The sequence below is a fragment of the Paracoccus haematequi genome, from assembly GCF_900631945.1.
Lineage (GTDB): Bacteria > Pseudomonadota > Alphaproteobacteria > Rhodobacterales > Rhodobacteraceae > Paracoccus > Paracoccus haematequi_A.
Genome location: NZ_UZWE01000028.1, coordinates 1 through 54,505 on the forward strand (window position 1 = coordinate 1; position 54,505 = coordinate 54,505).

The 54,505-nt window shown below is 66.8% G+C and carries 57 protein-coding genes and 3 pseudogenes (1 of these 60 cut by a window edge); 42 read left to right on the top strand and 18 right to left on the bottom strand.

The window, feature by feature from the left end; genetic code table 11:
* Nucleotides 1-150 precede the first annotated feature (150 nt).
* The 3 genes and pseudogenes from PARHAE_RS21570 to PARHAE_RS21355 all read left to right on the top strand — a co-directional run.
* A pseudogene (locus PARHAE_RS21570) lies at nucleotides 151-273 on the top strand (DUF1153 domain-containing protein); the annotation flags it as partial.
* 49 nt (nucleotides 274-322) lie between these two features.
* Entirely contained in the window at nucleotides 323-484 is a 162-nt protein-coding gene (locus PARHAE_RS21575; RefSeq protein ID WP_241232736.1) for a hypothetical protein, read from the top strand.
* Entirely contained in the window at nucleotides 481-1,269 is a 789-nt protein-coding gene (locus PARHAE_RS21355) for a hypothetical protein (RefSeq protein ID WP_206436894.1), read from the top strand. The genes PARHAE_RS21575 and PARHAE_RS21355 overlap by 4 nt, the downstream gene beginning before the upstream one ends.
* Here PARHAE_RS21355 and PARHAE_RS08050 read toward each other — a convergent pair.
* Nucleotides 1,193-2,044 (bottom strand): DeoR/GlpR family DNA-binding transcription regulator, encoded by an 852-nt coding sequence (locus PARHAE_RS08050; protein WP_126154100.1) that lies wholly within the window; start codon nucleotides 2,042-2,044, stop codon nucleotides 1,193-1,195. The genes PARHAE_RS21355 and PARHAE_RS08050 overlap by 77 nt on opposite strands.
* Nucleotides 2,045-2,108: 64 nt before the next feature.
* On the opposite strand from PARHAE_RS08050, the gene PARHAE_RS08055 reads away from it, so the two are divergent.
* The 13 genes from PARHAE_RS08055 (at nucleotide 2,109) to PARHAE_RS08115 (ending at nucleotide 13,035) form a co-directional block, all read left to right on the top strand.
* Entirely contained in the window at nucleotides 2,109-3,389 is a 1,281-nt protein-coding gene (locus PARHAE_RS08055; RefSeq protein ID WP_126154101.1) for a class-III pyridoxal-phosphate-dependent aminotransferase, read from the top strand.
* A gap of 20 nt (nucleotides 3,390-3,409) precedes the next feature.
* Nucleotides 3,410-4,939 carry an aldehyde dehydrogenase family protein gene (locus PARHAE_RS08060; RefSeq protein WP_206436895.1) on the top strand — a complete coding sequence of 510 codons (1,530 nt, stop codon included), beginning with the start codon at nucleotides 3,410-3,412 and terminating at the stop codon, nucleotides 4,937-4,939.
* Nucleotides 4,936-5,547 (top strand): BMC domain-containing protein, encoded by a 612-nt coding sequence (locus PARHAE_RS08065; protein ID WP_126154102.1) that lies wholly within the window; start codon nucleotides 4,936-4,938, stop codon nucleotides 5,545-5,547. Before PARHAE_RS08060 ends, PARHAE_RS08065 begins: the two co-directional genes overlap by 4 nt.
* Nucleotides 5,547-5,984, top strand: a complete 438-nt coding sequence (locus PARHAE_RS08070) for a hypothetical protein (protein ID WP_126154103.1) — start codon at nucleotides 5,547-5,549, stop codon at nucleotides 5,982-5,984. Before PARHAE_RS08065 ends, PARHAE_RS08070 begins: the two co-directional genes overlap by 1 nt.
* On the top strand, nucleotides 5,981-6,250 hold the full coding sequence (locus tag PARHAE_RS08075) for a EutN/CcmL family microcompartment protein (protein ID WP_099649182.1): 270 nt from the start codon (nucleotides 5,981-5,983) through the stop codon (nucleotides 6,248-6,250). The genes PARHAE_RS08070 and PARHAE_RS08075 overlap by 4 nt, the downstream gene beginning before the upstream one ends.
* 12 nt (nucleotides 6,251-6,262) lie before the next feature.
* A complete protein-coding gene (locus PARHAE_RS08080; RefSeq protein WP_099649183.1) occupies nucleotides 6,263-6,544 on the top strand; it encodes a BMC domain-containing protein in 282 nt (93 codons plus the stop codon).
* A gap of 27 nt (nucleotides 6,545-6,571) precedes the next feature.
* Nucleotides 6,572-7,195 (top strand): microcompartment protein, encoded by a 624-nt coding sequence (locus tag PARHAE_RS08085; RefSeq protein WP_126154104.1) that lies wholly within the window; start codon nucleotides 6,572-6,574, stop codon nucleotides 7,193-7,195.
* A 107-nt stretch (nucleotides 7,196-7,302) separates the two neighbouring features.
* Entirely contained in the window at nucleotides 7,303-8,433 is a 1,131-nt protein-coding gene (locus PARHAE_RS08090) for an ABC transporter substrate-binding protein (protein ID WP_126154105.1), read from the top strand.
* Between the two features lie 61 nt (nucleotides 8,434-8,494).
* Entirely contained in the window at nucleotides 8,495-9,574 is a 1,080-nt protein-coding gene (locus PARHAE_RS08095; protein ID WP_126154106.1) for an ABC transporter ATP-binding protein, read from the top strand.
* Nucleotides 9,561-10,415: an ABC transporter permease gene (locus tag PARHAE_RS08100; protein WP_126154107.1), complete on the top strand. Its 855-nt coding sequence runs from the start codon at nucleotides 9,561-9,563 to the stop codon at nucleotides 10,413-10,415. The genes PARHAE_RS08095 and PARHAE_RS08100 overlap by 14 nt, the downstream gene beginning before the upstream one ends.
* Nucleotides 10,412-11,206: an ABC transporter permease gene (locus PARHAE_RS08105; RefSeq protein ID WP_126154108.1), complete on the top strand. Its 795-nt coding sequence runs from the start codon at nucleotides 10,412-10,414 to the stop codon at nucleotides 11,204-11,206. Before PARHAE_RS08100 ends, PARHAE_RS08105 begins: the two co-directional genes overlap by 4 nt.
* Nucleotides 11,207-11,239: 33 nt before the next feature.
* Entirely contained in the window at nucleotides 11,240-12,019 is a 780-nt protein-coding gene (gene fabG, locus PARHAE_RS08110; protein WP_126154109.1) for a 3-oxoacyl-ACP reductase FabG, read from the top strand.
* An 11-nt stretch (nucleotides 12,020-12,030) separates the two neighbouring features.
* Nucleotides 12,031-13,035 (top strand): phosphotransferase enzyme family protein, encoded by a 1,005-nt coding sequence (locus PARHAE_RS08115; RefSeq protein ID WP_206436896.1) that lies wholly within the window; start codon nucleotides 12,031-12,033, stop codon nucleotides 13,033-13,035.
* 75 nt (nucleotides 13,036-13,110) lie between these two features.
* Here PARHAE_RS08115 and PARHAE_RS22090 read toward each other — a convergent pair.
* Nucleotides 13,111-13,227: pseudogene (locus PARHAE_RS22090) on the bottom strand (TRAP transporter large permease subunit); the annotation flags it as partial.
* 500 nt (nucleotides 13,228-13,727) lie between these two features.
* Here PARHAE_RS22090 and pepD point away from each other — a divergent pair.
* From pepD to PARHAE_RS08150, 6 genes are all read left to right on the top strand, one after another.
* On the top strand, nucleotides 13,728-15,236 hold the full coding sequence (gene pepD / locus PARHAE_RS08125) for a beta-Ala-His dipeptidase (RefSeq protein WP_126154110.1): 1,509 nt from the start codon (nucleotides 13,728-13,730) through the stop codon (nucleotides 15,234-15,236).
* 55 nt (nucleotides 15,237-15,291) lie between these two features.
* Nucleotides 15,292-16,530, top strand: coding sequence for an epoxide hydrolase family protein (locus PARHAE_RS08130; RefSeq protein ID WP_126154111.1), 1,239 nt, complete (start codon nucleotides 15,292-15,294; stop codon nucleotides 16,528-16,530).
* 39 nt (nucleotides 16,531-16,569) lie between these two features.
* The gene (locus PARHAE_RS08135; protein ID WP_126154112.1) at nucleotides 16,570-17,718 is read left to right on the top strand and encodes a sugar ABC transporter substrate-binding protein; all 1,149 of its coding nucleotides are present in this window, start codon (nucleotides 16,570-16,572) and stop codon (nucleotides 17,716-17,718) included.
* Between the two features lie 166 nt (nucleotides 17,719-17,884).
* Nucleotides 17,885-18,814 carry an ABC transporter permease gene (locus PARHAE_RS08140; RefSeq protein WP_164555182.1) on the top strand — a complete coding sequence of 310 codons (930 nt, stop codon included), beginning with the start codon at nucleotides 17,885-17,887 and terminating at the stop codon, nucleotides 18,812-18,814.
* The gene (locus PARHAE_RS08145; protein ID WP_126154114.1) at nucleotides 18,811-20,334 is read left to right on the top strand and encodes a sugar ABC transporter ATP-binding protein; all 1,524 of its coding nucleotides are present in this window, start codon (nucleotides 18,811-18,813) and stop codon (nucleotides 20,332-20,334) included. Before PARHAE_RS08140 ends, PARHAE_RS08145 begins: the two co-directional genes overlap by 4 nt.
* A 20-nt stretch (nucleotides 20,335-20,354) precedes the next feature.
* On the top strand, nucleotides 20,355-21,326 hold the full coding sequence (locus tag PARHAE_RS08150; protein ID WP_164555183.1) for an ABC transporter permease: 972 nt from the start codon (nucleotides 20,355-20,357) through the stop codon (nucleotides 21,324-21,326).
* 29 nt (nucleotides 21,327-21,355) lie between these two features.
* On the opposite strand, the gene lipA is transcribed toward PARHAE_RS08150, so the two are convergent.
* From lipA to PARHAE_RS08170, 4 genes are all read right to left on the bottom strand, one after another.
* Complete coding sequence (gene lipA / locus PARHAE_RS08155) at nucleotides 21,356-22,291, bottom strand: lipoyl synthase (RefSeq protein WP_126154116.1); 936 nt, start codon at nucleotides 22,289-22,291, stop codon at nucleotides 21,356-21,358.
* On the bottom strand, nucleotides 22,276-23,772 hold the full coding sequence (locus tag PARHAE_RS08160; RefSeq protein WP_126154117.1) for an FGGY-family carbohydrate kinase: 1,497 nt from the start codon (nucleotides 23,770-23,772) through the stop codon (nucleotides 22,276-22,278). The genes lipA and PARHAE_RS08160 overlap by 16 nt, the downstream gene beginning before the upstream one ends.
* 108 nt (nucleotides 23,773-23,880) lie before the next feature.
* Complete coding sequence (locus tag PARHAE_RS08165) at nucleotides 23,881-24,846, bottom strand: sugar-binding transcriptional regulator (RefSeq protein ID WP_126154118.1); 966 nt, start codon at nucleotides 24,844-24,846, stop codon at nucleotides 23,881-23,883.
* Between the two features lie 66 nt (nucleotides 24,847-24,912).
* Complete coding sequence (locus PARHAE_RS08170) at nucleotides 24,913-25,119, bottom strand: hypothetical protein (protein WP_126154119.1); 207 nt, start codon at nucleotides 25,117-25,119, stop codon at nucleotides 24,913-24,915.
* Nucleotides 25,120-25,164: 45 nt separating this feature from the next.
* Between PARHAE_RS08170 and PARHAE_RS08175 the strand changes: the two genes are divergently transcribed.
* From PARHAE_RS08175 to PARHAE_RS08230, 12 genes are all read left to right on the top strand, one after another.
* Nucleotides 25,165-26,115, top strand: a complete 951-nt coding sequence (locus tag PARHAE_RS08175; RefSeq protein WP_126154214.1) for a thiamine pyrophosphate-dependent dehydrogenase E1 component subunit alpha — start codon at nucleotides 25,165-25,167, stop codon at nucleotides 26,113-26,115.
* A gap of 5 nt (nucleotides 26,116-26,120) precedes the next feature.
* Nucleotides 26,121-27,140: an alpha-ketoacid dehydrogenase subunit beta gene (locus tag PARHAE_RS08180; protein ID WP_241232733.1), complete on the top strand. Its 1,020-nt coding sequence runs from the start codon at nucleotides 26,121-26,123 to the stop codon at nucleotides 27,138-27,140.
* Nucleotides 27,140-27,379 (top strand): biotin/lipoyl-containing protein, encoded by a 240-nt coding sequence (locus PARHAE_RS08185; protein WP_126154121.1) that lies wholly within the window; start codon nucleotides 27,140-27,142, stop codon nucleotides 27,377-27,379. Before PARHAE_RS08180 ends, PARHAE_RS08185 begins: the two co-directional genes overlap by 1 nt.
* A gap of 62 nt (nucleotides 27,380-27,441) precedes the next feature.
* Complete coding sequence (locus PARHAE_RS08190; protein WP_126154122.1) at nucleotides 27,442-29,097, top strand: glycerol-3-phosphate dehydrogenase/oxidase; 1,656 nt, start codon at nucleotides 27,442-27,444, stop codon at nucleotides 29,095-29,097.
* Between the two features lie 26 nt (nucleotides 29,098-29,123).
* Nucleotides 29,124-29,987, top strand: a complete 864-nt coding sequence (locus PARHAE_RS08195) for a class II fructose-bisphosphate aldolase (RefSeq protein WP_126154123.1) — start codon at nucleotides 29,124-29,126, stop codon at nucleotides 29,985-29,987.
* 10 nt (nucleotides 29,988-29,997) lie between these two features.
* Nucleotides 29,998-30,666 carry a 2-oxo acid dehydrogenase subunit E2 gene (locus PARHAE_RS08200; protein WP_206436897.1) on the top strand — a complete coding sequence of 223 codons (669 nt, stop codon included), beginning with the start codon at nucleotides 29,998-30,000 and terminating at the stop codon, nucleotides 30,664-30,666.
* A gap of 65 nt (nucleotides 30,667-30,731) precedes the next feature.
* Nucleotides 30,732-31,712: a substrate-binding domain-containing protein gene (locus tag PARHAE_RS08205; RefSeq protein WP_126154125.1), complete on the top strand. Its 981-nt coding sequence runs from the start codon at nucleotides 30,732-30,734 to the stop codon at nucleotides 31,710-31,712.
* 72 nt (nucleotides 31,713-31,784) lie between these two features.
* A complete protein-coding gene (locus PARHAE_RS08210; protein ID WP_126154126.1) occupies nucleotides 31,785-33,314 on the top strand; it encodes a sugar ABC transporter ATP-binding protein in 1,530 nt (509 codons plus the stop codon).
* A 12-nt stretch (nucleotides 33,315-33,326) separates the two neighbouring features.
* On the top strand, nucleotides 33,327-34,319 hold the full coding sequence (locus PARHAE_RS08215; RefSeq protein WP_126154127.1) for an ABC transporter permease: 993 nt from the start codon (nucleotides 33,327-33,329) through the stop codon (nucleotides 34,317-34,319).
* 25 nt (nucleotides 34,320-34,344) lie between these two features.
* Complete coding sequence (locus PARHAE_RS08220) at nucleotides 34,345-35,811, top strand: iron-containing alcohol dehydrogenase (protein WP_126154128.1); 1,467 nt, start codon at nucleotides 34,345-34,347, stop codon at nucleotides 35,809-35,811.
* On the top strand, nucleotides 35,811-37,328 hold the full coding sequence (locus tag PARHAE_RS08225) for a xylulokinase (RefSeq protein ID WP_126154129.1): 1,518 nt from the start codon (nucleotides 35,811-35,813) through the stop codon (nucleotides 37,326-37,328). Before PARHAE_RS08220 ends, PARHAE_RS08225 begins: the two co-directional genes overlap by 1 nt.
* Entirely contained in the window at nucleotides 37,315-38,223 is a 909-nt protein-coding gene (locus PARHAE_RS08230; RefSeq protein WP_126154130.1) for an HAD-IIA family hydrolase, read from the top strand. Before PARHAE_RS08225 ends, PARHAE_RS08230 begins: the two co-directional genes overlap by 14 nt.
* A 129-nt stretch (nucleotides 38,224-38,352) precedes the next feature.
* On the opposite strand, the pseudogene PARHAE_RS08235 reads toward PARHAE_RS08230, so the two are convergent.
* The 6 genes and pseudogenes from PARHAE_RS08235 to PARHAE_RS08260 all read right to left on the bottom strand — a co-directional run bounded on the left by PARHAE_RS08235 (nucleotide 38,353) and on the right by PARHAE_RS08260 (nucleotide 41,896).
* Nucleotides 38,353-38,992 (bottom strand): annotated as a pseudogene (locus PARHAE_RS08235) (IS5 family transposase).
* Nucleotides 38,989-39,126, bottom strand: coding sequence for a hypothetical protein (locus tag PARHAE_RS21580; protein WP_241232723.1), 138 nt, complete (start codon nucleotides 39,124-39,126; stop codon nucleotides 38,989-38,991). The pseudogene PARHAE_RS08235 and the gene PARHAE_RS21580 overlap by 4 nt, the downstream one beginning before the upstream one ends.
* Nucleotides 39,123-39,263 (bottom strand): DUF2000 family protein, encoded by a 141-nt coding sequence (locus tag PARHAE_RS21585; RefSeq protein WP_241232724.1) that lies wholly within the window; start codon nucleotides 39,261-39,263, stop codon nucleotides 39,123-39,125. The genes PARHAE_RS21580 and PARHAE_RS21585 overlap by 4 nt, the downstream gene beginning before the upstream one ends.
* Nucleotides 39,264-39,722: 459 nt before the next feature.
* Complete coding sequence (locus tag PARHAE_RS21590; protein WP_126154132.1) at nucleotides 39,723-40,118, bottom strand: AraC family ligand binding domain-containing protein; 396 nt, start codon at nucleotides 40,116-40,118, stop codon at nucleotides 39,723-39,725.
* 101 nt (nucleotides 40,119-40,219) lie between these two features.
* A complete protein-coding gene (locus PARHAE_RS08255; RefSeq protein WP_126154133.1) occupies nucleotides 40,220-41,476 on the bottom strand; it encodes a lytic murein transglycosylase in 1,257 nt (418 codons plus the stop codon).
* An 84-nt stretch (nucleotides 41,477-41,560) separates the two neighbouring features.
* Nucleotides 41,561-41,896: a hypothetical protein gene (locus tag PARHAE_RS08260; protein WP_126154134.1), complete on the bottom strand. Its 336-nt coding sequence runs from the start codon at nucleotides 41,894-41,896 to the stop codon at nucleotides 41,561-41,563.
* Nucleotides 41,897-41,977: 81 nt separating this feature from the next.
* On the opposite strand from PARHAE_RS08260, the gene PARHAE_RS08265 reads away from it, so the two are divergent.
* On the top strand, nucleotides 41,978-42,454 hold the full coding sequence (locus tag PARHAE_RS08265; RefSeq protein ID WP_126154135.1) for a YbaK/EbsC family protein: 477 nt from the start codon (nucleotides 41,978-41,980) through the stop codon (nucleotides 42,452-42,454).
* Between the two features lie 6 nt (nucleotides 42,455-42,460).
* Here PARHAE_RS08265 and PARHAE_RS08270 read toward each other — a convergent pair whose 3' ends face one another.
* Nucleotides 42,461-42,763: a hypothetical protein gene (locus PARHAE_RS08270; protein ID WP_126154136.1), complete on the bottom strand. Its 303-nt coding sequence runs from the start codon at nucleotides 42,761-42,763 to the stop codon at nucleotides 42,461-42,463.
* A gap of 22 nt (nucleotides 42,764-42,785) precedes the next feature.
* Entirely contained in the window at nucleotides 42,786-43,574 is a 789-nt protein-coding gene (locus PARHAE_RS08275; RefSeq protein ID WP_126154137.1) for an alpha/beta hydrolase, read from the bottom strand.
* A 61-nt stretch (nucleotides 43,575-43,635) separates the two neighbouring features.
* Between PARHAE_RS08275 and kynU the strand changes: the two genes are divergently transcribed.
* The 4 genes from kynU to PARHAE_RS08295 all read left to right on the top strand — a co-directional run bounded on the left by kynU (nucleotide 43,636) and on the right by PARHAE_RS08295 (nucleotide 50,099).
* Nucleotides 43,636-44,823: a kynureninase gene (kynU, locus tag PARHAE_RS08280; protein WP_126154138.1), complete on the top strand. Its 1,188-nt coding sequence runs from the start codon at nucleotides 43,636-43,638 to the stop codon at nucleotides 44,821-44,823.
* A 142-nt stretch (nucleotides 44,824-44,965) separates the two neighbouring features.
* Nucleotides 44,966-45,952: an efflux RND transporter periplasmic adaptor subunit gene (locus tag PARHAE_RS08285; RefSeq protein ID WP_241232725.1), complete on the top strand. Its 987-nt coding sequence runs from the start codon at nucleotides 44,966-44,968 to the stop codon at nucleotides 45,950-45,952.
* Nucleotides 45,949-47,052: an efflux RND transporter periplasmic adaptor subunit gene (locus PARHAE_RS08290; protein WP_126154140.1), complete on the top strand. Its 1,104-nt coding sequence runs from the start codon at nucleotides 45,949-45,951 to the stop codon at nucleotides 47,050-47,052. The genes PARHAE_RS08285 and PARHAE_RS08290 overlap by 4 nt, the downstream gene beginning before the upstream one ends.
* On the top strand, nucleotides 47,049-50,099 hold the full coding sequence (locus PARHAE_RS08295; RefSeq protein WP_126154141.1) for an efflux RND transporter permease subunit: 3,051 nt from the start codon (nucleotides 47,049-47,051) through the stop codon (nucleotides 50,097-50,099). Before PARHAE_RS08290 ends, PARHAE_RS08295 begins: the two co-directional genes overlap by 4 nt.
* Nucleotides 50,100-50,114: 15 nt before the next feature.
* Here PARHAE_RS08295 and map read toward each other — a convergent pair whose 3' ends face one another.
* A complete protein-coding gene (gene map, locus PARHAE_RS08300) occupies nucleotides 50,115-50,912 on the bottom strand; it encodes a type I methionyl aminopeptidase (RefSeq protein ID WP_126154142.1) in 798 nt (265 codons plus the stop codon).
* A gap of 106 nt (nucleotides 50,913-51,018) precedes the next feature.
* Between map and PARHAE_RS08305 the strand changes: the two genes are divergently transcribed.
* Entirely contained in the window at nucleotides 51,019-51,759 is a 741-nt protein-coding gene (locus tag PARHAE_RS08305; protein ID WP_126154143.1) for a competence/damage-inducible protein A, read from the top strand.
* Complete coding sequence (locus PARHAE_RS08310; RefSeq protein WP_126154144.1) at nucleotides 51,759-52,472, top strand: GNAT family N-acetyltransferase; 714 nt, start codon at nucleotides 51,759-51,761, stop codon at nucleotides 52,470-52,472. Before PARHAE_RS08305 ends, PARHAE_RS08310 begins: the two co-directional genes overlap by 1 nt.
* Here PARHAE_RS08310 and PARHAE_RS08315 read toward each other — a convergent pair.
* On the bottom strand, nucleotides 52,467-53,144 hold the full coding sequence (locus PARHAE_RS08315; RefSeq protein WP_126154145.1) for a sirohydrochlorin chelatase: 678 nt from the start codon (nucleotides 53,142-53,144) through the stop codon (nucleotides 52,467-52,469). The genes PARHAE_RS08310 and PARHAE_RS08315 overlap by 6 nt on opposite strands.
* The gene (locus PARHAE_RS08320) at nucleotides 53,141-53,704 is read right to left on the bottom strand and encodes a DUF4202 domain-containing protein (RefSeq protein ID WP_126154146.1); all 564 of its coding nucleotides are present in this window, start codon (nucleotides 53,702-53,704) and stop codon (nucleotides 53,141-53,143) included. Before PARHAE_RS08320 ends, PARHAE_RS08315 begins: the two co-directional genes overlap by 4 nt.
* A gap of 58 nt (nucleotides 53,705-53,762) precedes the next feature.
* On the opposite strand from PARHAE_RS08320, the gene PARHAE_RS08325 reads away from it, so the two are divergent.
* Nucleotides 53,763-54,293 carry an NnrU family protein gene (locus PARHAE_RS08325; RefSeq protein ID WP_241232726.1) on the top strand — a complete coding sequence of 177 codons (531 nt, stop codon included), beginning with the start codon at nucleotides 53,763-53,765 and terminating at the stop codon, nucleotides 54,291-54,293.
* A gap of 9 nt (nucleotides 54,294-54,302) precedes the next feature.
* Here the strand turns inward: PARHAE_RS08325 and PARHAE_RS08330 are convergent, their stop codons facing one another.
* Nucleotides 54,303-54,505: the final stretch of an NAD(P)/FAD-dependent oxidoreductase gene (locus PARHAE_RS08330; protein ID WP_126154147.1), read on the bottom strand. Its footprint extends 847 nt past the window's final position; the window shows 203 of its 1,050 coding nt (coding positions 848-1,050); the start codon falls outside the window, past its right edge; it ends in the stop codon at nucleotides 54,303-54,305.

A 54,505-nucleotide genomic window follows, 5' to 3' on the forward strand; every position in this document is an offset into this window, starting at 1 on the left:
CCGTCTTCAAGAACGGCGGCGGCGCGCATCTGGATCTGATGATCGCCTCCTGGATCATCGACAGGCTCAGCCAAGCGTAAAGGTCTGTTCCACCACCGCTGTATTGGCCCAGTGAAAATCTGCTCATGCTACAGGGAGTAAAACGTAGCGATGAGTGGGCCATTGGAAGACGTCGTCAAACGATGGACGGCCAAACGCAAGTCGGCGTTGGTCATCGAAATTCTTCAGGGCGAGACGACGGTGGCGGAAGCCAGCCGCAGCCATGACCTTTCCCCGTCCGAGATCGAGGGATGGGTCGATGATGCCCGTCGGGGCATAGAGAATGCGCTTCGGGGCCAACCCGCTCGATGTCCGGCAAGAATACGAGAAACAGCTGCCCGATCGGCAGGAAGCCTATGGCGAGGCCATGCTGGAACTGCATGCCCGAAAAAGCTGGTGGCCCTTATTGAGCGGGAAGACGATAATTGATCCGGACGCTTCATGAGGGCCATGCTTGCGGATGGGATCAAGGTGTCGCTGGTGAAGCTCTGCGCGTGGTTCGGCGTGCCGCGGCGGACGGTCTATTACAAGCCCGCCAAAGCTGCGCCGAAGGTGGGTTCGCGCTTCGCCGAGCCGATCAAGGCCGTGATCGCGGAGAACCCTTCGTTCGGCTATCGCACGGTGGCGTTCCTGCTAAGCTTCAACAAGAACACCGTGCAGCGGATATTTCAGTTGAAGCACTGGCAGGTCCGCAAGCGCCCCATCGGCATGCGGCCCCGCATTCAGGCGCTGCCGTCCATCGCCATCGCGCCGAACGAGCGCTGGTCCACCGACCTCTGCCGGATCTGGGCCGGCAAGGACGGTTGGACCTCGCTGGCCCAGGTCATCGACTGGCACACGCGCGAACTTCTTGGCTGGCACCTGTCGCGCTGCTGGACCGCGCCGGGTTTGCCGGAGGCTGATTTTCGTAGTTACGCGGCCATGCCCCGAGCGTATTCAAGGGCTATCTCCTCGCGTTCGACGAACGAAAGGCTGCGGTTCGTCGGCACACGAACCGTGCGGGCCGGCCCCGTCGAGCACCATCCGCACCGCACGCTCGCGCACTTCAGGGGAAAACGTGCTCGTCGGCTTGTTCATGATGCTCCATCCTCCTCAGGAGTTGGAGCCTCCGGCAAACCCGGCGCGGTTCAGGACGTAGGCCAGATCAAGGACTTCAGCCGGCGATTTCGAGCGTCGCGCCGCCGTTGCGCAGGGCTTGCTCAATCGAGCCGGGCGGAGCCTTGTCGGTGACCAGCGTCATCGCCGGCGTCCACGGGCACAGCATCACCAGCGCCCGCTTTTCGAACTTGTCGTGGTCGGCCAGGACCACCCCCCTGGCGGCGCTGTTCAGCATGGCGCCATAGACTTCGGCCGCGCTCAGCAGTGCCTCGCTGACGCCGTCGGCATTGACGCCCGAGGCGCCGATGATCGCTACCGGCGGGCGATAGCGCTCGATGGCCCGGATGGTTTCCGAACCGCAGACGATGCCCTCCTTGGGCTCGAAGATGCCGGGCAGCATCATCACCTCGATCAGCGGGTTGGCCGAAAGCTCCATGGCGACCGGATAGGCCGGGGTCATCACGGTCAGGCGATGGCGGATCTCGCGCAGCGCGCGGGCAAAAATCAGCATGGTGGCGCCGCCGCCCAGCAACAGCGCGTCCTCGCCGGCAAAAAGCTCGGCTGCGCGGGCGGCGATGGCGCGTCGCTCGGCGACGTTCAGGGTCAGACGCTCGGCCAAGGCCGGCTCGAAGCGGCTGCTGGCGCTGACCGCCCCGCCATAGGTGCGGCTGATCCGGCCCTGCTCGTCCAGTTCGGTCAGGTCGCGGCGAATCGTTTCGGTCGAGACCTCCAGATCGGCGGCAAGCTGGGTGACCCGCATGGCGGGATTGGCCGCCAACGCGGACAGGATGCGGTCGTGTCTGAGATCCTTGCGTGATCGGTTGGTTTTCACGTCGTGCTTCCCGTTCGGCTGGGACACAGGGTCGCAGATCGGCGCCGGCACCACAACCGCAATTATGACCGACATGCCACATTTAATGTTGCATGATGAAGATTATTGTGACACGAATCGGTCAAACGGAGGTGCGCTGGTGTTCAACTACGGCTACTTCAGCTTCGACTCGAAGGCTGACCTTCTGCAGAAGGCGACCGAATACTGGAATCCGGGCAAAACCAAGTTCTGGCAGGATGCCGGCATCGACCTGGTGATCGACGGGCGCGAGGGGTATTTCCTTTACGACATGTCGGGCCGGCGGCTGATCGACCTGCATCTGAACGGCGGCACCTATAATTTCGGGCATCGCAACCCGGAACTGGTCGCCACGCTGAAGTCCGCGCTGGATTATTTCGATATGGGCAACCACTGGTTCCCCTCGGTCGCGCGGGCGGCCTTTGCCGAAAAGCTGGTCCGGACCGCGCCGGGGATGCAATATGCGATCTTTGGCGCTGGTGGCGCCGAGGCGGTGGAAATCGCGCTGAAAACTGCCCGATATACCACAAAACGCCGCAAGATCGTCTCGATCATCAAGGGCTATCACGGCCATTCGGGCCTGTCGGTCGCCACCGGCGACGAGCGTTTTTCCAAGATCTTCCTGGCCGACCGCCCCGAGGAATTCATCCAGGTCCCGTTCAATGACATCGACGCGCTGGATCGCGCCCTGCGCGGCCGCGACGTGGCGGGCTTCATCATCGAGACGATCCCGGCGACCTATGGCTTCCCGATGCCGGCCGAAGGCTATCTGCAAGCCTGCCGCGATCTTTGCACCCGCTACGGCACGCTTTACATCGCCGACGAGGTGCAGACCGGGCTGATGCGCACCGGCCAGATGTGGGGCTGGCAGACCTATGGCGTGCAGCCCGACCTGTTCGTCACCGGCAAGGGGCTGGGCGGCGGCATCTACCCGATCAGCGCCTGCCTGGTCAGCGAAAGCTGCGGCGGCTGGCTGCACGAGGATGGCGCGGCGCATATCTCGACCTCGGGCGGGTCGGAACTGGGCTGCGTCGTCGGCCATCAGGTCATCGACATGCTGCAACGCCCCGAGGTGATCGCCAATGTGCAATCCGTGGCGCAGTTCTTCCAGCGCGAGACCGCGCGGATGATGGCGCAGCATTCCGACATCTTCGTCGGCGTGCGGCAACGCGGCGTCATACTGGGGCTGGAATTCGACCACCCCGAAGGCGCGGTCGCCGTCTCGCGCGCGCTTTACGAGCATGGGGTCTGGGCGATCTTTTCCTCGCTGGACAAGCGGGTGCTGCAATTCAAGCCAGGCGTCCTGCTGGACGCGGCGCTGTGTCAGGAAATCGTCGACCGGATGGAGGCCGCCATGCCGCGCGCCCGCGAATTGCTGCGCAAGCCGGCGCGGGCGGCGTGATGGCGATGGGGGAACGGGGAATGCAGCTTCACGACGACGCGCCGCGCCTGGCGATGCCGGACCGCTCGCAGGCGGTGGCGGCCATGCAGATCGACCGTGCCGGCTGGGCCGGGCGGGCCTTCGCCAGATACGACCGCGCGGCGGTGATGCGCATCGCCCGCGCCGTGGCCGAGGCCGCGCATCAGGCGGCTGCGCATTACGCCGAATGGGCGGTGCGTGAAACCGGCATGGGCGTGGTCGAACACAAGACCCTGAAAAACCAGCTTTCCGCCCATCCTCTGGTGGATTTCTACGAAGACCTTGATCTGGTCAGTCCCAAGGTCGACCCAGACCGTAAGATGGTCGAGATCCCGAAACCGGCCGGCGTCATCCTGGCGCTGACCCCGGCGACCAACCCGATTTCGACGCTGTATTACAAGGCGTTGCTGGCGATCCTGTCGCGCAACGCGGTGATCTTCAGCCCGCATCCGCTGGCCCGCGCATGCTGCGCCGATGCCGCCGCGCGGCTCGAGGCGGCGGCGGTGGCGGCGGGCGCGCCCTCGGGGCTGATCCAGTGCATTGCGAACCCCTCGGTGCCGCTGGTGCAGGCGTTGATGGCATCCGACAAGGTGCAGGTGATCCTGGCCACGGGCGGCGGGCCGATGGTGCGCGCGGCCTATTCCTCGGGCAATCCGGCGATCGGCGTCGGGCCGGGCAATGCGCCGGTCTATATCGACGACAGCGCCGATCCGGGCACGGCTGCGGCGTGGATCGTCGACAGCAAAAGCTTCGATAATTCGGTGTTGTGCACCAATGAAAGCGTGCTGCTGGTCCATGCCGCGCGGCGCCAGGCCTTTGAGCGGGCGCTGCGGGCCGCCGGGGCGCACCTTTGTTCGGACGCCGAGGTGGCGCAGTTGCGCGCCTATCTGTTCCCGGACGGCCATCTGAACACCGCCGCCGTCGGTAAAAGCGCGGTCTGGATCGCGCAGCAGGCCGGGTTCCGGGTGGTGCCCTCGATCCGGGTGCTGGTCGCCCCGATCACCCTTGCCGGCATCGACGAGCCGCTGTCCAAAGAAAAGCTGTGCCCGGTGCTGGCCATGCTGACGGTTGACGATTTCGCGCGCGGAACCGGCGTCGCACAGATGATCCTGCGCATGTCGGGGGCGGGCCATTCCGCTGCCTTCCACGGCAAGGATGCGCAGCGGGCGCTGGATTTCGCCAGCGCGCTCAGCGTCTATCGCGTGGTGGTGAACGCGCCCTGCTCGCAGGGGGCGGCGGGGTTCGCCACCCATCTGGCGCCGTCCTTCATGATCGGCACCGGCTATTTCGGCCGCTCTTCGGTTGGCGAGAATATCGGGCCGCAGCATCTGGTCCACTGGACCCGGCTGGCGTGGAACAAGGACGCCTCGGTGCCTTTCGCGGATTTCAGCGCCGTGCGCCTGTCCTATGAAAGCCCGGATGCCGGCAGCAGGCCAGCGCCGGCCCCTGCGGCCCCCGCCGGTGTGGACCGCGACATGCTGCGGCAGTTGATCTTGCAGGAACTTCGCGGACTGACCGGGGGGCAGAAATGACCGAACTGCGCGCCTTCATCTTCATCGACCAGCTTCAGCCGCAGACGCTGGCCTATACCGCGACCTGGATGCGCGGCACCCTGCCGCGCGCCCGCATGGCCGCCCAGATCATCGAGATCGCGCCGGGGCTGGATGTCGAGGCGCTGACCGACATCGCCCTGAAAAGCGCCGAAGTCCGCGCCGGCTTCCTGGTCGTCGAACGCCAGTTCGGCACGCTGCAATTCCACGCCTATTCCACGGCCGAGGTGCAGGCCGCCGCCGACGCGGTGCTGCACGCCATGGGCAAGACCCGCGACGAGGCGGAAAAGCCAAAGATCATGGCCTCGAAGATCGTCACGCGTCTGGACGACCAGCACGCCTTCCTGATGAACCGCAACAAGACCGGCTCGATGGTTCTGGGCGGCGAAAGCGTCTACCTGCTGGAATGCCAGCCCGCCGCCTATGCCATCCTCGCCTGCAACGAGGCCGAGAAAGCGGCCGATATCAAGGTCATCGACATGCGCATGATCGGCGCCAACGGCCGGCTGTATCTGGCCGGGACCGAGGCCGACGTGCGCAACGCCCGCGAGGCCGCCGAACGCGCGCTGCGCGAGGCGGGGGCGCGCTGATGTCCGACATCCGCGCCCTGATCCGCGAAGTGCTGGCCGAGGAAATCGCGGCCATCCGCGCCGAATTGACCGCCGGGCCGCGCCAGGAACAGGTGCGGGTGGCGACCGCCGCCGATCTGACGCAATTCGCGCTGTCGGTGCTGGACCGCGCCGCCGATCCGGGCTTTGCCGCAGCACTGCGCGGCGGCGGGCTGCACTTCGTGCCGATGGCCACCCCGGCGCCCGGTCCCGCGCCGACCGCGCAGCCTGCGGTGCTGGTGACCACCGTTCCGGCGCCGGTGCCGGAGCTGGCCAAATCGCTGATCACCGAACGCGACATTGCCGCGATTGCCGAGGGCGAGACCCGCCTGCGCGTCGGCAAGCGCAGCAGGCTTACCCCGCTGGCCGGCGACGAGGCGCGCCGCCGTGGCATCAGGATCGAAAGGAATGCGACATGATACGGGCGCGCGTCAGCGGCAGGCTCTGGTCCACGCGGCATATCGGCACGCTGCCAACCGGGGCACTGCTGGAAGTCGAAACCGAAACCGGAGCAAAGCTGATCGCCTTTGATCCGCTGGGCTGCGCCGAGGGCGAGGCGGTGCTGGTCACCCAAGGATCGGTCGCCGCCGCCTGGTTCACAGAACGCTCGGCGCCGATCGACGCGCTGATCATCGGGTCTGTCGATGAACAAACCGCCGGGGCACCGGCTGAGAAACGCAAGTGAAGGAGGTCTGAAATGGCGAATCTTGCAATCGGAATGATCGAAACCAAGGGCTATGTGCCGGCGCTGTCGGCGGCTGATGCCATGGTCAAGGCCGCGAACGTCGAAATCATCGCCCGCAACGAGGTCGGCGGCGGGCTGGTCTCGGTCGTGGTGCGCGGCGACGTGGGCGCGGTCAAGGCTGCCACCGAAGCCGGCGCCGAGGCCGCGGCCCAGGTTGGCGAGGTCACCGCGGTCCATGTCATCCCGCGCCCGCATGCCGATCTGGCCAAGCATTTCCAGGCGATCCAGGGCTGAGACCGGCCGCAGCGAAAGGACTGAGGCATGACGGAGCTTCGCGTCTACCTTCCCATTGAGGACCTTCAGCCTCAGTTTGCGGCCTATCTGTCCTCGCCCACGCGGGCGAGGGGATACCCGCCCTTTGCCGGGCAGAATTCGCTGATCATCGAGGTGGCCCCCGCCTTGGCCATTCACCGCATCACCGATCTGGCGCTGAAGTCCGCGCCGGCGATGGAGCCGGGCATCCTTTACACGGAACGCCAGTTCGGCCTGCTGGAGCTGCATTCCGACCGCATCGAGGATCTGGAAGCGGCAGGCCGCGCCATCCTGGACGGTATCGGCGCCAGTCCCCAGGACCAGTTGCGCCCGCAAATCCTGTATCACGACATCGTCGAGGACCTGTCGGACCAGCATGCGATCATCCTGAACCGTTCGCGCGATGCCTCGATCCTGGTGCCGGGGGTGGCGCTGCTGATCTATGAAATGGCGCCGGCGCTGTTCGCCTGCGTCGCCGCCAACGAGGCCGAAAAGGTCGCGCCGAACGCGGTCATCAACGACGTGCAGATGATGGGCGCGACGGGGCGGCTGTTCATGTCCGGCTCGCTTGCCGACATGCGGCTGGCCCGCGACACCATCACCGCCCGGCTGGAAGCGATCACCGGGCGCTGAAGCGATCGCCCGCGCCCCCTTGGGGGCAGGGGCCAACATCAGGACGAATGTCCCAAACGGCCGAGGTGGAAACCACCCGGAACACCAACCAACATGGGAGAAATGCGATGGTTACGCGTCGTCAATTCGCTGCGGGGGCTGCGGCTTTCGTTGGCCTGTCCGCGCTCGGGGCTCCGCGCCGGCTTCTTGCGGGCCGCACGGATCGCCTGAACATCCTCTGCTGGGAGGGCTACAACTCGGACCAGGTGCTGAACCCGTTCCGGGAACTGCATCCCGACGCGACGGTGCGCGCCGAAAGCGGCACCTCGGACCCCGAGATGATCAACCGGCTGCGCGCCGGCGAACTGGCGGTCTGGGATCTGATCAACGTCAACCAGCCCTGGGCGCGCGGCGAGATGGCGCGCGACAAGCTGATCCGGCCGCTGAACAAGGACCGCTTCCTGCCCTATTTCGCCAAGATGACGCCGGAATTCGCCAAGCCCTATCCGATGTCGTTTTCGGATTCCGGCGACCTGCTGGGCATGCCGCAGCGTTACGGCCCGTTCTCCTTCGTGGTCAATACCGACAAGATCAGCATCGAGACCGCCGAGACCGAGGGCTGGGACCTGTTCTCGGACCCCGGCCTGAACAAGCGTTATGGGCTGCTGACCTATGACAACTGGAACGTCATCCACCTGTGCCTTGCCGCAGGCGTCGATCCGTTCAAGCCGGTCGAGGGCGCGGACGCCCAGAAATTCGCCGACAAGGCCAAGCAGATCGTCGCGGGCGCGCGGCTGATGACCGACGATCTGGTGGCGATGAACACCGCGCTGATCAATGGCGAGATCGACTGCTATTTCACCGGCGGCAGCTACACCGCTTCGCCCGCGCGCTATGACGGCGCCAGCTTCGTGCGCGCCATCACCCCGCGCGGCGGCGGCTTCGGCGGCAAGGGCGGTGCCTCTTGGGTCGAGCTGACCTCGGCGGTGAACAACCCAGACCCGTCCGATCTGGCCGAGGATTTCCTGGAATTCGTCCAGAAGCCCGAGATCGCGCAACTGGTCGCGTTTTCGGAAGGCACCTACAACCCCGTCGCGCAGATGGGCAACCCCGAGGTGCTGGCCCGCTTCGACGCCGACATGCTGGACGCGATCCAGTATGACACGCTGGAAGAGGACATGAGCCGCTGCCACGAATTCGATGCGGTGCCGTCCTATGACGCGCTGCTGGCCACCTATGTCGCCGCGCGGCGCGGCTGAATCCGGCTGACCCGCGCCGGATCGCGCGGGTCTTTGCAATGCTTTTCGGGAAGGTCGCGCCATGGGGGCCGCTGCATTCGTTCGACTGGAAAACATCACCAAGCGGTTTGGCACGTTCACCGCGCTGGACCGGATCAATCTGGACATTGCCGAAGGCGAGTTCCTGACCATCGTCGGCCCCTCGGGCAGCGGCAAGTCGACGCTGATCCGGCTGCTGGTCGGCATCGACGACGTGACCTCGGGGACGATCAGCCTTGATGGCACCCGCATCGACACCGTGCCCGCGAACCGGCGACCGACCTGCATGGTCTTCCAGTCGCTGGCGCTGTTCCCGCATATGACCGTCGGCCAGAACATCGAGTTTCCGCTGAAGCTGCGCAAGATGGCGCCTGATGCCCGCCGTGCGCGGGCGCTGGAACTGCTGCGCCTGCTGCGCCTGCCGGAAAGCTATTACGCCAAGCGCATCACCCAATGTTCGGGCGGCGAGCGGCAGCGGGTGGCGCTGGCCCGCGCGCTGGCCTTCGATCCGCGCATCATCGTCTTTGACGAGCCGCTGTCGGCGCTGGACTACCGGCTGCGCAAGACGCTGGAAAAGGAACTGAAGGATCTGCACGCCCGCACCGGCAAGACCTTCGTCTACATCACCCATTCGCTGGAAGAAGCGATGGTGATGTCCGACCGCATCGCCATCATGCGCGCTGGCCGGTTCGAACAGATCGCCACCGCCGAACAGATCTATTCCCAGCCGGTCAGCCGCTTCGTCGCCAGCTTCATGGGCGAGGTGAACCTGTTCGACCTGAACGGCAGCGATTGGGGCGGGTTGCCCGTCAAGCTGTCGCCCCAGGCGCAGGCGGCGGTCGCGGTGCCGCCGGACTGGCGCGGCGCGGTCATGGTGCGCCCCGAACTGGTGCGCTTCCTGGCCCCGGACGAGACCGCGGATTTCACCCTGAACGGCCGGCTGCACGCGGAATATGCGCTTGGCTCGCGCGTGCAATACACGGTGCAGGCGGGTGACACCCCGGTCATCGTCGAACGGCCGTTCGAGCAGCGGCTGGGCAGCCGCAGCGGCGATCCGGTCCGGCTCGGCTGGGATGCCGGCGCCGTCCACCTGATCGCGGAGGTGGCACATGGAACGGCTTGAACGCCGGCTGGGGTTCCTGTCGGCCCTGCCGATCATGGCGCTGCTGACGCTCAGCTTCGTCATGCCGCTTCTGGTGGTCGCGGGCTTTGCGATCATGCCGCAAAAGGTCTTCAGCCTGGCGCATTTGCCGGATTTCTCGTCCTTTCGGGTCATCATCGAACAGGGCTATTATCGTTCGCTGCTGCGGTCGCTGGGGCTGGCCTTTCTGACCACGACGATCCTGTTCGTGATCTGCTGGCCGCTGGCCTATGGCATGGCCAAGGTCTTTGGCCGCTTCACGCTGGTCATCACCCTGGCGGTGGTGATGCTGCTGTTCGTATCGGAAAACGTGCGGCTGTTCGGCTGGAACCTGACGCTGATGAAGGGCGGCCTGCTGGAAGGCCATATGCGCGCCTGGCTCGGCACCGGCTTTGAAAGCCCGCTTTACGGCTGGCCGGTGATCGTCTTCGGCATGGTCTATGTCTATTTGCCGTTCATGCTGTTCCCGCTGGCGCAAGGCATCTCGCTGGTGCCCGACGACGCCCGGCTGGCCGCCGCCGACCTCGGCGCCGGGCGCTGGCGCATCCTGTTCCAGATCGAGATGCCGCTGGCCGCGCCCGGCATCATGGTCGGCTGCCTGCTGACCTTCGTGCTGTCCGCCGGCGCCATCGCCGAGGCCAAGCTGCTGGGCGGCCGCAGCGTCGTGGTGCTGACCGACGACGTGGAAAGCGCCTTCACCTTCGGCCAGAACTGGCCGCTTGGGTCAGCCCTGTCGCTGATGCTGATCGTCATCGTCGCGCTGTTGGTGCTGGTGCCGATCAGCCGCATCGACCTTGACACGCTGATGGGGCGCAAGAGATGACCGATGTCCGCCGCTCGACCCGCATCGCGCTTTACGGCTACGGCCTTCTGGTGCTGGCGGTCATGTATCTGCCGCTGGTCTCGGTCGGTTTCGCCGCGGTCTCGAAGGCGCGCTACCTGACCTTTCCGATCCGCCGCTATACCAGCGAATGGATGGGCGCCGCGCTGACCAGCCCGAACGTCAAGGACTTGGTCGTCACCTCGCTGAAGGTTGCGGTCACGGTGACGGTCCTGTCGGTGATCCTGGGCTTTTTCGGGGCGCTGGCCTTTGCCCGCTTTCAATGGCGCTATCGCGGCCTGTTCCAGAAGCTGATCCTGCTGCCGATCTTTTTCCCGCAGGCTGTGCTGGGTCTGGCGCTGCTGATTTGGTTCAATGCGCTTGGCGTGACGCCAAGCTGGAAGACGGCGGTGGTCGCGCATCTGGTCTGGATCGCGCCCATCACCACGCTGATCATCGCCATCCGCGCCTATTCCTTCGACCCCGCGCTGGAAGAAGCCGCCCGCGACATGGGCGCCTCGACGACGACCGTCCTGCGCGAGGTGACGCTGCCCTTGCTGATGCCCGGCATCGTCTCGGCGGGACTGTTCGCCTTTTTGCTGTCCTGGGGCAATTTCCCGCTGTCGCTGTTCACCAGCGGCGTCGATGCGACGCTGCCCAAATGGCTCTATTCGCGGATGGTGTCGGGCTACACGCCGCAGATCCCCGCGCTTGGCATCCTGTCGGTCATCGGATCGGCGGCGCTGCTTCTGGTCGGGCTGGCGCTGCTGCGCCTGCTGCGGCGGCGGAACTGACAGACAAAACAAAAATGACAGGGAAATCTACACATGCTGACATCCATCAAGGGAAAAAGCGTCCTGGTCACCGGCGGCTCGCGCGGCATCGGTCGCGGCATCGCGCGGGTCTTCGCGCGGCAGGGCGCGCGCATCACCATCGCCGCGCGTGACAGCGCGGCGATCGACGAGGTGCTGGCCGAAATGCGCGCTCTGGGCGCCGAGGCGCGCGGCGCCGCCTGCGACGTGACCGACTATGACAGCGTGCGCGGGCTGATCGACGACACGGCGGCGGCGCAGGGCGGGCTGGACATCCTGTGCGCCAATGCCGGCATCTTTCCGCAGGTCAAGATAGTGGACATGGACCCCGCCGATTGGGACCGGGTCATCGACACCAACCTGCGGTCCACCTTCTTCTGCGTCAAGGCGGCGATCCCGCATTTCGAACGCGCCGGCAAGGGCCGGGTCATCGTCACCTCATCGATCACCGGCCCGGTCACCGGCTATCCCGGCTGGGCGCATTACGGCGCCTCGAAGGCCGGGCAGCTGGGCTTCATCCGCACCGCCGCGATGGAGCTTGCCCGCTACAACACCACCATCAACGCCGTCATGCCCGGCAATATCTACACCGAAGGCTTGCAGGGCCTGGGCGAGGGCTATCTGCAAACCATGGCCAATTCGATCCCGCTGAAGCGGCTGGGCGATGTCGAGGACATCGGCAACGCCGCGCTGTTCTTCGCCTCGGACGAGGCGGCCTATGTCACCGGCCAGCAGATCATCGTCGACGGCGGCCAGATCCTGCCGGAAACGCTGGAAGCCTTGCAGGCGATCTAAGGGGGAATGCCATGATGGTCTCGCGTTTTCCCCTTGCCGAGCGGCTCAAGCACCTGGAAATCCTGTCGAACGCGGCACTTGACCTGTGGCCGGTGCCCACGGGCGCGCAGTCGCGGCTTATCAACGTCTCCGAGAATGCCACCTATCTGGTCGAGGCGCCGGGCGGCTGGCGCGCCGTCCTGCGCATCCACCGCGCGGGCTATCACAGCCGGCGCGGCATCGAGCAGGAGCTGGCCTGGACTCAGGCGCTGGTCGCCGACGGGCTGGTCAGCACGCCCGCGCCGATCCCCGGCCGGGACGGCCACCTGGTGCAGGAACGTTTCGTCCCCGCATTGGACGAGACCCGCTACATGGTGCTGTTCCAGCACGCCGCCGGCACCCAGCCCGACGAAAGCGACGACCTGACCGTGCCCTTCGAGCATCTGGGCGCCATCGCCGCGCGCACGCATCTGCATTCGCAATCCTGGCCCCTCCCCGAGCCTCTGGAACGGCTGACCTGGGATCTCGACGCGGTCTTTGGCCCCAAGGCCACCTGGGGCGACTGGCGCGACGCGCCGAACGTCACACCCGAGGTGCGCGCGGTTCTGGAACAGGTCGAAACGGTGCTGCGCCGGCGCCTGACCGCCTTTGGCAAATCGCCCGACCGCTACGGGCTGATCCATGCCGATATGCGGCTGGCGAACCTGCTGATCGACGGCCAGTCGACCTGCCTCATCGACTTCGACGATTGCGGGCTGGGCTGGTATCTTTACGATTTCGCCACCGGCATCAGCTTCATGGAGGATCATCCGCAGGTTCCAGCGCTGCGCGACGCCTGGGTGCGCGGCTATCGCAGCCAGCGCGACCTGCCCGATGCGGACGAGGCCGAGATCGACAGTTTCGTGATGCTGCGGCGCATGGCCCTGTTGGCGTGGATCGGCAGCCATATCGAGGCGCCCGAGCCGCAGGCCTTGGCGCCGAATTTCGCCGCAGTCTCGGCCGAACTGGGCCGTCGCTATCTGCGAACCGTCGCCTAGCCGGGCAGACCACCGCCTGCCGAGCCAATTCGGCCAGAGATCCTGCGCGTCTTCAAGGAGAGCTATCGCGTCTCTGGCGTGCGCAGGATAGCCGCGTTCGGCCATCGGGTCGATCATCAGCGTGCCGATGGCCGCCACCGCCGCCGTGGCCGTCCCGGCGATGACGGCGAACATGCCCGACGCCCCGACCATGGCAGTGCCGGGCCGGAACCGTGTCCCGTGAGGACTTCGAAGGCCCGCGATCAGGCGGGCAGCTTGGGCGACCAGTTACCCAATGAGGTAGGAAGAAGGATTGCTCCACTCGGGCGGGCCCGTCCCGATGATCCCCGAGTTGGCTTGCCTCGAGACGCTGAAGCGAAGTTGGTTTCTTGCTCCAACAGTGCGTCTGGCTAGAATCAGTGTCGTTCATGCCCCTGCTCCAATGAGTATTTTGCGAGGGTTCCAAATATGCGGTTGCAGAAAGAAGATGGGTTTTAAACAATCCTGGGAAAAACACTTTAAAAACAAAAGCGAATTTTCGCCGCACTGCAGCTAAACAAAAACTTTGCCAGCGCAACACAGGCTATGATATAAATGATTTGTTAATGAACAAATGCGTCATCAAGCAGAAGCGGCCTGCAAGGTTCGGAGGAATGCCTTGCCGAGGAGCGTTGAGCGATGAAAGCCGCTGAGGTGTAACGGGAGGAGTGGACGTGGACGTTGATCTGAAGGAGGGGCGCGTGGACCATGCGGCGTCGTCTGGCGTGCTGGCCAAGGTCGAGCCGCGCGAAGTCATGGGCTTCTTCGAGGCGCTGAGCGCCCGACATCGCTGCTCGCGCCACGAGAAGGACGCGGCCGACTATGTGGCGGATTTCGCGGCGGCACGAAAGCTGGTGTGCCATCGCGACGCGCTGCAGAACATCATCGTCAAGAAGCCCGCCACTCCTGGGTACGAAAACGCCCCCACCGTGATCCTGCACGGTCACCTGGATATGGTGTGCAAGACCGACGAGGGAGTCAGCCACGATTTCACCAAGGGCGTCACGCTGAAGCTGGACGGAGACCGCATCCGCGCCGAGGGCACGACGCTGGGGGCCGACAACGGCCTGGGCATCGCCTACATGCTGGCCTTGCTGGACAGCGACGACATCCCCCATCCGCCTCTGGAATGCGTGATGACCGCGATGGAGGAGATGGGCAAGGTGGGCGGCGACGGCGTCGATCTGTCGCTGCTGTCGGGCAAGCGGATGATCGACTTCAACTGGATCGAGGAGAACCAGTTGCTGGCCGGCTGCTCGGGCGACGTGTCCTGCCGGATCGACGTGGACGCGGATTGGACTGCGCCCGTTGCGAGTGGCGAGACCTGGGCGCTGGAGATCGGCGGCCTGCGCGGCGGGCATTGTGAATTCGACATCCATTTCGAACGCGCTAATGCCATTGTCGCCCTTGGCCGCCTGTTGCGCCGCGCGATGGGTCAGGGCGGGGTCGAGATCGCCCGCGTTTCTGGCGGCGTGCAGAACAACGTCATCCCTGCCGAGGCCGCCGCGCTGATCCGCATCGAGGGCGGCAAGGTCGAGGCCGTGCGCCACGCGGTCGAGACGCTGGCTCAGGACCTGCGGGCCGAGTTCCGGCTGGCCGATCCCGACATGCGCATCACCCTGGCGCTGTCCGACCTCCCGGTCGAACGGGTCTTTTCCGCCGCCGCCGCCAAGCGGCTGCTGGGCGTAATGCTGCTGCTGCCCGACGGCGTGCAGACCCAGAATCTCGAGGTCGCGGGCAACTGGGAAACCTCGAACAATATCGGGCTGATGGTCACCAACGGGGCAGGGGTCGAGATCACCTCGACCATCACTAGCGCCGTCACCTCACGCAAGCACGCGGTCCTGGACCGATTGATGCTGATTGCCGAACTGGCGGGGGAAGGGGTCCGCGCCAGGCAGATCGGGCTCGACGCGCCAGAGTTCCCCTGGAATCCCCAATCGCGGATGCTGGCCATCGCGAAGGAAAGCTATGCCCGCGTAATGGGCCGCAAGCCCGAGATCCTGGTCTCGGTCTGCAGTCTGGAACTGGGCATGTTCACGCAGCGCATCCCCGGCCTGGACACGATCGGGATCGGCACGAACCTCTTCGATCTGCATTCCCCCAAGGAGAGCATGGATCACGCCTCGGTCGCGCGGGTCTGGCCGCTGATCAAGGACGTGATGCGGTCCCTGCGCAACTGACGCCTGCCCGATTTCCCATCGCTAACCGACACCCGTTTGACAGGGAGGATACTCCATGGCCCTCGATGATCGCCTGATGCCCTTCGAGATCAGCATTCCGGACGAACAGTTGGAAGACATGATGTCGCGGCTGAAGCGCACGCGCTTTCCCGACGATTTCGCCAATGAGGACTGGCGCTACGGCTATAACACCGCCTATCATCGGGAACTGGTCGATTACTGGATCAACGACCACGACTGGCGCGACGTCGAGCGCCGCATGAACCAGCTGCCGCAGTTCCGGATCGAACTGATGGGCGTGCCGCTGCACGTGATCCACGTCCGCGGCAAGGGCCCGAACCCGATGCCGTTGCTGCTGCATCACGGCTGGCCCTGGACCTTCTGGGATCTGCGCAAGGTCATCGGCCCGCTGACCGACCCCGAGGCTTATGGCGGCCGGGCCGAGGACAGTTTCGACGTCGTGCTGATCTCGCTGCCGGGCTACGGGTTCAGCTCGCCCCTGCGCGAGACGGGCTGGAACTTCTGGCGCACTGCGGATCTGGAAAACACGCTGATGACCAAGATCCTTGGTTATCAGCGCTATGCGACGGCGGGCGGGGACTGGGGCGCGCTGATCGCGCAGCAGCACGGCCACAAATACGAACGCGACGTGATCGGCGTCTACACGCATTTCCCCGCGCAAATGAGCCATTACCTTCCCGGCCATCCCGATCAGCCCGCAGGCGTCGACTATGACCCGGCCCTGGGCCTGCCGGCGGCCAGCGAATACAGCGCCGACGAGGCGGGCTGGTTTGAACGCGGCAAGCTGTTCGTCGAACGTGAGAGCGGTTACGGCGAATTGCAGCTGACAAAGCCGCAGACTTTGGCGGCCCTGGTCGCGGACAGCCCGGCCGGCCAATTGGCCTGGATCACCGAGAAGCGTTATTTCTGGGGCTTGGCCGAACGTGGCGAAGGCACCCCCGCCTTCGAGAAGGTCTGGCCCAAGGAGGACCTGGTCACCACGGCCGCAGTCTATTTCCTAACCGGCACCGGCGGAACCTCGTGCCGCTACTATTGGGAATGCCGCGGCAATCCCTGGACGCCCAGCCATGACCGCTTCCCGGTGGTGGGCGTGCCCACCGCCGTCTCGATCTATCCCGGCGAGATCTACAAGCCACCGCTCACCTGGACGCAGAAATACTTCAACCTCAAGCAATACCGCGTCCACGACTCGGGCGGCCACTTCGCACCCCTGGAAGAGCCCGAGATCTATGTCGACGACATCCGCAGCTTTTTCGCGACGCTGCGCGACTGACCCCCCGAACATCAACAAGACGACCAACAGGAGAGTGACATGTGTGAGAAGACTGCCCATCTGCCGCTGAACCGCACGCGTCGCGCCCTTGGCATGACCGTGATGGCCGCCGCCTTGGCAACAGGGCTTGGCCTCGGGTCCGCCTCGGCGCAGGAATTGTCGCCCGATGAATGGGTGATGGTAGTGTCGGTCATCAACACGACCAATCCCTATATGATTTCCAACATCGAGGGCGCAAAGGCGCTAGCCGACCACCTGGGCCTGCCGCTCGAGGTGGTGAACTCGAACAACTCCTCGCAAGAGGGGATTTCGAACATCATGGCGATCCTGGCCAGCGGCAGGAAGCCGATCATGTTCGTGAACACCGTGTCCTCCTCGGATGCGCCGACCATCGTGGACGCCGTCGGCCGCGCGGGCGGCTATGTGACGATCTGGTGGAACAAGCCCGACGATTACAAGCCGTGGAACGTAGGCGATCATTTCGTGGCCTTCCAGAAGCATCCTGGCGTGTCCTCGGGGCGTTGCGGCGCGCAGGCGATCGCGGGCGCCCTGGACGGCGAGGGCGAGGTCGTCCTGCTGCCGGGCGTTCAGGACAGCACCACCAGTCAGACCCGCGTCGCGGGCTTCCGCGCCGAGATCGCCGAGAATTTCCCCGGTATCACCATCCTGGAGGAGCGTCCCTCGAACTGGGACCCGCAGATTGCGGCGCGCAACGCCCAAGACCTGATCGTGAAATACGGCGACCAGATCGACGCGGTCTGGAGCGCGGATGACGCCATGCAGATCGGCGCCATGCAAGCCTTCGAGAACGCGGGCCTGCTGAACCAGGTCAAGTTCGCCTCGGACGGGCTCTACCCGAAGACGCTGGAAGACATCCAGTCGGGCCGCGGCAACAACGCGATCGTCGGCGAGACCTTCCATCGCGGCTACATGGCGTCGGCCGTCGGCCTCTATACCGCCTATCTGGCGGCGACGGGCGAGATCGTCCCAAGCGAACTGCCCGAGGACAAGCGCGAGAGCCTGTTCGACCTGAGCTGTGTGACGCCCGATAATATCGGCGACTATCTGCAATATGACGAGCCCGGCGCACCGGCCGCCTTTGTCGACCGCCTTGTCGAAAGCGGTCCCTGGGACGTCGCGCCCATGCCGCTGGTCGGCGGGGGTGTCGAGGTTCTTCCCGGAAGCTGATGCGCCATCCGGGCCGGCCCGCACCCCGGCCCGCAGTCGTTTCCACATCCAAGGTAGAGCGATGTCCAGTTTTGCCCGACATCGGATCCCCGATGGTTCCGCCCAATCTGCCCGCCTTGTCCCGCCTGAGCGTTGGCGTGCCGCCTTGCGTCATGCGCCGTTGGGCATGATCCTGTCCATCGTCGTGCTGGCGGTGGTCTTCACCTGGGCCAATCCGCGCTTTGGCAGCGTCGAGAACCTGCAGAACCTGCTATATCAGGTTGCTGTCCCCCTGATCGTGGTGGTCGGCACGACAATGGTGATCCAGATGGGTTCGATCGATCTGTCGGTGCAGGGCGTCATGGGCGCCTCTGGCATGGCCTGGATCCTGATGTCTCCGAACAGCCGTCTGGCGGTGGATTTCGGGCCCTGGGCCTGGGTCGCGGCCTTGGCGCTCGGTCTGGGTCTCGGCCTGCTGGCAGGGATCGTCCATGCGCGGCTGAAGGTGCCGTCCTTTGTCGTGACGCTGGGAACCTGGTATATCGGCCTGGGGATCGGCGTCCTGCTCTATGGCAACGGCATGCTGCCCAGCCTGACCAGCGAGACGCTGGCCCGCTGGCCGACTCGGCTGACATTGGGCGTGCCGAACGCCTTCTGGCTGGCGGCTGCGGCGCTGGGCCTCGGGCTTCTGGTAATGAACTACACGCGTCTGGGGCGCGGCATCCTGGCCATCGGCAACAACGAGACGATCGCCGGCGCGATGGGTCTGCCGGTCGCGTCCATCAAGATCATGGCCTTTGCCGTCGCGGGACTTCTCAGCGCGCTGGCGGGCATCCTTGCGACAATGCAGCTTGGCTCGGGCTCGCCTGATATCGGGTCGGGGCAACTGTTCACCGTCATCCCGGCCGCGGTGATCGCGGGCACTGCCCTCAGCGGCGGTGAGGGCGGTGTAGTGCGCTCGGCCTTAGGGGTGTTCCTGCTGATCCTGTTGAACAACGGGCTGGTCCTGGCGGGGGTCGATCCGGACTTCCAGTCGGGGATCTTCGGCGCGATCCTGGTCGTCGCCATCATCGCGGTGTCCTGGCCCCTGCGCGGGCGGTTGAAGGTGGCGAAATGACTGACATGCATCCTCCCGTGCTGCGACTGTCGCACATCTGCCGGTCCTTTGGCCCGGTCAAGGCGGTGAACGACGTGTCGCTGGAAATCCGCCGAGGCGAGGTTGTTGGCCTGATCGGAGAGAACGGCGCCGGCAAGTCCACCCTGCTGAAGATCTTGGCGGGGATCGAGCGGCCCGACAGCGGCGAGATGCAGCTGAACGGCTGCCCGGTTCAGTTCCGCGGCCCGCGCGACGCGTTGCGGGCCGGGGTCGGGGTCGTGCATCAGGAACAGTCGCTGTTCACCAACCTCACCATCGCCGAAAATATCGACCAGCACAGTTCCGCCCGCAGCGGGCTGGAACGTGCCGGCCTGCAGGACTGGGGTCGCATCAACCGCGAGGCGGCCCGCGCGCTTGCCAAGATCGGCGTGCGTCTCAGCCCGACGACCCGTGTCGGCGACCTGTCCTTTATCGACCGTCAGATGGTCGAGATCGCCCGCGCCGTCTGCATCGATCCGGGCCAGGGCGCGACGCCGCTGGTCATCCTGGACGAACCCACCGCCGTCCTCGAGGCCGCCGAGACCCAGATCCTGGAACGCGAGATCCGCAAGCTCCGCGATTTCGCCAGCGTGATCTTCGTCTCGCACCGCCTGGACGAGATCATGCGCATCTGCGACCGCGTGATCGTCATGCGCAGCGGCCGCCTGGCCACCAACAAGCCAATCTCGGACGTGACCAAGGACGACCTGTTCCGCGCCATGGTCGATGGCGATCACCAGCCGGTCGTCCGGCGCAGCAGCCCGGCAACCAGAACCCCGGTGCTTGAGGCGCGCGGCCTTAGCCGGGGGGGCGCGTTCAGCGAGATCTCGTTCTCGGTCCGGCCGGGGCAGATCCTGGCGCTGGTCGGGTCGAACGGCTCGGGCTGCGAAGCACTGATGCGCTGTGTCTATGGCGCGGAGGCGGTGGATGGCGGCCAGATTCTGGTGGACGGCCGGGCCGTGCGCCGCTGGTCGATCCGCAAGGCGATCGCGGCGGGGCTGGCCTATGTCCCGGCCGAGCGCAAGACCGAGGGCATGATCGCAGGCCTTGCCGCGACGCGCAACATTGCGCTGACCCATCCCGGCGAGGGCGCGGCCGGACCCTTCCTGCGCCCCGGCCGCATGGCGCGCGTAGCGCAGGGCTGGTTCGACCGGCTGGAGGTGCGCCCCAACGACATCCACGCGCCGCTGATCCAGTTCTCGGGCGGCAACCAGCAAAAGGTCGTGCTGGCCAAATGGCTGAACGCCCCGGCGCTGAAGGTGCTGCTGCTGGATCACCCGCTGCGTGGCCTGGATGTCGGGGCAGGCGCGATCGTGAACCGTCAGATCCGCGCCGCCTGCGCCGCAGGCGCCGCCGTCGTCCTGATCCCCGACACGATCGAGGAGGCGCTGGAACTGGCCGATGACATCCTTGTCCTGCGGGACGGCAGGCATTCCGCGTGCCACGACCTTGCCGGTGGTGGCGCCCCTTCCATCCAAGAGATCGTGGCGGAAATGGTATGACCGATCACAGCGAGATTTTGATGAACCGCACTACCCTGGCCAAACCGCTTGGCGGGCGCCTGTCGCGGCTGGCCTCCGGGCACGTCATTGCCCCGCCTCTGGTCTTTGCGGTGATGCTGGGGGCGGTCTGGTTGCTGAACCCGAACTATCTCAGCCCCTTCGGCATCTCGATCGTGGCGGCGACGGCGGCACCGATCCTGCTGCTGGCGCTGGGGCAGGCGACGGTGCTGAATGTCGGCTCGATCGACCTGTCCAACGCGGCGACCAGCCTGCTGGGCACGATCCTGCTGGCAATGATCCTGCCCGGATACGGATTCTGGGGCATCCTGGCGATCCTGGCGCTGGTCACGGTGATCGGCGCCATCGTGGCTTATGCGCAAGTCCCTTCATTTGCGCTGACCCTTGGCACGCTGGGTGTGCTGCAGACGGCGGCGCTGGTCACCAGCGATTCACAGACGATCTATCTGGGCGCGAACCGGGAACTGGTCTCGACGCTCTATACCACGAATGTCGGCTTCGTGCCGCTGAGCTTCTGGCTGGCGGTGGCGGTGGCGCTGGTCTTCTGGGCGGCGCTGCAATTCACCCGCGCCGGCCAGTCGATGACCGCCATGGGCAAGAACGAGACCGCCGCCATCCTGTCCGGGGTGCCGGTGCGCGGGCTGCGGATTGCGGCCTTCGCCGTCTCGGGCTTCCTAGGGGGTGTCGCGGGGCTGGCGATCCTGGCGCAGGCGGGCTCCGCCTCGGCCAGCGGTATCGGCAGCGCGCTGCTGCTGCCCGGGATTGCGGCCGCGCTGGTCGGCGGGGCTTCGATCTCGGGCGGTCAGACGAACCCGCTGAACGTGATCTTCGGCGCGCTGACCGTGGCCTTCGTGCCGATGGCGATCCAGGCATTGGGCGTGGGCGCGCAGTCGCAGAGCCTTGTCTATGGCCTGTTCATCATTCTGGTCGTCGCCCTGACCACCACCCGCAGCCGGGGCATCGTCATCAAGTGACGTGGCGGGCCTTTGAGGGGGGTATTGGTTCAACCGTGTGCCGCCCTCAGCCGCCGGAAATCCGCCCCCGCGTGGTGGCTGGACCGGGTCAGCGGGCTGGCCGAGACGACCAGGAACCCCTTTCCGAGCGCCGCCCGCTCGTAGCCGGCGAATTCCTCGGGCGTGACGTAGCGCGCGATAGCGTGGTGGCGCGGGGTCGGCTGCAGATATTGCCCGACGGTCAGGAAATCGACATCCGCCGCGCGCATGTCATCCATCACTTGCAGGATCTGCGGCCGCGTCTCGCCCAGCCCGACCATCAGCCCGGACTTGGTGAAGATGCGGGGCTCCAGCTCCTTGGCGCGCTGCAAGAGACGCAGCGAATGGAAATAGCGCGCCCCAGGCCGCACCTCGGCGTAAAGGCCCGGCACGGTTTCCAGATTATGGTTGAAGACGTCGGGGCGCGCGGCAATGACCGTCTCCAGCGCCTCGGGTCCGCATTTCAGGAAATCGGGCACCAGCACCTCGATCGTGGTGCCGGGGGCGCGGTGGCGGATGGCGCGGATTGTCTGCGCGAAATGCGCGGCGCCGCCATCGTCTAGATCGTCGCGGTCCACGCTGGTGATGACGACGTGATCCAGACCCAGCCTGGCCACCGCATCCGCCACGCGGCTTGGTTCGAACGGGTCCAGCGCGTCGGGGCGACCGGTCGCCACGTTGCAGAAGGTGCAGCCGCGCGTGCAGATCTGGCCCATGATCATCATGGTGGCATGGCCCTGGCTCCAGCATTCGCCCAGGTTCGGGCAACCGGCCTCTTGGCAGACGGTGGTCAGGCCGCGGCTTTCGACGATGTCCCGCGTCAGGGTCAGCCGGTCGCTGCTGCGCAGCTTTACGCGGATCCAGTCGGGGCGCGGCGGCGGGGCCGAGGGCGTGCGACGCGCCTTTTCGGGATGGCGCTGGTCGGGGTTGGTCAGGTCGCGGGGCATGGCAGCTTTTCTCGCGGAACGTGGCAAAGGTCGCGGTTCGGGCTGTGCCACAGATGCCGCGCCGATTCGACGATCTCCCGGTAATGGGCAAAGCCCGCCTCGTGCAGGGCGGCGCGTTCGCGTCGGGGCTCGATCACGCCTTCGGGGCGGGTCCATGAAACGCGGTCATAGTCGATGCCGACCACGTCCATCGCCACCATCGCGGCGCCCCGCGCGCCCACCTCAGGCTTGCGTGCGACTGACAGCGGGCGTTGCAGCGCGTCGGCCACCATTCGCGACCAGGTGATGGAATTCGACCCGCCGCCGCAGACGGATAGCGTGCCGGTCAGGCCTGCCGCCTCGATGCATTCCCGGGCGGCGTAGGCGACCGATTCGCAAACCGAGCGAACCAGATCCGCCCGCGTCGTCGCGGTGGACAGACCTGCCAGCTGGCCCCGCGCGCGGACATCGACGAATGGCGCACGTTCGCCCGTGGTCGAGAAAAAGGGCAGGGCGGTCACCCCGCGCGATCCGGGGCTGCTTTCGGCCAGCAGCGCGTCGACATCCTTGTGCGTGGCGCCGACCAGCGACAGGATCCAGTCCAGCGTGGCCGTTCCTACCGTCGCGGGCATCGAACGTATCCAGCGGTCGTTCTGCGGCATGCAGAGCGTCATCCCCACGGCAGGCCCCGAGGTGTCGACGCGGTCCACCAGCACCTCGCAGGCGAGGGTGGTGCCGATGATGATCAGCCCCTCGCCCGGCCGTTCCACGCCCGCCCCGATCGGACAGGCGACCAGGTCGAAGGGCCCGGCATGGACCGGGATGCCCGTGGGCAGGCCGGTCAGCGCGGCCCCCTCTGCGTTCAGCGGAAAAGCCTGGCCCGGCCCGGGCATCACGGGCGCCAGCAGATGTCGGCAATGCTCGAGTCCCAGCATCCGCAGGATCTCGGGGTCGTAATCGCGCGCGACCACGTCCAGGAAGGGAAGGGACGCGTCCGAGGTGTCCGTCACCCGCGCGCCAGTCAGGCGTTGCAGGATGCCGTCCTTGAGATAGCTTGCGGTATGAGCCAGAGCCAGCCGGTCGGGTTCGGCGGCGCTCATCGCGGCCATCAGGGGCGCGTGGCTGCCCGGAAAGATCGCGTTGCCGTTGCGGCGGAAGACCGCCTCGAAGACGCCGCGGTCGATCCAGTCCTGAAGATAGGGGTTGCCGCGGTCGTCCAGCCAGGAGACCGCGCGCCCGCAGCCGCGCCCGTCCCGATCCAGAAGCCACAGGCCGTCGCTTTGCCCGGTGATGCCGATGGCCCTGGGGACTGGGCGTCCAGAGCAGGCCTCGGCCATGACCTCGCCGACGGCGTTGACGATCTCTTCGAAATCCTGCTCCATCCGGCCTTGCCCGTAGGAAGTCGGGCTGCTGCGTCGTGCCGCGACGGCGAGGCATTCCCCGTCCGGATCGAACAATGCGGCCTTGACCATCGACGTGCCGAGGTCGATCCCAAGAATCATGTCTCCTCCTTGCGCGTGTCCCCGCATGCGCCCTGCGGGGCGGGATGCGCACTTTTTTACTCGCTCCCTCGAAAATTGAAGCATATGTTCATTATTTGCGCAAGTGGTTCATTTGTTTTCATGCCGATGCGCCTGGTCCAGCAGCGCCACGGCCACCTGCTCGTCGGTGATCAGATGCGTGGCATAGCCGCCGCGCAGGCTGGCCAGGATCGCCTTCTGCTTGGACTGGCCGCCGGCCACCAGCAGGCGGTCCGGAATGTTGCGCAGATCGTTCAGCGACAGCCCGATCGGATTGATGGTCGAGGGCAGGGGCACCGGGTTGCCGTCGGCATCCGTCCAGCGGCAGGCGATGTCGGCGACGGCGCCCTGATCCTCCAGAAACGCCTTCTCGGTCGCGTTCACATAGCCCAGTTTCAGCATCGTCGCTTCTTCTGAAAGCGAGCCGACGCTGAAGACCACCAGAGAGGCGCGGCGCGCCATGTCCACGGCCTCGTTCAGTCCCGGATCGCTCATAAGGCCGAGGGCGGTTTCGGCGTTGCGGACATAGACAGGCGCATAGAGCGCGCGCGCCGGAGCTCCGAAGAACTGCCCGACCAGGTCCGCTACCTCGTAGGGGTTCGTGCCATGGTCCGCATTGTGCAGCCCGCCGATCAGAGCGACGATCTTCATTCCGGGCACGGAAACCTCGCCGCTGAGGGAATCGGCCATCGCCCGCAGGGTCGAGCCCCAGCTTACCGCGATGATGGAATCCTTGCGCGCCATTTCTTGCAGGGCCTCGGCCGCGACTTGGCCGAGCCAGCGCCGCTGCATGGTCGGGTCGTCCGCGACCGGCACGACGCGGACCTTGCGCAGACCGTAGGCCGCCTCGAGATCGCGCTCGAGTTCGAAGGTTTCCGAGGAAACGCCCAGCGAGATCGTGACAAGCCCGCTCTGGCGCGCCCGTTGCAAAAGGCGAATCACGGTGCTGCGACTGACGCCCAGCTTGTCGGCGATCTGACTCTGGGTCTGCTCCTCGACATAATAGAGCCAGGCGGCGCGGGCCAGATCGGTTGCCTTGCGATCAAGGTCTTTCATCCAGAAGCTCCGATTTCGTGGGCTGGTGAACAAATGTGCCGGAACCTGGCCGAATCGTCCAGTTCTTCAGGTGTCTAGCTGAAGCTTTCTTGATGCTGCTCTGCGGCAATGGTGGCTGAAGAAAGGCCCAGGACATAAAATTCTTCCAACGATTTCTAGAAGATGAATCCTTCGGCGGCGCAGCGGATTTGCAAGCTTGTCGCCTTTTATCTCGAATGATACATTTGACCAATAATAGAACATTAGAGCCAAACGGATGATCTGATGGAACATGGAATGAGCCTGCCAGGCGACACCCTTCTTGAAATGCAACGTCGGATGCTGCGGATCCGCCATTTCGACGAACGCGCTTCGAAGATGGTAAAGCGCGGCTACATTCCCGGCACCGTGCACACCAGCATCGGTCAGGAGGCCCAGGTCGTCGGGGCCTGCATGGCGCTGCGGCAGGGCGACCACATGACGGGCAACCATCGTAGTCACGGGCATCCGATCGGGATGCGCTCGCCACTCGGGCCGCTGATGGCCGAGCTGGCGGGCAAGGCGACGGGCGTCTGCAAGGGCAAGGGCGGCTCGCTGCATCTTGCGGATTACAAGGTCGGCAGTCTCGGCGAATCCGGCATCACCGGGTCGTCCATCCCCATCGCCCTTGGCGCGGGCCTCTCCGCGCAGGTGCTGGGCGAGACCCGTGTCGCGCTGACGTTCTTTGGCGATGGCGCGGCCAACCAGGGGGTTCTCTACGAATCGATGAACATGGCCTCGGCCTGGAAGCTGCCCGTTATCTTTCTGTGCGAGAACAATCACTACGCCCTGTCCACCCCCGCCCATACCGTGACCGGCGGACGGATTTGCGACCGCGGCGCGGGCTTCGGGATGCCGGGCACCCGGGTCGAGGACGGTCAGGACGTGTTGGCCGTCCACGAGGTCGTGGCCGAGGCTGTGGCGCGCGCCCGTGCGGGCGAGGGGCCGAGCCTGGTCGAGGTGATGACCTATCGGTTCCGCGAGCATTCCGAAGGCTTGCGCATCAATGTCGATTACCGCGACGCGGACGAGCGCAGCTTCTGGACTTCGCGCGATCCGATCCTGCTGTTCCGCAAGGCGCTGATCGAGGCTGGCAAGGCCACTGCGGAACAGATGGACATGATCGAGGCCGAGATCCTGCAGGAGGTCGAGGAGTGCGTGACCTTCGCCATGGAAAGCCCGGTCCCCGCGCGCGAGGTGGCCTTTGCCGACCTCTATTCCGATCCCTACGAACTGGAGGATGTGCTTTGAGCTTGATGACCTTTATCGGCGCGATCGGCGCGGCCCAGCAGGAGGCGATGGCCGCCGATCCACGGGTGATCCTGATCGGCGAGGATGTCGAGGCGAATGTCTACGGCACCACCGGTGGCAGCAAGCAGCGCGCCGAACAGGGCGACTTCGTCCAGCAGTTCGGCAAGCTGCGCATCCGCAACACGCCCATCTCCGAGGAGGCGATCGTGGGCGCCGCCATCGGCGCGGCGATGACCGGCCTCAGGCCTATCGTGGACCTGTCCTATTCGTCCTTCCTGTATATGGCGATGGACCAGTTCGTGAACCAGGCGGCCAAGAACCGGTACATGTTCGGCGGCCAGAGCCGGCTGCCGGTGCTGTTCCGCTCGGCCATGTTCTACGGACTGAACACGGGCGCGCACCATTCCGACCGGCCCTATCCGATGTTCATGGGCGTGCCCGGCCTCAAGGTCATCGCCCCCGCTTCGGCGCGCGACGCTAAGGGGCTGATGCGCGCGGCCATCGACAGCGACGACCCGGTCCTATCCTTCGAGGCCGTGCCGCTCTGGGGTCAGAAGGAAGAGGTCGAGGACGGTGAGTTCACCATCCCCCTGGGCGTGGCCCGCACGCGCCGCGAGGGCAGCGACGTGACGTTGGTCGCGGTCTCGGGCTCTGTCCCGCTGGCGATGCAGGCGGCCGAGGAGATGGCCGGACGGGGCGTTTCCTGCGAGGTGATCGACCCGCGGACGCTGGTGCCGCTGGACACCAAGGCAATCGTCCGGTCTGTCCTCAAGACCGGCCGCCTGGTCGTCGCGGAACCTGCGCATCGCACCTGCGGCGCGGCGGCCGAGATCGCGGCCGTGGTCGCGGACGAGGCGATGCATGCGCTCCGTGCGCCGATCAAGCGGGTCTGCGCGCTGAACATGCAGGTCCCCTTCAGCCCTGCGTTGGAGGGCGAGATCTATCCCACGAAAGAAGGCATCACCGCCGCCATCGAGGCGGTCTGCGCGGACCAGTTGGACACCAGGAACCGGAGGGTCGGGTAATGAAAGTCGAAGTGCTGCTGCCGCAATGGGGCATGGGAATGAGCGAGGGCACCATCACCAGCTGGTTGAAGAAGGTCGGCGACCGCGTCCAGGAGGACGAGCCCCTGGCCGAGATCGAAGCCGAGAAGGCCACGCAGGAACTGGAATCCCCCGCCGCCGGCACCCTGGCCGAGATCCTGGTCGAGGAAGGCCAGGAAACCAAGGTCCGCACAGTCATCGCGATCATCGAGACGGACTGAACACGCGCCCCGGCGCGGGCGGCGTCCTGCCGCCCCGCCTTCACGCCAAGCGGACAGCGATCATGCCAAGTTCTGAAACCGAGACATCCGTCGCGCCCGGCGCCGCCTACGACCTGGTCGTCATCGGGGCCGGCATCAACGGCCTTGGCATCGCCCGCGACGCCGCCGCCCGCGGCCTGCGCGTCGCCTTGGTCGAGAAAGAGGACATCGGCAGCGGCACCTCCAGTTGGTCGGGTCGGCTGATCCATGGCGGCCTGCGCTATCTGGAGCAGGGCGACGTCGCGCTGGTCCGGGAATCGCTGCGCGAACGCGAGACGCTGTTCCGCATCGCGCCGCATCTGGTCAAGCCGGTGCCGCTGATGATCCCGCTCTACAGCCACAACCGGCGCTCGAAATGGACGGTGCGGGCCGGGATGGTCGCCTATGACATCCTGTCGTTCGACAAGACGACCGACGCCCACCGCACCCTGACGCGCGAGGAAACGCTGGCGCGTTTTCCGCAGATGTCTGCCGAGGGGCTGCAGGGCTGCGCGATCTTCATGGACGGCCAGGTCATCTGGTCCGAGCGCCTGTGCGCCGAGGTCGCTCTGCAGGCCACCGCCGAGGGCTGCCATATCTTCACCCATTGCCGGGTGGACGGGTTCCTGCAGGACGGTGCGCAGCTGACGGGGGTGACCTATACCGACATGCTGACCGGCGAACGCCATGCCATCTCGGCGCCGATGGCTGTCAATGCGGCTGGACCCTGGGTCGATGCGGTTCTGGGCACGCGGCAGGCCCAGGGCAAGCGCTATATCGGCGGTGCCAAGGGCAGCCATCTGGTCCTGGACCCGTTCCCCGGCGCGCCCGCCGACGTGGTCTATTACGAATCCCGTGTCGATGGGCGGCTGGTCCTGGTGATACCCTGGGGCAAGCGCTACATGATCGGCACGACCGACAAGAAATTCGACGCCGATCCCGACACCGCCTGCGCCGACGAGGCCGAGGTTGATTACCTGCTGGGCGAAGTGAACGCGCTGATCCCCGGCGCCGGGCTCAAGCCCTCGGACATTCTCTATACCTACAGCGGCGTGCGGCCGCTGCCCTATGTGCCCGAGAAATCGGAGTGGAAGGTGCCGCGCAGCCACGTGATCCACGATCACGCCCCCGATTGCCGGGGCCTGCTGTCGATTATCGGCGGCAAGCTGACCACCTATCGCAGCCTGGCCGAGGAAACCGTCGACGGGCTGTTCCGGCGGAGGGGCCGCAAGGCGCCGCCCTGCACCACGCGGCGCGCGCTGTTTCCCGGCGCGCGGGTCACCGACCTTGCAGCCTATCGCGCGCAGCTGCTGGCAACCTCGGGGGCCGGAGCAGGGGTGGTGGACCGGCTGGTCTCGATCTATGGCGCGCGGGCGGGTGATGTTCTGGCGCTCGGCGCTGCGAATCCGGCGCTGCTGGAGCCGTTCGATCCCGACAGCGGCGCCATCCCGGCCGAACTGATCTTCACCTTCCGCCACGAATTCTGCCGGACGCTGACTGATGCGCTGATCCGGCGGGTGATGGTCGGCCTGAACGGCACCTGCGGTCGCCTGGTCGTCGATGCGGCGGCCGCGATCCTGGCCGCCGACCAGGGCTGGGACGCAGTCCGGACGGCGCGCGAGATCGCCGACTACCGCCGGTATATCCGCCGCTTCGCCGTGCCGTGCCCGGATACCGCCAGCCGCGTGGCCGCGCAATGAGACCCTTTCCCATAAGAGGACTGACAATGACGCCCCAAGCCAATCCCCGCGACCTGATCGAGAACGCGCGCAAAGGCGGCTATGCCGTCGGCGCCTACAACATGCACAACGAGGAGACGACCGAGGCCCTGGTCTGGGCCGCCGAACGCTCGGACAGCCCCGTGTTCCTGCAGGTCGGCCGCGCAATCATCCCGCATATGGGCGTGGCCCGCGCCTTCGAGATGACGCGCCGCGTCGCCGAACGGTCAAACGCGCGCTATGTGATCCATCTGGACCACGGCTCCTGGGATGAGGTGATGGAGGCGATCCGCCTGGGCTTCACCTCGGTCATGTATGACGGCGCGCATCTGCCCTTCGAGGAGAACATCGCCACAACCCGCAAGGTGGTCGAGATCGCCCATGCCCTCGGCGTCCCGGTCGAGGCGGAACTGGGCAAGATCCCGGATGCCGGCCAGAACGTGAACTGGGAGGATTACTACACCAATGTCGAGGAGGCACGCCGCTTTGTCGCCGAGACAGGGGTGGATTACCTCGCGATCTCGGTTGGGATCGTGCATGGCGTGATCCCGGATCTGCCCGAAAAGCCCATCAACATCCAGCGCATCCGCGAGATCAAGGCCGCGACCGGCATCCCGCTGGTCCTGCACGGGGCCTCGGGCCTGACCGACCGCGAGGTGCAGGAGGCCAAGGCTGCGGGCGTGCACAAGTTCAACGCCGATACCGACCTGCGCCACGCCTTCCGCAAGGGGCTGGAATCGGTCTTTGCCCAGGGCGACCGCCAGCTGGAGGAGGCGATGGCCGAAGGTCGCGCCCGCATGATCGACGCAACGATGGAAAAGATGCGCCAATATGGCTGCGCAGGCAAGGCCGCGTCGGCGCTGGCGGCCTGAGGCAATGGCAATGGATGACAGCATGATCGTCGATCCCCAGCCCCGCCTGCGCGAACTGGGAAAGACCGAAAAGCTGATGGTGCGGGCCATGAACGCGGCCTGGGCCGCGCCCATGTTCGCCGTCACGGTCGAGGTGGACATGACCGCCGCCACGGCGCGCCGCAGCCCGGGCGTGACGCTGACCGACGTGATCCTGGCCGATTGCGCGGCCACCCTGCGCGGCCATCCCGCATTGAACGCGCATTGGCAGGATGGCGGCGTGGCGGAATACGACCGGGTGAACCTGGGGCTGGCCGTCGCCTCCGAGAAGGGGCTGACGGTGCCGGTGATCCACGGCGCCGACGGGCTGTCGCTGGAGGAAATCGCCCAAAGTCGCAAGACCCTGGTCGAGCGGGTCCGCGCCGGGCGCATCGGCATCGCGCAGGTGATGGGAGGCACCTTCACCGTCTCGAATCTGGGGATGTTCGGTGTCACCCGCTTTACCGCCATCATCAACCCGCCGCAGGTCGCGATCCTGGCCGTGGGCGGAACGATCCAGCGCCACGTCTGGAATGGCGGCGATCCGCAATGGCGCCCGATGGCCGAATTCACGCTGACCAGCGATCACCGTGCCGTCGACGGCGCGCGCGCGGCGGCGTTCCTTGCCGACCTCAGGCAGCGGCTGGAGACCGCTGCCTGAGCGCCTATCCCGCGCCCCGCACCGGGCGCGGCAACCGACACGACCAAGCAGAGGAGGCACTGGTCATGACGAATTTCCCCATTTCCCGCCGCATGGCATCCCGCCTGATGGGCACGGCCTGCGCCCTTGCGCTTCTGCCGATAACGGCAGCGGCGCAGGACAAGCCGGTCATCGGCGTCTCGGTCGCCGATCAGCGCTCACTCTTCTACATTGCGGCAGTGGACGGGATGCGCGCCGCCGCCGAGAAGGCCGGCTACGAGCTGAACGTGCAATCGGCGTCCAACAACTCGCGGCAGCAGATCGACCAGATCAACAACCTTCTGGTGCAGCAGATCGGCGCGCTGATCTTCATCTCGCAGGGCAGCACTGCGGCGGCGGCCGGTGTGCGCGCGGCCAATGACGCCGGCGTTCCGGTCGTGGCCGTGGACCAGCGCCCCGAGTCGGGCGACGGCCAGCTGGACACCTTCATCGCCACGGACAGCGTCGGCGCGGCGCGCGAGCTGTGCACATGGCTCTTCGATCAGATCGGAAATGAGGGCAAGATCGCCGTCCTGCAGGGCGTCTTGGGCTCGACGGCCGAGCAACAGCGCAGCCAAGGCTGCAACGAGGCCATCGAGGCGACCCCCGGAATCGAGGTCGTCGCGACCCAGGCCGCGAACTGGGACGAGAACGAGGCCTATCGCGCGACGCAGAACATCCTGACCTCGCAGCCCGACATCAAGGCGATCTTCGCCCAGAGCGACGCGATGTCGCTTGGCGCGGCCAAGGCGGCGCGGCAAGCGGGACGCGATGACCTGATCTCGGTCGGGATCGACGGATTCCCGACACAGCTGGCCGCGATCCGCGAGGGACTGACCCAGGCCACCATGGCGCAGATCCCCTATCGGATGGGCGAAATGGCCGTCGCCGATGCGATCCGCATCATGACGGGCGAGGGCGGCGACATCCCGGCCGAGCAGTATCAGGACGCGGTGCTCATCACCTCGGAGAACGTGGGCGAGTTCAAGCCGTCGGACTTCTATGGTCCTGCCGCCGACAAGATGTAGGCCGCCGCGCCGACCCGCCGTCGGCCGGCTCGCCCGGCCGACGTCCCCGCCCGCCTTCTGAAAGGAGCCACCATGCTGGACGCCGCCCCCCAGACCAGCGGCCTGATCTGCCGCAATCTTTCCAAGGCCTTCGGGCCGGTGAAGGTCTTGCGCAATATCGATCTTGCGCTGCAGCCCGGATCGGTGTTGGGCCTCATCGGCGAGAACGGCGCAGGCAAATCGACCTTCAACAACATCATCGCGGGCGTCCTGTCCCCCACCGAGGGCCAGATTTGGCTGGACGGGACGCCTTATCGGCCCCATTCCCCCTGGGACGCGCTGGATCGGGGCGTGGCGCTGATCCACCAGGAAATCCGGCTGCTGCCCGGTCTGTCCGTGGCCGAGAACCTGTTCCTCGCCCGCCAGCCCGTCCGTGGCGGCCGCGTCGATCGCGCCGCGATGGTCGAGGAAAGCGCGGCGATCCTTGCCAGCCTTGGCGTTCATCTGGACCCGCGCCGCCCGGTGCGCGGTCTGTCAACGGCCACCCAGCAGAGCATCGAGATCGCCAAGGCCCTGCTGCGCGAGCCGCGCTATGTCATCTTCGACGAGCCGACCGCTTCGCTGGGGGAAAGCGATGCCGAGTTGATCTTCGAGCAGATCGACCGGCTGCGGGCAGGCGGGACCGGAATCATCTACGTTTCGCACCGGCTGGACGAGATCGGCCGCCTTGCCGACAGCGTCGTCTGCTTCCGTGATGGACAGAAGGTCGCGGACTGGCCGACCGCGCCCGTCCCGAAGCAGGATCTCATCGACGCGATGGTCGGCCGTGCCTTCGTCTTCCAGCACCATGCGCCCAAACCCCCCAGCTCCAAGGTCGTGTTGAGTGTCCGGGGACTGACCCGCGCGGACGCCTTCCGCGACATCAGCTTCGATTTGCACGAGGGCGAGATCCTGGGCTTTGCCGGCCTGGTCGGCGCGCGACGGACCGATGTGGTGCGGGCGCTGGCAGGCGCCGACCGCGCGGATGCGGGCGAGGTGCGGCTGGACGGGGCGCCGGTGGCGCTTGGCAGCCCCCGCGCCGCGATCGACGCGGGTATCGTCATGGTCCCCGAGGATCGCAAGGGGTTGGGACTGAACCTCGACCGCTCGGCCTCGGCCAACATTACTCTGCCGTGGGAAGCGGGACTGGCGCGCGGCGGGCTGATCCGCCCCCGCGATGTCGAGAGCCTGGGCCGCGAGCAGCGCAGCCGCTTCGACATTCGCGGCCGGATGGAACTGCCGGTCAGCGCCATGTCGGGCGGCAACCAGCAGAAGGTTCTTCTGGCCAAGTGGCTGGTGCGCGACCCCCGTGTCTTCATCGTGGACGAGCCGACTCGCGGCGTCGATGTCGGTGCCAAGATGGCAATTTACCAGATCATCCGCGACCTTGCCGCCAGCGGCATCGCCGTGATCGTCGTCTCGTCCGAACTCGAGGAGGTGCTGGGTCTCTCGCACCGTGTTCTCGTCATGTCCGAGGGGCGCCAGACCGGCATTCTCGACCGCCATGAGGCGACCCCGCCGCGCGTCATGGCGCTGGCCGTCGGCGACCGGACCGGCGCCGAGATCCTGCAACCGACCGGCTGAGAAGGAACACCCATGTCCGACCTGAACCACTCTCCCCGCGTCTCGGCCGCCCCCAGGCTCGGCGAGGGTCCGAGCCCGCTGAAGCGCGCCGTCGCCGCCGTGCCCGGCCCGCTCTGGGGGCTGTTGCTGGTCTGCGCGGTCTTCGCCTGGCTGTCGCCCTATTTCCTGACCTCACGCAACCTCATCAACATCTTCAGCCAGGTTTCCGAGATCGGTATCATGGCGGCCGGGGCCGCGCTGGTCATCATCATCGGCGGGATCGACCTGTCGGTCGGCGCGGTGCTGGCGGTTAGCTTGATGGTGAATGCCTGGCTTTACCGGGATTTCGGCCTGCCCTTCGGCCTCTCGGCGCTGGCGGGTCTAGGCGTCGGTGCCTTCGTCGGGCTGATCAACGGCGTTCTGTCCACCTATGGCCGCATCCAGCCCTTCGTGGCGACGCTGGCGACCATGTCCGCCTGCTCGGGCATCGCGCTGTTCATTACCAACGGCGCGCCGATCACCGGCTTTCCCGAATGGTTCACCAACCTCTCTCGGATCCGCCTGTTCGGAATACCGCTGGAGATGATCCTGCTCTTTGCCGTCTACTTGGCAGTCGCATTCTGGCTGCACTTCCGCCCCACGGGCCGCTCGCTCTATGCCATCGGCGGCAATGAAGAGGTCGCGCGCCTGTCGGGCATCCGCACCCGCCGTGTCAAGGTGCTGGTCTATGTCATCGCCGGCACGCTGGCCGCGCTGGCCGGGCTGATCCTGGGATCGCGGCTGGACTCGGCCCATCCAACGGCCGGCATCGCCGATCTTCTGTCGGTCATCGCGGTCGTCGTCATCGGAGGGGCCAGTCTGGCCGGCGGTTCGGGCGGGATGCTGGGCACCTTCATAGGGCTTCTAATCATCGGCGTGCTGCAGAACGGGATGGCCTTGCTGAACGTCTCGCCAAATCTGCAGCCGGTCGTGATCGGCGTCGCGATCATCCTAGCGGTCATGCTGGACCGCAAATCCAAGATCTGACACCCACCTGAGGAAAGGCTGACCCATGGCCCTCGATCTTGCGCTCAGCGATCTGTCGCATCTGGACCGCATCCGCCGGGTGCTGGCCGAGAACGATCCCAACGGCCAGTTCGCCGCGTTGAACATGGCCGAGGTGCATGTCTCGGAAAACGCGCTGGACCTTCTGCCCGAAGTGCTGGCCCGCCATCTGACTGCGGCCGGTCGCACACCCGGCCCCGGCACGCGCGTCTGCATCGTGGTCGATCCGGTGCTGATCCTGCGGCAGGGCGCGGATCTCAAGGCAATGGTGCAGGAACTGATCGGTGCCCATCATCACGCCGTTCGTGTCGTGATGGATGATGGCCATCCGATCCTGCATGCGGACGAGAAGGTGCTGGACGCCGCCGCCGCCGCCTGCGCCGGCGCGGATGCCATCGTCTCTGTCGGAGGCGGGACCATCACGGATGTCGCCAAGATCGCGGCCGAGCGGGCAGGCGTGCCGGTCCATGTGGTGATCCAGACCGCCGCCTCGGTCGACGGCTTCACCGACAATTTTGCGGTCGTCCTGCAGAACGGCGTCAAGACGACGCTGCCCTCGCGCTGGCCCGAGGCAGTGCTGACCGACACGCAGGTTATCGCCGCGGCGCCGCAATACCTCAATGCCTCGGGCTTCGGCGAGCTTCTGTCGATGTATTCCGCCCCGGGCGACTGGTTCCTTGCGGCCCGAATGGGCATGGACAAGCGCTTCGCGCCCGTGCTGCTAGACATGCTGGCCCTCTGCGGCGAAGGGGTCGAGGACTGGTCCGCCGGCGTCGGCCGTGCCGACCCCGATGCCTGCGCCCGGCTGGCGACTGCGTTGGCGATGCGCGGGATCGTGACGGGGGTGGGGGGCACCACCGCCTCGCTCTCGGGGATGGAGCATCTGGTCAGTCACATGCTGGACATGGTGAACGGAGAGCTTCATGCCCCGACCGGGCTTCACGGCGCGCAGGTCGGCGTCGGCTCGGTCATCCGCGCTGCCGCATGGGAAGAGTTCCGGGACCGTGTCGCGCGGGACGGGCTGCCCGTTGCGCGGCTGTTCCAGGACCCTGCAAGTGCCGAGCCCGCGCTGCGGGACGCTTTTGCCTGGCTGGATCCGAAGGGCCGCATTGGCGGCGAATGCTGGTCGCGCTACCGCGCCAAGCTGGATCTGTGGCACGCCGCCCACCCGCAGGTCGAGGCCGCCTTCGCCGATTGGGACGCACTGACGGCGGAGCATGACCGGCTTTGCTTTGGCGCTGGTGCCATCGCGCGTTATCTGCATCGGGCAGGCGCGCCGATGCGCTTTGCCGATCTCGAGCCTGCGCCCTCGGCCGAGCGTATCCATTGGGTCACCGGCAATTGCCAGTTCATGCGCGAACGTTTCACGGTCGCCGACCTTCTGCTTCTGGCGGGTTGGTGGACGGATGCGGATGTCGCCCGCGTGCTGGACCGTGCCGAAGCCGCTTGTGCCGCCGCCGAAAGGGGGGCCTGATGGGCGACCTGGTCCTGGCGGTCGATTGTTCGACGACGGCCGCCAAGGCGGTGGTCTGGGACATGTCGGGGCGCGCCGTCAGCATGGGGCGCGAGGGGTTCGCCCATTCCGCCCCCCATCCCGGCTGGGGCGAACAGGACCCCACCGATTGGTGGTCGGCCACCGTTACTGCCATCGGCAAGGCTTGCCGCCAGATCGACACGTCGCGCCTGGCGGCCCTGGCGATCACCCATCAGCGCGAGACCTTCGCCTGCCTCGACCGCGCGGGCAACGCGCTGCGCCCGGCGATGCTGTGGCTGGACACCCGCGCTACGGCAGAGGTCGACCGCTTTGGCAGCGACGCGACCCATGCCGCCACGGGCAAGCCCCCCAACACGGCCACCAGCTGGTTCAAGCTGAAATGGCTGCAGCAGCACGAACCCCGGACCCTGGAGGCGACGGACAAGGTCGTCGACGTGCATTCCTATCTGGTCCACCGCCTGACCGGGGAATGGGCGACCTCCTGGGGCAGCGTCGATCCGCTTGGCGTGTTGGACATGCGCCGCTTTGCGTTGGACGACAAGCTGATCGGCGATGTGGGCCTGGACCTTGCGCATTTCCCCGAGGTTCACGCGCCCGGCACGATCCTGGGCCGACTGGCGCCCGACATCGCGGCGCTGCTGGGCCTGACGCCGGGCCTGCCGGTGGTGGCGGGCCTGGGCGACGGGCAGGCGGCGGGACTGGGCGCGGGCATCACCCGTCCGGGCGAGGCCTATCTGAACCTGGGGACCGGCATCGTGTCGGGCACCTTCAGCGCCGATTACCGCACCGACCGCTGTTTCCGCACCATGACCGGCGGCATCCCCGGCACCTATCTGCTGGAGACCTTCTTCGGCGGCGGCACCTACAACATCACCTGGTTCACCGAACGCTTCTCGGATATCGGCACCCGACCCTTCGGCCTGAACCTGATCCCCGAGCAGGTTCTCGAGACCGCCGCCGCCGACCTGCCAGCCGGGTCCGAGGGGCTTCTGGCGCTGCCCTATCTGACCGGCGTCCTGACGCCCTATTGGGACAGCAATGCGCGCGGCGTACTGTTCGGCCTCAGCCCCCGGCACGGCAAGGCGCATCTGTTCCGCGCCACCCTTGAGGGCCTGGCACTGGAGCAGCGCCTGTCCACCGTCGGCGCCGAAGATGCGATCGGCGCGAGGACCGACCGATTCCTGCTGATGGGCGGGGGCACGCGCAGCGCGTTGTGGTGCCAGATCATCGCCGATGTCCTGGAGCGCCCCATCGAGATCGCCCGTGAGGCCGAGGCGACCTGCCTCGGAGCGGGGATGCTGGCCGCAACGGGGGCGGGGCTTTTCACCGACGCGGCCGAGGCCGCCTCGGCCATGAGCGCCACGGGCCGCGTCTACCACCCTGACCCGCGCGAAAGCGCCCGCTATTCGGAACTGTTCGACATCTATCGCAGCCTCTACCCTGCGCTGCGCCAGCAGTTCGGCCGCCTCAAGGAATTTCAGCATGAACCCGCCTGATCTTGCCATCGAAGACCGTTATGCCTCGCTGTCGCTGGACCAAGCCTGGACACGCTATGAATCCATCCGGGACCGTCTGCCCCCGGCCGCGCGTCGGGGCCGGATGCGGACGGCCGCACGGCTCCTGGACGTGGCGCAGGACTATGACGGGTTTCTCTTCGACAGCTTCGGCGTCCTGAATGTCGGCGAGACGGTCATTCCTGGCGCGGCGGAATGCCTGCGTGACCTGCGCGCAAGAGGCAAGCGGTTCTGCATCCTGACCAACGCGGCAAGTTACGGAGTGGACACGGCCTTGGCCAAATATCGGCGGATGGGGCTGGACGTGCGCGCAGACGAGGTCGTCTCCAGCCGCGATGTCGCTTTCGCGCATCTCTCGGGACGGGGCTGGGCCGCCATCGCGGCATCTGGCGACGGGTTCGAGGATGCGCCGGCTCCCCTGACCGACCTGTTGGCGATCACCGACTGGGACACGCCCGACGGATTCGTCTTCCTGTCCTCGATCCGTTGGAACGCCGGGCTTCAGGACCGGCTGATAGCCAGCCTTCACCGGCGGCCCCGGCCCGTCATCATCGGCAACCCCGACTTGGTTGCCCCGCGCGAAGGTGGGCTCAGCCTCGAACCGGGCTTCTGGGGGCATGACCTGCAGGACCGGACCGGCATCGTGCCACGTTTCTTCGGCAAACCCTATCGCGAAGCCTTCGATGCCGGCCTCGCCCGCCTGAGCGGCCGCGTCGCAATGGTGGGTGACACGCTGCACACCGACATCCTGGGCGGGATGGACGTGGGCTGCGACACGATCTTAGTGACGCATTATGGAATTTTGGTCGGCTGTGAGGTCGGCGCGCTGATCGCTCAGAGCGGCATCCTTCCCGACCTGATCCTTCCCTCGATTTAAGTGTTAGATCAATTGGATATACACCCCTCGAAATCAACCTCCCTTCTTAATTAAGCGGATTTTCGCATGCGGCAACCTGGCGATGGCTGCAGCTCTGGACAGGCACGGTCTCCTAGAGGGCGTCTTCATTCAGGCGATCCACGCCATTGCGCAGGCAAGATCGACGAAGGCCTTGAATGACGCGAGGGTTTTCTCGCAGCGCAGGGCGATGCGGCGGAAGCGTTTGAGACGGTTGAAGAAGCACTCGACCAGATGGCGCTCCTTGTAGAGTATCCGGTCGAGCGGCCTGTTTCCGGCGCGGCTGCGGTTGCGCTTGATCTGGGCGGCGGCGCGCAGGTCATCGGCGATCAAATCGCGCAGAGCCTTGGTGTCATCATAGGCGGCATCTGCGATGACATGCCCGATATCCGCAAGGCCAGAGATCAGCCCTTCGGCCTGCGGGCTGTCGCCCTAATGGCCCGGTGTGATCTTGACCCGCACGGCATGAACCTTCGAGATGGTCGCGTCGATCAGCACGTATTCGAAGTCGGGATCGACGATCAACGCCTTGAAAAGGCGCTCCCACACTCCCGCACGGGACCAGCGGCGGAACCGGGTATAGACCGTTTTCCAGTGCCCCAGTTCCGGCGGCAGGTCGCGCCAGGGCGAGGCGCCACGCGCCAGCCACAGCACTGCATCGATGAACAGCCGATTGTCGGTGCCGCTGCGGCCCCGATCCGGCCTTGCCGGGCAACAGCGGCCCGATCCGTTCCCATTGCTCGTCAGTCAGGGTCCGCCTCGAAGGTCGAGCGCATAGGCCAGCCGGATCGGAAAATCTTCGGTGGCAAGGAACAGCGCGGGCAGATCGCCAGCGGGGGCGCCGAGAATAGGCAGGGCAACGCTGGTGATGCCGGAAAGCGTCACGCTGTCCTGCGTGGGGATCGCAGGCCCCACCAGTTCGGGGCGCACTGGCCGAGGCTCATGCCGAGGACGGCGGCGAAATTGGTCTTGAGCCCTGTGGGCAGGTCTTCGGCAAGGATGTTGACTGGCTTGAACGACATGAGAAGCGGTCCTTTTCGGAACGCTCTGCCATGGATCAGCCCGGCGAGGATTGGATTAAATTGACCTTCCTAATGCCGGAACAGCGCGCCCGGCGTTACGCCGTAATGGCGGCGGAACTGCCGGATGAGGTGCGCCTGATCGCAGAATCGGCTTCGATGGCTGCCCCTGAGGCCGGTGTGCCATCGAGCAACATCCGGCGCGCGCGATCCGCACGGGCCTGCACGATATGGGCGTGGGGCGTAAGCCCCGGCGCGCGTTTGAGGCTGCGGATCAGATAGGACGGATGCAACCCAACCTTGGCCGCAAGGCCGTCAAGAGTGACGCTTTCCCCGCTTCGACGCCGGCGGCGATGCGTTCTTGCAGGATCGCGACCGCGCGCGGTTCCTGCCCCGGTGCGCGAAGCTCAGCCCGGCCATGACGGGTGAATGCATAGGCCAGCACGCCATGCACTGCTTCCTCTATCGCCAACCGCCAGTCCGGCCGTTCAACCGTCGGGCCAGAACGTGCAAAGCCCGTGTCAACCGGAAACCATGATCACGCGGTGCAATCTCGGCAAAGCCGCGCAGATCGCGCAGGCCAAGCACGGCGCTCTCGGGAACATACAGCATGTTGTAGTGCACCCGGCCTGCGGCGGCGTGGCCCGTGTGCGGTTCTTCCGGATTCATCAGCGATAGCGAACCGGCGGGCAGCACCATGCTTTCGCCTCGACAAACGTAGCCGCCGGCTCCTTCGGCGATGGCGCCGGTCGCGAAGCCTGCATGCGCATGACGACTGAAGGTCTGCGTGCTGAAAGCCGCTTCAAACAGTTCAATGCCATGATGCCAACTCAGATGATGATAGCGGTTACGCTGCATGCCCCTTCCAAAGCGCCAGAACAGATGATTTGTGAGTGGCGGCGTCGGCCTCAAAGCGGCTCAATAAGAATGGGGCGCCCCTTCGGACGCCCCCCTTTTCATCACCGCCGCAGCTGCCCCAGCAGGATCGAGGTCGGGTATCCGTCCGGCGTCACGCCGATTGACCGCTGATAGGCCGCGACCGATTCCATCGTGGCCGATCCGAACAGCCCGTCGATCTCGCCCTGGTAGAAGCCCTTGGCGCGCAGGCGCTGCTGGATTTCCTGCCGCTCGCCCGTGGACAGCGGGCGGTCGTTTCTGGGCCACGACCCCTGGATGCCCGGACGCCCGGCGATGCGTTCGCCCAGGAAGGCCACGCCAAGCGCGTAGTTGTCGGAATTGTTGTAGCGCAGGATCGACCGGAAATTGTCCAGGATCAGGAAGGCCGGACCGTTGGCGCCGGCCGGCATGATGATCGACCCGTTGCCGCCCGGCAGCGCGCCGCTGCCGATCCGGCGTACGCCTTGCGCGGCCCAGTCCGACCGCCGTGTGCCCTTGCCGATCAGCCCCATGTTGAAGCCCGGCGGCAGCTGCACCTCGGCCCCCCAGGGCTGGCCCGGCACCCAGCCGTTGCGGCGAAGATAGTTCGCGGTCGAGGCCAGCGAATCGGTCGGATCCTCGGACCAGATGTCGCGGCGGCCGTCGCCGGTGAAATCGACCGCGTAATCCAGATAGGAGGTGGGCATGAACTGCGTGTGGCCCATCGCGCCCGCCCAGGAACCCAGCATGTGTTCGGGATCGGTATCGCCCGCCTGCAGGATCCGCAGCGCGGCGATCAGCTGGTTCTGGAACATCTCGCCCCGGCGGCCGTCATAGGCCAGCGTCGCCAGCGACGGGATGATCTGCATCTTGCCGCGATTGGCGCCGAAATTCGATTCCATCCCCCAGACGGCCAGCACGATCTCGCGCGGGACGCCATAGCGCGCCTCGATCGCCGACAGGGTGCCCGACAGCTGCGCGGCCTTCTGGCGGCCGGTGGTGACGCGCACGTCGGACACGGCGCTGTCCAGATACAGCCAGACGGGGCGGCTGAACTCGGCCTGCTTGCGGTCCAGGCGGATCACGTCGGGGTTGTAGCGGGCGATGCGCATGGCCCGGTCATAGGTCGCGGGCGACACGCCCGAGGCCAGGGCGCGCGGCCGGAAGGATTGCACGAAGCGTTGCAGCCCGGCCTCGTCCCCGGCGGATGCGGCGGGGATCGGCGCGGGGGTGACGGGACCGCCGCCCGACATGCCGCCGGGCGCGCGGTTCATCGGCGTGGCGCAGGACGCCAGCGCCCCCACCAGGGCGGTGGTCAGGAAGATGCGGGAAAAGCTCATGGGGATCGCCTGTTCGTGACTGCTTCGATTGTTGTTGTGAAGCAGCGTAACAAACCCCGTCCGCCTTGGGTAGGCCCGCGCGGGCTAATGCAGGATGTCGTCCGCGTCGCCCTCGCAGCCTTTGAAGAAGGGCTGCATCTGCGCGATGATGACCGAGTTTTCGTCCAGGGCACGCTGCATCAGGGCGCGTTCGTCCGCGTCGATCTCGTGCCCCTCGGCCAGCCGTTCCTCCAGCGTCCCGTAGCCGGTCACGTCCAGGGGCGCCAGATCCGCCTGTTTCAGGATGGCGACGGTTTCACGCACCGCCTCGGCCTCGTCCCCGCCCGCGGCATAGCAGATCAGCGCCGCGCCGGTCGATCCGGCGGGCAGGCCGTCGTCCTTGCTGCGGCCCACCTCGACCAGAAGGGTATAGACGTTCATGCGGGCCTCCGTGATGATCGGTCCTGCAACAACACGGCTGGCGCCAAAGCGCAAGACGCCTGGCGCAGGGGGACATGGAACATGAGCAAGAGCCTGGCGCGGGTCAGGACCGCCCTTGACGGGGCGGGCGTCGCGGTCGAGATCCTGGAGATGGCGGACAGCACCCGCACCGCGGTCGAGGCCGCGCAGGCGGCGGGCTGCCAGGTGGACCAGATCGCCAAGTCGATCATCTTCCGGGGCGAGGCGTCGGGCCATGCGGTCCTGTTCCTGACCGCAGGCGGCAACCGTGTCGATCCGGCAAAGGCGACGGCGGTCGCGGGCCAGCCCCTGGGCAAGGCCGACGCCGCCCTGATCCGCGAGGAAACCGGCTTCGCCATCGGCGGCGTGGCCCCGGTCGGGCATCTGAAGCCGGTGGCCGCCTTCTTCGACCCGCGCCTGCTGGAATTCGACCGCGTCTGGGCGGCTGCGGGCACGCCACGCCACATCTTCGCCATCGTCCCGCAGGTGCTGCTGGACCTGACCAGGGCGACGCTGGCGGATTTCACGGAGACCGTGTGACCCAGGTCACGTCCATGCCTTTATCCTCATGTCAACGAACGCGTCGGCCGAGAGAGAGCCAAGATCCACCTCCGGCAAGAGGATCACCAGCACATCGCGGGTGCCGTATTGCTTGCGGCGTTTCACGAATGCAGGTCCGTTGTAACGCTCGACACCTTGATCGAAAACGCTGCAACTTCCGCGATACCCCTGGTCCTCAGCGAGCCTCTCCAGGCAGATGGAAGGACAGTCCCTTGACCAGACAAGGTGACCGCACGGCACGTTTGCGCTGCCCGGACTGAAAAGGCTTTCATCGACATTCAGGCGCATCGGACAGCCTTGTCATGGCGCTTCACCCCAGCACCCGCTCCATCAGCGGACTGTCCGGGCGTTCCAGCCCCTCGATCACGTCGAAATGGTGGCGACCCGGTTCGACCACGCAGTCGGTGGCCGCGCCCAGGCCCGCCCAGATGTCGGCCAGCAGCCGGGCCTGGCGGAGGAATTCCGGCCGCTCGTTCGCGCCGACCCAGGTCGTGACGGGAATGCCGGGGCGGGGCGTCAGCAGGGCCGGGCTTTCGGATGCCGCCTGCGCCGGATCCAGCCGCAGCCTGTCGTTCATCGCCGTGCGCAGCAGCGGGCGCAGGTCCGAAATGGGCGAAATCGGGACGCATCCCGTCACCCGCGCCGCCACCGAATCGGGCAGGGTGGCGTCGTCGCAGATCATCCGCGCGGCCAGATGCCCGCCCGCCGAATGGCCGGTCAGGACGATGGGCCCGCCGATGCGCCCGGCGGCCTCGGCGATGGCGGCGGCGACCTGATGCACCATCTGCGCGATCCGGGCCTGGGGCGCCAGGGCATAGCCGGGCAGGGCCGCCGCCCAGCCGCGCGCCAAGGCGCCCTCCGCCAGATGCGACCACAGATCGGGCGTCGTCTCCATCCAGTAGCCGCCGTGGACGAAGACCATCAGGCCCCGCGCGGGTCCATCGGGGCGGAACAGGTGGCCCCGGCCCAGGGCCTTGGGCGGGTAAGCGTCGCGGAATCGGGCGGAGGCGTCCTGCCAGCGGGCAAAGAAGCCCTCGCCCTGCGGAATATGGACGGTATTGGCATAGGCGTCGTCCCAATCGGTGACGTGATACAGCATCCTGCCCTCTCTTTCGCGCAGCAAAGGCTGCTGCTAGCCTGCGGTCAAGAGGGAGAGGACCATGACCGATTTCGCCGCCACCCGTCGCGCTTTCCACCTGCCGCAGGGCATCACCTATCTGGACGGAAATTCGCTGGGACCGATGCCGGTGGCGGCCAGGGACCGCGTGGCCCGGATGATGGCCGACGAATGGTCCGAGATGCTGATCGCCGGCTGGAACAAGGCGGGCTGGTATGTCCAGCCGCGCCGCGTCGGCGACCGCATCGCCCGGCTGATCGGCGCGGGGCCGGGGCAGGTGGTGATGGGCGACACGCTGTCGATCAAGGTGTTCCAGGCGCTCAGCGCCGCGTTGCGGCTGCGCCCCGGCCGTCGGGTGATCCTGTCGGACAGCGGCAATTTCCCGTCGGATCTCTATGTCGCGCAGGGCCTGGCCCAGGCGGTCGGGGCCGAGTTGCGCGTGGTCCCGCCCGAGGATGTCGAGGCCGCGATCGCCCCCGACCTGGCCGTCCTGATGCTGACCGAGGTGGATTACCGCACCGGGCGGCGCCACGACATGGCCGCGCTGACCGCCCGCGCGCATCAGGCGGGCGCCCTGGCGGTCTGGGATCTGGCGCATTCGGCGGGGGCGGTGGATGTGGACCTGACCGGTGCGGATGCCGATTTCGCGGTGGGCTGCACCTATAAATACCTGAACGGCGGGCCGGGGGCGCCCGCCTTCATCTGGACCCATCCGCGCCATGCCGATGCCGCCCAGCCGATCCTGCAAGGCTGGATGGGCCATGACGCGCCCTTTGCCTTCGACCTGGACTATCGCCCGGCGTCGGGGATCGAGCGGATGCGCGTCGGCACCCCTCCGGTGATCGCGCTGACCGCGCTGGATGCCGCCCTGGATGTCTGGGAGGGGGTCGGCCTGGCCGATCTGCGCGCCCGGTCCATCGACCTGACCCAGGCCTTCGTCGCCGGGGTCGAGGCCCGCTGCCCGGACGTGACGCTGAACTCGCCGCGTGATCCGGCCCGTCGCGGGTCGCAGATCGGCTTTCGCCATCCCCAGGCCTATGCGGTCATGCAGGCGCTGATCGCGGCGGGCGTGGTGGGCGATTTCCGCGCCCCGGACGTGCTGCGTTTCGGCTTCGCGCCGCTGTATAACGACCTGGACGATGTGGAACGGGCGGTCGACACGCTGGCCCGCGTGTTGCGCGACGGCATCTGGGATGATGAAAAGTTTCGGCAGAAGGCCGCGGTGACGTAAAGGCAGGGGGCTTCCCTTGGCGCCGATTGTAAAGCAGACATGTGATATTTCGATAGGGCATTTGATGGGCATCTGGCGGTTGGCATGGGGTATTGCGGTTGCGGGATTGTCGGCTTTTCCGGCGGTTGCGCAAAATGCCCTGTTGCGCGTCGAGATGGTCGCGGCCCGCGAACAGCCGGTGCAGATCGACCTGCAACTGTCGGGCAGCCTGACCGCCACCGACAGCGTGCAGATGAGCTTTCGCCAGCCCGGACGCGTGACCCGCGTGCTGGTGGACGAAGGCGACCGCGTGACCAAGGGCCAGGAACTGGCGCGCCTGGATTCGGTCCAGCAGGATCAGGCCCTGCATGTGGCCCAGGCGGGTCTGGATGCCGCCCGCGCGGGACTGGCGCAAGCCCGCCTGGCCAGCGAACGGGCCAATGCCCTGCTGGCACGGGGCGTCGGCACCCGCGCCGCCCGCGACGACGCCCTGCGCGCCCTGTCCGAGGCCCAAGGCTCTGTCGAACGCGCTGAAAGCACCCTGGACCAGGCCCGCCGCGCGGTCGAGGATACGGTCATGCGGGCGCCCCAGGATGCGGTCGTCACGGCCCGCGACATGGCCCCCGGCCTGGTCGTGGGCGCCGCGCAGGCGGTCCTGACCCTGGCCACGCTGGACGGGTTGGAGGCCGTGTTCAACGCCCCCGACCATCCCGCCCTGGACAGCGCGATGGGCACGGTGGTGCGGCTGGACACCCTGGACATCGACCGCCCCCAGATGCGGGGCACCGTGTCCGAGATTTCGCCGCTGGTCGACCCGGCCTCGGGGACGGTGGCGATGCGGGTCCGGATCGACGATGTGGCCGCCGATACCGCGCTGCTGGGGGCGGCGGTGCGGGGGCATGTGGATATCGCCGTGGACCGGGGCATCGCGGTGCCCTGGACGGCGCTGATGCGCGACGGCGACCGGCCCGCCGTCTGGCGCGTCGATGACGACAGCCGCGTCAGCCTGGTGCCCGTGACCATCGCACAGTTCGTCGACGGCCTGGTCTATCTTTCGGACGGGATCGCTGCGGGGGATATGGTGGTCGGCGCGGGTTCTCAGCTTCTTTATCCCGGACGGCAGGTCCAGCAGGCCAAGGTCTTGCCATGATCCGGCCGACAGTCCCGCTGACCGCCTTCTTCCTGGTCCTGGCCGCGCCCGCCGGGGCGCTGGATCTGCCCCGATGGCTGGATTTCAGCTCTCATGCCGAAAATGCCGCCCCGATCCGTCCCGTCGTCTCCGAAATCGTCGAGGATCGCGGCCAGGACGCGCGGTGGATCCCCGGCGTGGTGGCGTCGCGCACGCAGGTGACGATGGCGTTCCAGACGTTGGGCCGGATGGTGTCGCGCCCCGTCGATCTGGGCGACCGGGTCCGGCAGGGCGACGTTCTGGCGAACCTTGCGGCCGAGGATCTGGAGGCGACCACCCGCGCCGCCGAGGCCGCCCTGGCCGCGGCCGAGGTTCAGCGCGACACCGCCCGCCTGACGCTGGAGCGGGTCGAGGCCCTGGCGGCCCGCAACGTCGCCAGCGCGGCGCAACTGGAACAGGCCCAACGCGCCGCCACCGCAGCCGAGGCCGGGGCTGAACAGGCGCGGTCTGCCCTGGTGCAGGCGCGCGATTCCCAAGGGTATGCGCGGATGACCGCGCCGTTTTCGGGCGTCGTCAGCGCGGTCTACGAGGCCCCCGGCAGCGTGCTGGGCGCGGGAACGCCCGTCCTGCAACTGTCGGCGGAAGACCAGCGCGAGGCGGTGATCGACCTGCCCGAATCGGCGCTTGCGGGCCTACCCGACGATGCCGTCTTCACCCTGTGGCAGCGCACCGACCCCGACCGGCAGGTGCAGGCCGTGCTGGACCGGATCGACCCCGTGGCCGACATGGCGACCCGCACCCGCAGGCTGTACCTGACCCTGCCGCCCGACGCGCCGTTCCGCCTGGGCGCGCTGATCCGCGCGCGGCTGGGCAGCGCCAGCGAACCCGCGCTGATGCTGTCCCAGGCGGCGATCTTCCTGCGCGACGGCGCCCCCCATGTCTGGCGCGTGATCCGAACCGAGGGCGGCGCCCATGTCGAGGCGGTTCCCGTCACCCCCAGCGGCGCCTTCCAGGGCCGCGTCCTGATCGGCGCGGGACTGTCCCCCGGCGACGAGGTGGTGATCCGGGGCGTCAATTCGCTGACCGACGGCCAGGCCGTCGGCGAAAGGGTCCATCCGTGAAGCGTTTCAACCTGTCCGACTGGGCGCTGAACCATCGCAGCTTCGTGTGGTTTCTGCTGATCGTCTCGCTGGTGGCGGGGACGCTCAGCTATAACAACCTGGGGCGAGAGGAAGATCCGAACTTCACCATCAAGATCATGGTGATCAGCGCCGCCCTGCCCGGCGCCACGGTGGACGAGACGCTGACCCAGGTCACCACGCGCATCGAAAAGAAGCTCGAGGAACTGGACGAGCTTTACTTCACCCGATCCGTCACCATGCCGGGCCAGGCGGTCGTCTATCTGGAACTGCTGCCCACCACGCGCGGCCCCAAGGTGCCCGAGATCTGGAAGCGCGTGCGCGAGATGATGTCCGACATCCGCCCCGAATTTCCGCAGGAATTCGCGGGCTTCCAGTTCAACGACGATTTCGGCGATGTGTTCGGCAACATCTATGCCTTCACCGCCGACGGATACAGCCCGCGCGAATTGCGCGACCGGGTGGAACGCATCCGCAAGCAGGTGGCGGGGCTGGACGCCGCCGGCAAGACCGAACTGCTGGGCGAACAGAAAGAGCAGATCTTCCTGGAATTCTCGGCCGCGCGGCTGGCGGCCCTGGGTCTCAACCAGCAGCAGGTGATCGCCACGCTGGCCCAACAGAACGCCATCCTGCCCTCGGGGGTGATCCAGGCGGGACCGGAACAGGTGCTGGTCCGCGTCGGCGGGCAGTTCGCAGACGCCCAGTCCATCGCCGCCGTCAACCTGCGGGTCGGGGAACGGTTCTTCAACCTGGGCGACGTGGCCACCGTCACCCGAGGCTACGAGGATCCGCCGCAATCGCTGTTCCGATACAACGGCAAGCCCGCCATCGGCTTGCAGGTCGGGATGCGCGACGGCGAGAACATCCTGGAATTCGGCAAGGAGCTGGACGCGCTGATGGAGCGTGTCGCGGCCGGGCTGCCCATCGGGATCGAAATGGCCAAGGTCGCCGATCAGCCGCAGGTGGTCGATCACGCGGTCGGCCATTTCGTGAAGGCCCTGGCCGAGGCCGTGCTGATCGTGCTGGTCGTCAGCTTCGTCAGCCTGGGCTTCCGCGCCGGTTTCGTCGTGACGCTGACCATCCCGCTGGTGCTGGCGATCACCTTCGTGATCCTGGAACTGTACGGCATCACCTTGCAGCGCATCTCGCTGGGGGCGCTGATCATCGCGCTTGGCCTCTTGGTCGACGACGCGATGATCGCCATCGAGACGATGATATCGCGCCTGGAAATCGGCGAATCGCTGGAAAGAGCGGCCAGCTATGCCTGGACCTCGATCGCCTTCCCGATGCTGACCGGAACGCTGGTCACGGTGGCGGGCTTCATTCCCATCGGGCTGAACAGTTCGGCGGCGGGGGAATTCACCTTTTCGCTGTTCGTGGTCATCGCGGTGTCGCTGGTCGTGTCCTGGATCGTGGCGGTGCTGTTCGCGCCGCTGTTGGGCGTGACCCTGCTGCGCCCCCATGCGGTCCACCACGAACCCCGGCCCGGCTGGCTGCGCCGCCGCTTTCACGGGCTGCTGCTGTGGTCCATGCATCACAAATGGATCGTGATCGCGGTCACGCTGGCCCTGTTCGCGCTGTCCGTCTGGGGGATGCGCTTCGTCGAACAGCAGTTCTTCCCGACCTCGGACCGGACCGAGATCCTGGTCGACATCGCGGAACGCCAGAACGCGTCGATCGCCAAGACGCGCGCGGACATGGACCGGCTGGAACAGATCCTGGCGGGCAATGACGACGTGCTGTTCTGGACATCCTATGTCGGCAGCGGGGCGCCGCGCTTCGTGCTGGCGATGGATGTGCCGACGCCAGGGCCGTATATGGGCCAGATCGTCATCCAGACCCCGGATCTGGCCGCGCGCGACCGGCTGAAGGCGCTGCTGATGGAGCGGGCGGCGCAGGATTTCGCGGGGGTCGACATCTATGTCAAGAACCTGGAAATCGGCCCTCCGGTCGGCAAGCCCGTACAGTACCGCATCAGCGCCCCCGATCCCGACGCCGCCCGCGACGCCGCGCGCGACCTTGCCGCCGTGCTGGCGAAAGAGCCGCGCCTGCGCGACATCTCGATGGACTGGAACGAACCGGCGCGGGCGGTGCGCCTGGAAATCGACCAGGACCAGGCGCGCCGTCTGGGCGTCACCACGCAAGAGGTCGCCGAAACCCTGTCGGCGCTGTTCTCGGGCACGACGATCACCCAGCTTCGCGACGACATCTTCCTGATCGACGTGGTCGGGCGCGGCGAGGCCGACGACCGCACCTCGATCGAATCGATCCGCAACCTGCAAATCCGCCTGCCCAACGGAGAGGGCACGCCGCTGGTCTCGATCGTGACGCTGGATTACGTCACCGAACAGCCGCTGATCGCGCAGCGCAACGGCCTGCCGACCGTGACCGTCAAGGCGGCGGTGTCCACCAAGGATCAGCCCGCGACCCTGGTCGACGCCTTGGCCCCGGCGGTGGCGGAATTCCAGGCTGGCCTGCCGCCCGACGTGACCATCACCGTGGGCGGCACGGTCGAGACTTCGGCCGACAGCCAGGAACCCATCGCCGCCGTGGTGCCGGTCATGCTGCTGATCATGGCGCTGCTGGTGATGGCGCAGATGCAAAGCTTCCGGCTGTCGCTGATCGTCTTTGCCGCCGCGCCGCTGGGCCTGATCGGGGTGGTCGCGGTGCTGGTGCCCTTCGGCGTGCCGATGGGCTTTGTCGCGATCCTGGGGATCCTGGCGCTGATCGGCATCCTGATCCGCAACTCGGTGATTCTGGTCCATGAGATCCAGGAACTGCTGCACAAGGGCCGCAGCCCGTGGCAGGCCGTGTTCGAGGCGTCCGACAGCCGCGCCCGGCCGATCCTGCTGACGGCGGCGGCGGCGTCGCTGGCGCTGATCCCCATTGCGCGGCAGGTGTTCTGGGGACCGATGGCCTTCGCGATGATGGGCGGCATCATCGCCGGCACGCTCATCACGCTGGTGTTCGTGCCGGCGCTCTATTGCGCAGTGATGCGGGTGAAGGCGCCGGGGGGCGAGGGGGCGTGAACCCCCCGCGTCTGTTCAGCCCAGGTCGGGGAAGAACCTGTCCGATCCGGTGAAGATCTCGCAGCCCGTGGCGGTCACGCCGATGGAATGCTCGAACTGCGCCGAGAGCGACTTGTCGCGGGTCACGGCGGTCCAGTCGTCGGCCAGCACCTTGGTTTCCGGGCGGCCCAGGTTTATCATCGGCTCGATGGTGAAGAACATTCCTTCCTCAAGCACCGGGCCTTTGCCGGGGCGGCCGAAATGCAGCACGTTGGGCGGCGCGTGGAACACCCGGCCCAGCCCGTGGCCGCAGAAATCGCGCACCACCGACATGCCGTGGCCCTCGGCATAGGTCTGGATCGCCGCGCCGATGTCGCCGAAGGTGGCGCCGGGGCGCACGGCCTCGATTCCTTTCATCAGCGCGTCATGCGTGACCTGGATCAGCCGCTTGGCCTTGATCGGCGCCTTGCCCGCCACATACATACGGCTGGTGTCGCCATACCAGCCGTCGACGATCACCGTCACGTCGATGTTCAGGATGTCGCCATTGGCCAGCACCTTGTCGCCCGGAATGCCGTGGCAGACGACATGGTTCACGCTGATGCAGCTGGCATGTTCATAGCCGCGATAGCCGATGGTGGCGGAGGTGACGCCCAGTTCCGTCACCCGGCGGGTGATGAAATCGTCAAGCGCGCCGGTGGTGACGCCCGGCCGGACCAGCGGCCCCACCTCGTCCAGGATCTGCGACGCGACGGCCCCGGCCTTGCGCATTCCCGCAAAATCCTCTCGCGCGTGGATGCGGATGCCTTCCTTGGTGATATGGCTCTGGTCCATCGGTGATCCTTTCGTCTGGCCGCATAGATAGACCCGGATGATCCCTTGTTCCAGCCCCGCGCGTGCGCATAGATGCAGGCAAGCACAGGTTTCAGGGGACGAAACGATGCAATCCGACAATCCGACGGCGGCGATCCTGGTGATCGGGGACGAAATCCTGTCGGGCCGCACGCGCGAGGGCAATGCCCATCACCTGGCCCAGGTGCTGTCCGCGACCGGCTTCGACCTGCGCGAGATCCGCGTCGTGGCCGACGATCACGACCGCATCGTCGCGGCGATCCGCGCCCTGGACGGCAGCCTGGGCGGGGATTACGATCTGCTGTTCACATCGGGCGGGATCGGGCCGACCCATGACGACATCACCGCCGATGCCGTGGCCGCCGCCCATGGCACCACGGTCGAGATCCATCCCCAGGCGCGCGCGATCCTGCAAGCCCGCTGCGACCGGATGGGAACCGAGCTGACCGAAAACCGCCTGCGCATGGCGCGCATCCCGGTCGGGGCCACGCTGATCGACAATGCCGTTTCCGGCGCGCCGGGCTTTTCCATCGGCAACACCCATGTGATGGCGGGCGTGCCCGAGGTGTTTCGGGGCATGGTGGACTGGCTGATCCCGCGCCTGTCGGGCGGGCGCCCCGTCCAGTCCCAAAGCGTCGAGGTGCGGCGCGGCGAAAGCGACGTGGCCGAGGATCTGAGGGCCGTCGCCGACGGTTTTCCCGACCTGTCGCTGGGCTCCTATCCTTTCCAGGACCAGTCCGGCTGGGGCACGAACCTGGTGGTGCGCGGCCTTGACGCGGATCGCGTCGCCCAGGCGATGGCGGCGTTGAAAGACCGGCTGGGCCTGTGATGGACACCGCCCTGGCCCAGGCGTTCGAAAAAACCTGGCCCGCCGCCGATCACGCGGATGCCGGGGGGTTCCGCGTGGGCCGTGGCCTGGGCGCGGGCGGGCGGGTCAGTTCCGCGCGCGCAGTCGGGCCGTGGACCCTTGCCGACATCGCGGCGGCCGAACGGGTCCATCGCGCCTGGGACCAGCGGCCGATGTTCCGCGTGCTGGACAGCGATACCGCCCTGATCGCCGCGCTGACCGCCGCCGGATACCGGCGCGACACGCCGACCGCTATCATGGCGGCGCCGGTTGCCGCGCTGACCGGCGCGCCGATCCCGCCGCTGACGACCTTCGCGGTCTGGCCGCCGCTGGCCATCCAGCGCGACATCTGGGCGGCAGGCAACATCAATCCGGCACGCCAGGCGGTCATGGACCGCGTGGCCGGGCCGAAGACCGCCATCCTGGGCCGCATCGACGACCGCGCGGCGGGGGCCGCCTTTGCCGCATCGTGCGGCGCGGTGGCGATGGTTCATGCCGTCGAGGTACTGCCCGCCTTTCGCCGCCGGGGACTGGCGGGCTGGATGATGCGGCAGGTCGCGTTCTGGGCAGCGGATCAGGGCGCCACCCGGATCGGCCTGGCGGTCGATCGCACCAACACCGGCGCGCGGGCAACCTATCAGCGGCTGGGCTTTGCCGAGGTCGCGGGCTATGCCTATTACGTCAGGGATCTATAGCGCCGCGCGGATGCTGGCGGCGATCAGGCCGGGAACCTCGGGCGCAAGGCCGATGGGGTCAAGGCGAGGGCCGGTGAAGCCCGCCTGATCCAGCGCCTCGGGCAGGTCGTCCAGGACATGTTCCGCCCGCAGCGCGAAGAAGGGCAGGTGGACCGCCCGTTCCAGCCCCCGCGCGGCGTCGGCGATAAAGGGTTCCTGTTCCACGAAGCCGGTGACGACGCGGGCGAAATGCGGGGCGACGGTTTCGGCAAGCGCGGTGGTGATGGCGAAGGACGCCTGCGACCGCTGCGATCCATGCGCCGTCAGCAGCAGCACCGTGTCCTGCGATGACCAGCCTTGGGTCGCGGCTGCGGCATGGGCTTGGGTCACGATCAGACCGGGCAGGGCCGGATCGGTGCCGAAGGGGCGCAGAACCCGCGCCCGGCCCGCACCGGCCTGAGCCAGCCGCCGGGGCAGTTCGGTGCGGGTGAACCAGCCCTCGGCCATGAACATCGGATAGATCAGGCTGTCGTCATCCGCCGCCGCCGCCAGCGCGCCGGGCATCGCCAAGGTCGCGCCCGCGACCGCGCAGCCGGGACCGCAGGCGGCGATACGGGCGGCCAGATCCTCGACGGCCCGCTGCTGCGGGCCGGGATCGCCGGGCTGGCCGTGAGAGACGATGACGGCCTTCATTGCCGGAAATACAAGGCCAGTTCGTCCGGCATGGGAAATTCCCGCAGCGCGCGGGCGCGGCCTTCGGGCGACATTTTCCGGGCGGTCTTCTCGATGATCTTCGGGAGGTTCTTGTCGGCATGCTCGGCCATGAAATCGCCCAGATACCAGCGGATGAAGGTGAAGCAGATCACGTCCTCCAGCGCCTGCACCTGATCGTCGCGCTTGAGTCCCTGCTTGGTCAGCATCTTGCGGGCCTGGGCGATGTCGTCTTCCGCGTAGCCCGCGTCGGCCATGATTCCGGCGATGCGGTCGGCGTGTCGGCGGCCCTGTTCCTGGCGCCATTGCAGATAGCCCGCCCGGTCCATCGGATAGGCATCGCGGGGCAGCAGCCAGCGTTCGATATGCTGGCCCCGGCAGGCGATCCGCAGCGCGTCCGAGGCGTCGGGAAACAGGTGCTGCTGCTGTTCCGTCATCCGCTGGCCGTAAAGCAGGTTGGCGGGCTTGCCGTCCTCCAGGTTCGGATCCCGGGCATTGGCGGCGTCGATGGCCTGAAAGGCGTGATCCAGTCGGGTTGTCATGGGCGCGTCCTTTTTGCCGCAGTTTCACCCGCTGGCGGTTCCGCCCGCAAGCCGCTAGATGAGGGGAATGAATGGATGGGGCGAATATCTGGCCGCCTGGGCCTGTTTTCTGGGCGCGCACATGATCCCGGCGCTGCCCGGCCCGCGCGGCTGGCTGGTGGCAAGGCTGGGGCGGCGGGGATACCTGGCGGCGTTCAGCCTGCTGTCGATCGGGCTTCTGTACTGGCTGATCATGGCTGCGGGACGCGCGCCCTATGTCCATCTGTGGGACCAGCCCCTGTGGAGCCGCTGGCTGGTCAATATCGCCATGCCGCTGGCGATCCTGGTCGCTGCCCTGGTGGTCGGCATGTCGGGGCTGATTGCGGCCTTTACCCTGTGGGCAGGCGCGCATCTGGTTGCGAACGGCGATCTGGCCCATGCGATCTTCTTCGGCGGGATGCTGGTCTTTGCGCTGTCGGGCGTGGCGCGGTCCGGCCTGCCGGGGGCGTTCCGCGTGACCTGGCAGCGGCTGGTGCTGGCGGTGGTGATCTGGGCGGCGCTGTTGCATCTGCATCCGCTGGTGATCGGGGTGTCGCCGCTGCCCGTCTAGGACGGGGGATCAGGCCAGCCGGAAGCCTTCCGGGATCGTGTCTTGGCCGTCCAGGATCAGGTCGGCCATCACCTGCGCGATGTTCGGCGCCATGCCGAACCCGATCTTGAAGCCGCCATTGGCGACGAAGTGACCCGCTCGGCCCGGCCACGGTCCCAGGATCGGGGCGCGGCTTTGCGCGCGGGGCCGGGCGCCCGCCCATCGGTCGATCA

Excerpts from the sequence above, each read along its gene's own strand:
- PARHAE_RS08090 (WP_126154105.1), top strand. The coding sequence starts at position 7,303 with ATGGTTACGCGTCGTCAATTCGCTGCGGGGGCTGCGGCTTTCGTTGGC.
- PARHAE_RS08130 (WP_126154111.1), top strand. The coding sequence starts at position 15,292 with ATGGCCCTCGATGATCGCCTGATGCCCTTCGAGATCAGCATTCCGGAC.
- lipA (WP_126154116.1), bottom strand. The coding sequence starts at position 22,291 with ATGCCCCGCGACCTGACCAACCCCGACCAGCGCCATCCCGAAAAGGCG.
- PARHAE_RS08310 (WP_126154144.1), top strand. The coding sequence starts at position 51,759 with ATGGACACCGCCCTGGCCCAGGCGTTCGAAAAAACCTGGCCCGCCGCC.
- PARHAE_RS08160 (WP_126154117.1), bottom strand. The coding sequence starts at position 23,772 with ATGATTCTTGGGATCGACCTCGGCACGTCGATGGTCAAGGCCGCATTG.
- map (WP_126154142.1), bottom strand. The coding sequence starts at position 50,912 with ATGGACCAGAGCCATATCACCAAGGAAGGCATCCGCATCCACGCGCGA.
- PARHAE_RS08225 (WP_126154129.1), top strand. The coding sequence starts at position 35,811 with ATGGGCGACCTGGTCCTGGCGGTCGATTGTTCGACGACGGCCGCCAAG.
- PARHAE_RS08170 (WP_126154119.1), bottom strand. The coding sequence starts at position 25,119 with ATGTTCCATCAGATCATCCGTTTGGCTCTAATGTTCTATTATTGGTCA.
- PARHAE_RS08135 (WP_126154112.1), top strand. The coding sequence starts at position 16,570 with ATGTGTGAGAAGACTGCCCATCTGCCGCTGAACCGCACGCGTCGCGCC.
- PARHAE_RS08275 (WP_126154137.1), bottom strand. The coding sequence starts at position 43,574 with ATGCTGTATCACGTCACCGATTGGGACGACGCCTATGCCAATACCGTC.
- PARHAE_RS08195 (WP_126154123.1), top strand. The coding sequence starts at position 29,124 with ATGACGCCCCAAGCCAATCCCCGCGACCTGATCGAGAACGCGCGCAAA.
- PARHAE_RS08320 (WP_126154146.1), bottom strand. The coding sequence starts at position 53,704 with ATGACAACCCGACTGGATCACGCCTTTCAGGCCATCGACGCCGCCAAT.
- PARHAE_RS08265 (WP_126154135.1), top strand. The coding sequence starts at position 41,978 with ATGAGCAAGAGCCTGGCGCGGGTCAGGACCGCCCTTGACGGGGCGGGC.
- PARHAE_RS08215 (WP_126154127.1), top strand. The coding sequence starts at position 33,327 with ATGTCCGACCTGAACCACTCTCCCCGCGTCTCGGCCGCCCCCAGGCTC.
- PARHAE_RS08080 (WP_099649183.1), top strand. The coding sequence starts at position 6,263 with ATGGCGAATCTTGCAATCGGAATGATCGAAACCAAGGGCTATGTGCCG.
- PARHAE_RS08180 (WP_241232733.1), top strand. The coding sequence starts at position 26,121 with ATGACCTTTATCGGCGCGATCGGCGCGGCCCAGCAGGAGGCGATGGCC.
- PARHAE_RS08260 (WP_126154134.1), bottom strand. The coding sequence starts at position 41,896 with ATGAACGTCTATACCCTTCTGGTCGAGGTGGGCCGCAGCAAGGACGAC.
- PARHAE_RS21585 (WP_241232724.1), bottom strand. The coding sequence starts at position 39,263 with ATGTCGTTCAAGCCAGTCAACATCCTTGCCGAAGACCTGCCCACAGGG.
- PARHAE_RS08165 (WP_126154118.1), bottom strand. The coding sequence starts at position 24,846 with ATGAAAGACCTTGATCGCAAGGCAACCGATCTGGCCCGCGCCGCCTGG.
- PARHAE_RS08270 (WP_126154136.1), bottom strand. The coding sequence starts at position 42,763 with ATGCGCCTGAATGTCGATGAAAGCCTTTTCAGTCCGGGCAGCGCAAAC.
- PARHAE_RS08100 (WP_126154107.1), top strand. The coding sequence starts at position 9,561 with ATGGAACGGCTTGAACGCCGGCTGGGGTTCCTGTCGGCCCTGCCGATC.
- PARHAE_RS21575 (WP_241232736.1), top strand. The coding sequence starts at position 323 with ATGCGCTTCGGGGCCAACCCGCTCGATGTCCGGCAAGAATACGAGAAA.
- PARHAE_RS08075 (WP_099649182.1), top strand. The coding sequence starts at position 5,981 with ATGATACGGGCGCGCGTCAGCGGCAGGCTCTGGTCCACGCGGCATATC.
- PARHAE_RS08305 (WP_126154143.1), top strand. The coding sequence starts at position 51,019 with ATGCAATCCGACAATCCGACGGCGGCGATCCTGGTGATCGGGGACGAA.
- PARHAE_RS08095 (WP_126154106.1), top strand. The coding sequence starts at position 8,495 with ATGGGGGCCGCTGCATTCGTTCGACTGGAAAACATCACCAAGCGGTTT.
- PARHAE_RS08200 (WP_206436897.1), top strand. The coding sequence starts at position 29,998 with ATGGATGACAGCATGATCGTCGATCCCCAGCCCCGCCTGCGCGAACTG.
- PARHAE_RS08085 (WP_126154104.1), top strand. The coding sequence starts at position 6,572 with ATGACGGAGCTTCGCGTCTACCTTCCCATTGAGGACCTTCAGCCTCAG.
- PARHAE_RS08220 (WP_126154128.1), top strand. The coding sequence starts at position 34,345 with ATGGCCCTCGATCTTGCGCTCAGCGATCTGTCGCATCTGGACCGCATC.
- kynU (WP_126154138.1), top strand. The coding sequence starts at position 43,636 with ATGACCGATTTCGCCGCCACCCGTCGCGCTTTCCACCTGCCGCAGGGC.
- PARHAE_RS08230 (WP_126154130.1), top strand. The coding sequence starts at position 37,315 with ATGAACCCGCCTGATCTTGCCATCGAAGACCGTTATGCCTCGCTGTCG.
- PARHAE_RS08115 (WP_206436896.1), top strand. The coding sequence starts at position 12,031 with ATGATGGTCTCGCGTTTTCCCCTTGCCGAGCGGCTCAAGCACCTGGAA.
- PARHAE_RS08210 (WP_126154126.1), top strand. The coding sequence starts at position 31,785 with ATGCTGGACGCCGCCCCCCAGACCAGCGGCCTGATCTGCCGCAATCTT.
- PARHAE_RS08140 (WP_164555182.1), top strand. The coding sequence starts at position 17,885 with ATGATCCTGTCCATCGTCGTGCTGGCGGTGGTCTTCACCTGGGCCAAT.
- PARHAE_RS08190 (WP_126154122.1), top strand. The coding sequence starts at position 27,442 with ATGCCAAGTTCTGAAACCGAGACATCCGTCGCGCCCGGCGCCGCCTAC.
- PARHAE_RS08175 (WP_126154214.1), top strand. The coding sequence starts at position 25,165 with ATGCTGCGGATCCGCCATTTCGACGAACGCGCTTCGAAGATGGTAAAG.
- PARHAE_RS21355 (WP_206436894.1), top strand. The coding sequence starts at position 481 with ATGAGGGCCATGCTTGCGGATGGGATCAAGGTGTCGCTGGTGAAGCTC.
- PARHAE_RS08070 (WP_126154103.1), top strand. The coding sequence starts at position 5,547 with ATGTCCGACATCCGCGCCCTGATCCGCGAAGTGCTGGCCGAGGAAATC.
- PARHAE_RS08315 (WP_126154145.1), bottom strand. The coding sequence starts at position 53,144 with ATGAAGGCCGTCATCGTCTCTCACGGCCAGCCCGGCGATCCCGGCCCG.
- PARHAE_RS08145 (WP_126154114.1), top strand. The coding sequence starts at position 18,811 with ATGACTGACATGCATCCTCCCGTGCTGCGACTGTCGCACATCTGCCGG.
- PARHAE_RS08050 (WP_126154100.1), bottom strand. The coding sequence starts at position 2,044 with ATGTCGGTCATAATTGCGGTTGTGGTGCCGGCGCCGATCTGCGACCCT.
- PARHAE_RS08325 (WP_241232726.1), top strand. The coding sequence starts at position 53,763 with ATGAGGGGAATGAATGGATGGGGCGAATATCTGGCCGCCTGGGCCTGT.
- PARHAE_RS21590 (WP_126154132.1), bottom strand. The coding sequence starts at position 40,118 with ATGCAGCGTAACCGCTATCATCATCTGAGTTGGCATCATGGCATTGAA.
- PARHAE_RS08065 (WP_126154102.1), top strand. The coding sequence starts at position 4,936 with ATGACCGAACTGCGCGCCTTCATCTTCATCGACCAGCTTCAGCCGCAG.
- PARHAE_RS08205 (WP_126154125.1), top strand. The coding sequence starts at position 30,732 with ATGACGAATTTCCCCATTTCCCGCCGCATGGCATCCCGCCTGATGGGC.
- PARHAE_RS08060 (WP_206436895.1), top strand. The coding sequence starts at position 3,410 with ATGCAGCTTCACGACGACGCGCCGCGCCTGGCGATGCCGGACCGCTCG.
- PARHAE_RS08105 (WP_126154108.1), top strand. The coding sequence starts at position 10,412 with ATGACCGATGTCCGCCGCTCGACCCGCATCGCGCTTTACGGCTACGGC.
- PARHAE_RS08150 (WP_164555183.1), top strand. The coding sequence starts at position 20,355 with ATGAACCGCACTACCCTGGCCAAACCGCTTGGCGGGCGCCTGTCGCGG.
- fabG (WP_126154109.1), top strand. The coding sequence starts at position 11,240 with ATGCTGACATCCATCAAGGGAAAAAGCGTCCTGGTCACCGGCGGCTCG.
- PARHAE_RS08185 (WP_126154121.1), top strand. The coding sequence starts at position 27,140 with ATGAAAGTCGAAGTGCTGCTGCCGCAATGGGGCATGGGAATGAGCGAG.
- PARHAE_RS08290 (WP_126154140.1), top strand. The coding sequence starts at position 45,949 with ATGATCCGGCCGACAGTCCCGCTGACCGCCTTCTTCCTGGTCCTGGCC.
- PARHAE_RS08255 (WP_126154133.1), bottom strand. The coding sequence starts at position 41,476 with ATGAGCTTTTCCCGCATCTTCCTGACCACCGCCCTGGTGGGGGCGCTG.